General features: G+C 68.5%; 45 protein-coding genes (2 of these 45 running past the window's edge). 19 read left to right on the top strand and 26 right to left on the bottom strand.

Going from position 1 to position 57,671, the window contains the following annotated elements; genetic code table 11:
- The 4 genes in view from DSX2_RS16640 to cysC are tightly spaced (at most 27 nt apart) and all read left to right on the top strand, a layout consistent with a single transcriptional unit that may run on beyond the window.
- Positions 1-198 carry the 3' portion of a hypothetical protein gene (locus tag DSX2_RS16640; RefSeq protein ID WP_020882165.1) on the top strand. The gene continues 675 nt to the left of window position 1, outside the view, so only the last 198 of its 873 coding nucleotides appear in the window; its start codon lies off the left edge, out of view; it ends in the stop codon at positions 196-198.
- The gene (locus DSX2_RS16645; RefSeq protein ID WP_020882166.1) at positions 195-1,316 is read left to right on the top strand and encodes a glycosyltransferase; all 1,122 of its coding nucleotides are present in this window, start codon (positions 195-197) and stop codon (positions 1,314-1,316) included. Before DSX2_RS16640 ends, DSX2_RS16645 begins: the two co-directional genes overlap by 4 nt.
- 2 nt (positions 1,317-1,318) lie before the next feature.
- On the top strand, positions 1,319-3,178 hold the full coding sequence (locus tag DSX2_RS16650) for a glycosyltransferase (protein WP_020882167.1): 1,860 nt from the start codon (positions 1,319-1,321) through the stop codon (positions 3,176-3,178).
- 27 nt (positions 3,179-3,205) lie between these two features.
- Positions 3,206-3,943 carry an adenylyl-sulfate kinase gene (cysC, locus tag DSX2_RS16655; protein ID WP_020882168.1) on the top strand — a complete coding sequence of 246 codons (738 nt, stop codon included), beginning with the start codon at positions 3,206-3,208 and terminating at the stop codon, positions 3,941-3,943.
- A 22-nt stretch (positions 3,944-3,965) separates the two neighbouring features.
- On the opposite strand, the gene DSX2_RS16660 is transcribed toward cysC, so the two are convergent.
- From DSX2_RS16660 to DSX2_RS16670, 3 genes are all read right to left on the bottom strand, one after another.
- Positions 3,966-4,553 carry a nicotinamidase gene (locus DSX2_RS16660; protein WP_020882169.1) on the bottom strand — a complete coding sequence of 196 codons (588 nt, stop codon included), beginning with the start codon at positions 4,551-4,553 and terminating at the stop codon, positions 3,966-3,968.
- Positions 4,554-4,695: 142 nt separating this feature from the next.
- On the bottom strand, positions 4,696-6,075 hold the full coding sequence (locus tag DSX2_RS16665) for a nicotinate phosphoribosyltransferase (protein ID WP_020882170.1): 1,380 nt from the start codon (positions 6,073-6,075) through the stop codon (positions 4,696-4,698).
- A gap of 11 nt (positions 6,076-6,086) precedes the next feature.
- Positions 6,087-6,632: a macro domain-containing protein gene (locus DSX2_RS16670; protein WP_020882171.1), complete on the bottom strand. Its 546-nt coding sequence runs from the start codon at positions 6,630-6,632 to the stop codon at positions 6,087-6,089.
- A gap of 510 nt (positions 6,633-7,142) precedes the next feature.
- On the opposite strand from DSX2_RS16670, the gene DSX2_RS16675 reads away from it, so the two are divergent.
- On the top strand, positions 7,143-9,491 hold the full coding sequence (locus DSX2_RS16675) for a methyl-accepting chemotaxis protein (RefSeq protein ID WP_172640041.1): 2,349 nt from the start codon (positions 7,143-7,145) through the stop codon (positions 9,489-9,491).
- Positions 9,492-9,510: 19 nt separating this feature from the next.
- Here DSX2_RS16675 and DSX2_RS16680 read toward each other — a convergent pair whose 3' ends face one another.
- Positions 9,511-10,740, bottom strand: a complete 1,230-nt coding sequence (locus tag DSX2_RS16680; RefSeq protein WP_020882173.1) for an acyltransferase family protein — start codon at positions 10,738-10,740, stop codon at positions 9,511-9,513.
- Positions 10,715-11,389, bottom strand: coding sequence for a TetR/AcrR family transcriptional regulator (locus DSX2_RS16685; RefSeq protein ID WP_020882174.1), 675 nt, complete (start codon positions 11,387-11,389; stop codon positions 10,715-10,717). Before DSX2_RS16685 ends, DSX2_RS16680 begins: the two co-directional genes overlap by 26 nt.
- 515 nt (positions 11,390-11,904) lie before the next feature.
- On the opposite strand from DSX2_RS16685, the gene DSX2_RS16690 reads away from it, so the two are divergent.
- The 4 genes from DSX2_RS16690 (at position 11,905) to DSX2_RS16705 (ending at position 18,492) form a co-directional block, all read left to right on the top strand.
- Positions 11,905-13,824, top strand: coding sequence for a hypothetical protein (locus DSX2_RS16690; protein WP_020882175.1), 1,920 nt, complete (start codon positions 11,905-11,907; stop codon positions 13,822-13,824).
- A 136-nt stretch (positions 13,825-13,960) separates the two neighbouring features.
- Positions 13,961-15,622, top strand: coding sequence for an SAM-dependent methyltransferase (locus tag DSX2_RS16695; RefSeq protein WP_020882176.1), 1,662 nt, complete (start codon positions 13,961-13,963; stop codon positions 15,620-15,622).
- 442 nt (positions 15,623-16,064) lie between these two features.
- Positions 16,065-16,931, top strand: a complete 867-nt coding sequence (locus DSX2_RS16700) for a hypothetical protein (RefSeq protein WP_020882177.1) — start codon at positions 16,065-16,067, stop codon at positions 16,929-16,931.
- A 442-nt stretch (positions 16,932-17,373) separates the two neighbouring features.
- On the top strand, positions 17,374-18,492 hold the full coding sequence (locus DSX2_RS16705) for an acyltransferase family protein (protein WP_020882178.1): 1,119 nt from the start codon (positions 17,374-17,376) through the stop codon (positions 18,490-18,492).
- Here DSX2_RS16705 and DSX2_RS18450 read toward each other — a convergent pair.
- Positions 18,482-18,688, bottom strand: a complete 207-nt coding sequence (locus tag DSX2_RS18450; protein WP_152512999.1) for a hypothetical protein — start codon at positions 18,686-18,688, stop codon at positions 18,482-18,484. The genes DSX2_RS16705 and DSX2_RS18450 overlap by 11 nt on opposite strands.
- Between DSX2_RS18450 and DSX2_RS16710 the strand changes: the two genes are divergently transcribed.
- Both DSX2_RS16710 and DSX2_RS16715 read left to right on the top strand, forming a co-directional pair.
- Positions 18,687-20,969 (top strand): methyl-accepting chemotaxis protein, encoded by a 2,283-nt coding sequence (locus DSX2_RS16710; protein ID WP_020882179.1) that lies wholly within the window; start codon positions 18,687-18,689, stop codon positions 20,967-20,969. The genes DSX2_RS18450 and DSX2_RS16710 overlap by 2 nt on opposite strands.
- 164 nt (positions 20,970-21,133) lie before the next feature.
- Positions 21,134-21,361, top strand: a complete 228-nt coding sequence (locus DSX2_RS16715) for a hypothetical protein (RefSeq protein WP_020882180.1) — start codon at positions 21,134-21,136, stop codon at positions 21,359-21,361.
- A gap of 7 nt (positions 21,362-21,368) precedes the next feature.
- On the opposite strand, the gene DSX2_RS16720 is transcribed toward DSX2_RS16715, so the two are convergent.
- From DSX2_RS16720 to DSX2_RS17850, 6 genes are all read right to left on the bottom strand, one after another.
- Positions 21,369-22,169: a hypothetical protein gene (locus DSX2_RS16720; RefSeq protein WP_020882181.1), complete on the bottom strand. Its 801-nt coding sequence runs from the start codon at positions 22,167-22,169 to the stop codon at positions 21,369-21,371.
- On the bottom strand, positions 22,166-22,678 hold the full coding sequence (locus DSX2_RS16725; RefSeq protein ID WP_020882182.1) for a YaiI/YqxD family protein: 513 nt from the start codon (positions 22,676-22,678) through the stop codon (positions 22,166-22,168). The genes DSX2_RS16720 and DSX2_RS16725 overlap by 4 nt, the downstream gene beginning before the upstream one ends.
- 7 nt (positions 22,679-22,685) lie before the next feature.
- Positions 22,686-24,491 (bottom strand): DEAD/DEAH box helicase, encoded by a 1,806-nt coding sequence (locus DSX2_RS16730; protein ID WP_020882183.1) that lies wholly within the window; start codon positions 24,489-24,491, stop codon positions 22,686-22,688.
- Between the two features lie 287 nt (positions 24,492-24,778).
- Entirely contained in the window at positions 24,779-27,442 is a 2,664-nt protein-coding gene (locus tag DSX2_RS16735) for a PAS domain-containing hybrid sensor histidine kinase/response regulator (RefSeq protein ID WP_020882184.1), read from the bottom strand.
- On the bottom strand, positions 27,439-28,620 hold the full coding sequence (locus DSX2_RS16740) for an FIST signal transduction protein (RefSeq protein ID WP_020882185.1): 1,182 nt from the start codon (positions 28,618-28,620) through the stop codon (positions 27,439-27,441). Before DSX2_RS16740 ends, DSX2_RS16735 begins: the two co-directional genes overlap by 4 nt.
- Positions 28,617-29,957, bottom strand: a complete 1,341-nt coding sequence (locus DSX2_RS17850; RefSeq protein ID WP_052014826.1) for a diguanylate cyclase — start codon at positions 29,955-29,957, stop codon at positions 28,617-28,619. The genes DSX2_RS16740 and DSX2_RS17850 overlap by 4 nt, the downstream gene beginning before the upstream one ends.
- A 340-nt stretch (positions 29,958-30,297) precedes the next feature.
- Between DSX2_RS17850 and DSX2_RS16750 the strand changes: the two genes are divergently transcribed.
- On the top strand, positions 30,298-30,816 hold the full coding sequence (locus DSX2_RS16750; protein ID WP_020882187.1) for a PilZ domain-containing protein: 519 nt from the start codon (positions 30,298-30,300) through the stop codon (positions 30,814-30,816).
- 61 nt (positions 30,817-30,877) lie between these two features.
- On the opposite strand, the gene DSX2_RS16755 is transcribed toward DSX2_RS16750, so the two are convergent.
- The gene (locus DSX2_RS16755) at positions 30,878-32,314 is read right to left on the bottom strand and encodes a sigma-54 dependent transcriptional regulator (RefSeq protein WP_020882188.1); all 1,437 of its coding nucleotides are present in this window, start codon (positions 32,312-32,314) and stop codon (positions 30,878-30,880) included.
- A gap of 506 nt (positions 32,315-32,820) precedes the next feature.
- Between DSX2_RS16755 and DSX2_RS16760 the strand changes: the two genes are divergently transcribed.
- The gene (locus DSX2_RS16760; RefSeq protein ID WP_236615138.1) at positions 32,821-33,198 is read left to right on the top strand and encodes a PilZ domain-containing protein; all 378 of its coding nucleotides are present in this window, start codon (positions 32,821-32,823) and stop codon (positions 33,196-33,198) included.
- A 371-nt stretch (positions 33,199-33,569) separates the two neighbouring features.
- On the opposite strand, the gene DSX2_RS18455 is transcribed toward DSX2_RS16760, so the two are convergent.
- The 9 genes from DSX2_RS18455 to DSX2_RS16805 all read right to left on the bottom strand — a co-directional run bounded on the left by DSX2_RS18455 (position 33,570) and on the right by DSX2_RS16805 (position 44,513).
- On the bottom strand, positions 33,570-34,358 hold the full coding sequence (locus DSX2_RS18455) for a hypothetical protein (protein WP_020882190.1): 789 nt from the start codon (positions 34,356-34,358) through the stop codon (positions 33,570-33,572).
- A 108-nt stretch (positions 34,359-34,466) separates the two neighbouring features.
- Complete coding sequence (gene prsR / locus DSX2_RS16770; protein WP_020882191.1) at positions 34,467-35,834, bottom strand: PEP-CTERM-box response regulator transcription factor; 1,368 nt, start codon at positions 35,832-35,834, stop codon at positions 34,467-34,469.
- Positions 35,835-35,889: 55 nt separating this feature from the next.
- Positions 35,890-38,115: an ATP-binding protein gene (locus DSX2_RS16775; RefSeq protein ID WP_020882192.1), complete on the bottom strand. Its 2,226-nt coding sequence runs from the start codon at positions 38,113-38,115 to the stop codon at positions 35,890-35,892.
- Positions 38,116-38,132: 17 nt separating this feature from the next.
- Positions 38,133-38,765, bottom strand: a complete 633-nt coding sequence (locus tag DSX2_RS16780) for an exosortase C-terminal domain/associated protein EpsI (RefSeq protein ID WP_020882193.1) — start codon at positions 38,763-38,765, stop codon at positions 38,133-38,135.
- Between the two features lie 10 nt (positions 38,766-38,775).
- A complete protein-coding gene (xrtA, locus tag DSX2_RS16785; protein ID WP_020882194.1) occupies positions 38,776-39,612 on the bottom strand; it encodes an exosortase A in 837 nt (278 codons plus the stop codon).
- Positions 39,609-40,664: a glycosyltransferase gene (locus DSX2_RS16790; RefSeq protein ID WP_020882195.1), complete on the bottom strand. Its 1,056-nt coding sequence runs from the start codon at positions 40,662-40,664 to the stop codon at positions 39,609-39,611. Before DSX2_RS16790 ends, xrtA begins: the two co-directional genes overlap by 4 nt.
- A gap of 19 nt (positions 40,665-40,683) precedes the next feature.
- Positions 40,684-41,829 carry a glycosyltransferase family 4 protein gene (locus tag DSX2_RS16795; protein WP_152513001.1) on the bottom strand — a complete coding sequence of 382 codons (1,146 nt, stop codon included), beginning with the start codon at positions 41,827-41,829 and terminating at the stop codon, positions 40,684-40,686.
- On the bottom strand, positions 41,816-43,321 hold the full coding sequence (locus tag DSX2_RS16800; RefSeq protein ID WP_020882197.1) for an O-antigen ligase: 1,506 nt from the start codon (positions 43,319-43,321) through the stop codon (positions 41,816-41,818). Before DSX2_RS16800 ends, DSX2_RS16795 begins: the two co-directional genes overlap by 14 nt.
- Positions 43,296-44,513 (bottom strand): Glu/Leu/Phe/Val dehydrogenase dimerization domain-containing protein, encoded by a 1,218-nt coding sequence (locus DSX2_RS16805; RefSeq protein ID WP_020882198.1) that lies wholly within the window; start codon positions 44,511-44,513, stop codon positions 43,296-43,298. The genes DSX2_RS16800 and DSX2_RS16805 overlap by 26 nt, the downstream gene beginning before the upstream one ends.
- A 755-nt stretch (positions 44,514-45,268) precedes the next feature.
- Here DSX2_RS16805 and DSX2_RS16810 point away from each other — a divergent pair.
- The 6 genes from DSX2_RS16810 (at position 45,269) to DSX2_RS16835 (ending at position 52,719) form a co-directional block, all read left to right on the top strand.
- Positions 45,269-46,873: an oligosaccharide flippase family protein gene (locus DSX2_RS16810; protein ID WP_020882199.1), complete on the top strand. Its 1,605-nt coding sequence runs from the start codon at positions 45,269-45,271 to the stop codon at positions 46,871-46,873.
- Positions 46,870-47,964, top strand: a complete 1,095-nt coding sequence (locus tag DSX2_RS16815) for an NAD(P)-dependent oxidoreductase (RefSeq protein ID WP_020882200.1) — start codon at positions 46,870-46,872, stop codon at positions 47,962-47,964. Before DSX2_RS16810 ends, DSX2_RS16815 begins: the two co-directional genes overlap by 4 nt.
- Positions 47,965-47,980: 16 nt before the next feature.
- Positions 47,981-49,036 carry an acyltransferase family protein gene (locus tag DSX2_RS17855; RefSeq protein ID WP_020882201.1) on the top strand — a complete coding sequence of 352 codons (1,056 nt, stop codon included), beginning with the start codon at positions 47,981-47,983 and terminating at the stop codon, positions 49,034-49,036.
- 71 nt (positions 49,037-49,107) lie between these two features.
- A complete protein-coding gene (wecB, locus tag DSX2_RS16825) occupies positions 49,108-50,250 on the top strand; it encodes a non-hydrolyzing UDP-N-acetylglucosamine 2-epimerase (RefSeq protein WP_020882202.1) in 1,143 nt (380 codons plus the stop codon).
- Between the two features lie 34 nt (positions 50,251-50,284).
- Entirely contained in the window at positions 50,285-51,421 is a 1,137-nt protein-coding gene (wecB, locus tag DSX2_RS16830; RefSeq protein WP_020882203.1) for a non-hydrolyzing UDP-N-acetylglucosamine 2-epimerase, read from the top strand.
- Positions 51,418-52,719, top strand: coding sequence for a hypothetical protein (locus DSX2_RS16835; RefSeq protein WP_020882204.1), 1,302 nt, complete (start codon positions 51,418-51,420; stop codon positions 52,717-52,719). The genes wecB (DSX2_RS16830) and DSX2_RS16835 overlap by 4 nt, the downstream gene beginning before the upstream one ends.
- A 23-nt stretch (positions 52,720-52,742) precedes the next feature.
- On the opposite strand, the gene DSX2_RS16840 is transcribed toward DSX2_RS16835, so the two are convergent.
- The 4 genes in view from DSX2_RS16840 to DSX2_RS16855 are tightly spaced (at most 8 nt apart) and all read right to left on the bottom strand, a layout consistent with a single transcriptional unit that may run on beyond the window.
- Positions 52,743-54,554, bottom strand: a complete 1,812-nt coding sequence (locus DSX2_RS16840; RefSeq protein ID WP_020882205.1) for a carboxypeptidase regulatory-like domain-containing protein — start codon at positions 54,552-54,554, stop codon at positions 52,743-52,745.
- 2 nt (positions 54,555-54,556) lie between these two features.
- The gene (locus DSX2_RS16845) at positions 54,557-56,341 is read right to left on the bottom strand and encodes a TIGR03790 family protein (protein WP_020882206.1); all 1,785 of its coding nucleotides are present in this window, start codon (positions 56,339-56,341) and stop codon (positions 54,557-54,559) included.
- Positions 56,341-57,486 (bottom strand): glycosyltransferase, encoded by a 1,146-nt coding sequence (locus tag DSX2_RS16850; protein WP_236615139.1) that lies wholly within the window; start codon positions 57,484-57,486, stop codon positions 56,341-56,343. The genes DSX2_RS16845 and DSX2_RS16850 overlap by 1 nt, the downstream gene beginning before the upstream one ends.
- Positions 57,487-57,494: 8 nt before the next feature.
- Positions 57,495-57,671: the end of a glycosyltransferase family 2 protein gene (locus tag DSX2_RS16855; protein ID WP_020882208.1), read on the bottom strand. It continues 1,017 nt past the right edge of the window; 177 of the gene's 1,194 nt are visible here — the last part of the coding sequence; its start codon lies beyond the right edge, outside the window; it ends in the stop codon at positions 57,495-57,497.

The raw sequence follows: 57,671 nt of genomic DNA on the forward strand, positions 1-57,671 counted from the left end.
GAGGGGCTGGCCTTCCTGCGCGTCAAGGCGATGACCATCCTCTGCGAGCACTGGCTGGCCGCCAGGGCCAGACACCTCGGCATCGCGCTGCGCGACGTCTCGGGCAGGCTGGCCGAGCGCGAGCGCTGCATAGGCCGCATGGCGGGCGCGGCCGAGTGCGGCTGCCCCGAGCCCCGGCCGAACGGAGCACGCGCATGAGAACCCTCTTCGTTTCGAGAGTGACGCTGCCCGAAGGGGTGCGCGGCAACGCCCAGTACAGCCTGTTCTTCACCCGGGGTCTGGAGACGGCCGGACACGAGGTGCGCACCGCGATCACCCTGGAGGCCGTGGGCAGGCTCGACTGCTGGGACGCCCCGGCCCGGCCGGAGGAGTTCGCCATCGTCCGCGAGCTTCTGCAAGGCGACCCGCCGGACCTCCTGGTGGTCAACTACTCCTACATGGCCCCCCTGCTCTCCCTGGCGCCCGAAGGTGTGGCGCGCGCGGTCCTGGCCCACGACGCTCGCCACCTGCGCCACGCCAAGTTCCTCGAGACGGGCTGCCGCTCCGACTGCTCGCCCTGGACCGAGGAGCAGGAGCGCGAGGTGCTGCGCCACGCCGACCTGGTCATCGCCATCCAGTCCGAGGAGGCCGCGGCCTTCCGGGACGTCGCGCCGCACGCGCGCACCGTGGTCCTGCCCTGCTGCTTCCCGCTCGACGCCCTGCCCCTGCCCGAGGACGGCGACGCCTGCCTGTTCGTGGGCAGCGACGCGGACCACAACCGCCAGGGCATCGGCTGGTTCCTCGACGCCGTCTGGCCCGAGGTGCTGCGCCTGCGCCCAACGGCGATGCTCAACGTCTGCGGCACGGTCTGCGGCAGCCTGCGCGACCGCGACGTCCCCGGCCTGCGCCTGCACGGCCGCGTGGACGACCTGACGCCCCATTTCGCAGCGAACGGCGTGGGCGTCGTGCCCCTGCTCGCGGGCAGCGGCTGCAAATTGAAGCTCGTCGAGACCCTCTCCCGGGCGCGGCCCTGCGTGACCACCTCCACCGGCGCCCAGGGACTCGACCCTGCCGCCGGGGGGCTCGTCGTGGCCGACGACCCGGCCGAATTCGCCGCGGCCCTGGCCCGGCTGTTCGCGGACCGCGCCCTGCTGCAGGCCCGGTCCGAGGCCGCCTTCGCCCACGCCAAGGCCCGCTTCGATCCCGAAAAGGCCCACACGGAGTTCCGGCAGACACTCGACGCCCTGCGCGCCGCCGGTCACGCGCGGCACGCGGCCGCCCCAGGCAGCCATCATGCCGTGACGCCGGACAAGCACCCGAAACCGACAGTGGACTGACGATGGCCCGACTCGACCCGAACTCCCGCCTGCACGTCCTGCAGCGCATCCGCTTCCCGGCCAAGGCCTCGCTGGCGGCGCTGTGCTTCGCCCACGAGTCCACGGCCATGCTGCGCCTGGATAAAACAGACCAGGCCGCGCCCCGCTACGACTTCGAGCCCGGGCAGACGCTGTCGTCGAGCAGCTACCTGAACAGCGTCTACGAGTTCGTGCAGCGCCGCCACGGCCTCGTCCAAAGCCAGGCCTTCCGCCTCCGCCTGTCCGGCGACTTCGAGGTCGCGGTCATGAAGGCGACCTTCGGCGGACAGACCGAGTGCGTGGGGCGCGAGACGTTTCGCGGCTGCCTGCCCGACGCCCCCGTCCTGGTCCCCATCCCCGGGGCCGGGCCCGACGCCCCCAACGAGCGCATCTTCTTCCGCCTCACGGCGCTGTCCGGAGGCGAGTTCCTGGGCGGAGACGTGGTCACGGACCACGAGCCGCGCCCCGTGCGCCTGGCCGTGGTCCTGTGCACCTTCAGGCGCGAGGAGTATCTGCACGCCACCGTGGCCGCCCTGCTGGCCGACCCGGACCTGGGCGAGCGGCTCTCCGCCGTGGTGGTCGTGGACAACGGCCGGACCCTCGATCCGAAAGACTTCACCGACCCGCGCGTGCGCCTCGTGCCCAACCGCAACCTGGGCGGCTCTGGCGGCTTCAGCCGCGGCATGGCCGATGTCCTGGACGGGAAGCTCGGCAGCCACATCCTGCTCATGGACGACGACATCGCCTGCGACGGCGAGGCCGTGCTGCGCGCCATCACCTTCTTCGAGCACTCGGACGGCCCTCTGGCGGTGTCCGGGGCCATGCTCGACATGCAAAAGCCCCTGCTGCACTTCGAGGCGGGCGCTGTGTACGGCCAGGCGGCCGACGTGGCCGGGGCGAATCCCCTGAAGATCTACGGACTCGGCCGCGGCCTCTCCCTGGAGCAGGAAGGCGCGCTGAACACCCTCCTGCTCGAGGAGCGCGCGGACTACGGCGCCTTCTGGTTCTTCGCCTTCCCGGCCGAATACGCCGAGCGGGGCGGGCTCCTGCTGCCCTTCTTCGTCATCGGCGACGACATCGAGTTCGGCCTGCGCCTGACCCGCCGCATGGGCGCGCGCGTGCTGCCCCTGCCCGGCGTCGGGGTCTGGCACCAGCCGTTCTACAGCAAGATCAGCAACGTGAAGCGCTACTTCTTCGTGCGCAACCTTCTGGTCATCGACGCGCTCTACGGCCGGGGCAGATACAGGGACGTCGCGCGCGCCCTGACGGCGGATTTCATGAGCGATCTCTGCCGCTTCAACTACGGCATGGCGCTCATGCTGGTGCAGGCTTTCGAGGACTACCTAAAGGGTCCCGACTTTTTGACCGATACTGATCCCATGACGCTCATCGCCTCCCTTTCGGACGAGGCCCGGCGCATGGACGCCAACCTGCGTCCCTTCACCCCCCGGGAGACCTGGGGATTCGAGCAGCCCCCGCGCGAGGGCGTGCTGCGTTCGCTGGTGCGCACCGCGACCCTGGGCGGCCACCTGCTGCCCCGCCCCCTGCTGCGCGGCGAGCCCATGCAGGTGCTGCTCTGCGGCACCGGGCAGTGGCGCAAGAACTTCCTGTGCCGCGAAGCCCGGTTTCTGCACCGCGAGGCCGCGTTCTCCAACGCCCGCGACATCGACCCGGCCCTCGGGCGCGCCCTGGCGCTGCGCTTCGCGAAACTCCTGTGGCGGGGACAACGGGAATGGGCAGAGGTCGGCGCGGCCTGGCGCGAGGCGGCCCCCCGGCTCACGAGCCGGGACTTCTGGATGCGGCAGGGCGACGAAGCGGCGGGAAACGAGACGGCGGCTTCCTGAGGGCGGCCCAAAGGCAGGTAAAGACGGATGAGTTCCACCTTCCGAACAGAGGCGGCATACGCCGCCCCCCTCGGCCTCGAGAAGCCCGGCGAGTCGGTCCGGGTGCTCAGGACCTGCACGCCGAACACAGTGGCTTACCGGGGCAGGATAGACCGCGCGGCCCGCGAGCGGCAAAACGGCTACCCGGCCAAGGTCTTCTGGTTCACCGGGCTCTCGGGCTCGGGCAAGTCCACCCTGGCCCACCGGGTGGAGGAGCTGCTGCACGAGCGGGGCATCCGCACCTACGTCTTCGACGGCGACAACGTGCGCCAGGGGCTGTGCGGCGACCTCGGCTTCTCGCAGCAGGACCGCACGGAGAACCTGCGCCGCATCGCCGAGATGGCCAGGCTCTTCCTGGACGCCGGAACCGTGTGCATGGCCGCGTTCATCTCCCCCCTGGCCGAGGACCGGGAACGGGTCAGGGGCATCGTCGGCAACGCGGACTTCCACGAGATCTACGTCAAGTGCCCGGTCTGCGTCTGCGAGGAGCGCGACGTGAAGGGGCTGTACAAGCTCGCTCGGGCCGGACGCATCAAGAACTACACCGGCGTCTCCGCGCCCTACGAGGAGCCGGAGAACCCGGCCCTTCTGGTGGAGACGGACAAGGGCACGGTCGAGGGATGCGCCCGGGCCGTCCTCGACTTCATCATAGGTGAGCTCTGGGGTGAGCTCTGGGGTGAGCTCGGGGGCGAGCTCAGGGAGGCGCCCGCCGAGTCCGCGGACTAGCCGCAGGGCGGCGTCCCCGAAGTCATCGGGCGACGTGCACGAGGCGCGCCCCGGCGCGCTCCATCTCCCGGCGCGCCTGTCCTCCCCCCTCTTGCGTCACGGGCCGCGTCGCGTCGGCCATCACCGCCACCGCGAAACCTTCCCGCAGGGCGTCGAGCACCGTGGCGCGCACGCAGACGTCCTCGGCCAGGCCGCCCACCCACAGCCGCGACACGCCCTCGCGCCGCAGCTCCACGGCCAGGCCGGTCTGGTCGAAGGCCGAGTTCTGGTCCTGGTCGAAGCGCACGCCCTTGGTCACCTTGACGGTCGAGTCCGGCAGCGCGAGGTCCGGATGGAAGGCCGCTCCCTCCGTGTCCTGGATGCAGTGCGGCGGCCACTGCCCGCCGCGCCCGGCAAAGCTCACGTGGCCCACGGGGTGCCAGTCGCGCGAGGCGTAGACGGGCACGCCGCGCGCCGTGGCCGCGGCCAGGGCGCGGTTCAGCACGGGTATCACCGCGTCGCCCTGGGCGATGGGCAGCGCCCCGCCCGGACAGAAGTCCTTCTGCACGTCCACCAGGAGCAGGGCATCGCCGCTCCCGAGCTCCTCTGCGATCTCGATCTCTTCGGGCATGGGGGCCTCCTTCCGGCTTGGGCCGGCTTCGGCCGGCTTCGCCTGGCTCCGGCCGGCTCCGGCCGGTCGCGTCGCTGCCACCCAAAAGGCGGCGGTCGTCCCGCGCCCGGCCGCGTCCCCCTCCTGCTGTCCGCTGTTCCGCCTATGGCGCCACGCTCGCCTCGACCTCGTCCTGGAAGCGGGCCAGGGCCGGACTCACGTCCACCCGGTAAGGCGGGTCGGCCGGGGCCAGGGCCCGCAGCCGCGCGGGCAGCCGGGCGATCTGCTCCTGTGCGTGGCGCCGCGCCTCTTCCAGCTCCACCCTGCCCGCGGGCAGCCGCCTGCCGCCCTGCATCACGGGCTCCAGCAGGGGCCGCGCGTCCAGGGGACCGCCTGGCGCCTCCTCGCCCTCGCGGGCGATGACGTCGCGCAGGTCCTCCCCGCCGCGGCCGCAACGGAAGACCTGCTTGCGCCCCGGCAGCACGGGCTTGCCGCTGGACAGCTTGACCCTTCCCCGGCCGCCGTACTCGCAAAGCTTGTAGGCCACGTCCAGGTCGGGCGCGTCCTGGGACACGCCCATGCTGGTGCCCACGCCGAAGCCGTCTATGGGCGCGCCCGCGGCGAGGAGCGCGGCGATGGACTCCTCGTCGAGCCCGCCGCTGGCGAAGATGCCGATTCCACTGAGCCCGGCCTCGTCCAGGATGCGGCGCGTCTCGCGCGACAGGGCCAGAAGGTCGCCGGAGTCCAGGCGCAGGGCCCGGACCTTGAATTCCGCCCCCATCTCCCGCGACAGCTCCACGACCTTTTGCACGCCCTCCAGGGTGTCGTAGGTGTCCACCAGGAGCACGGTGTCCGGGTAGAGCCGGGCAAAGGCCTTGAAGGCGTCGGCCTCGCGCTCGTGCGCCTGGATGTAGCTGTGGGCCATGGTCCCGGCCACGGGCAGGGTGTAGAGCCTGCCCGCCAGCACGTTGGAGGTGGAGGCCACGCCCGCCACGTAGAAGGCCCGCGCGGCCTTGAGCGCGGCGTCGATGCCGTGCATGCGGCGCGCGCCGAAGTCCACCACGCTGCGCCCGGCCGCGGCCTCCACCACGCGCCGCGCCTTGGAAGCCAGCAGGGTCTGCACCTGGATCTGGTTCATGACCAGGGTCTCCACCAGCTGCGCCTGGGGCAGGGGCGCCGCGATCTCCACGATGGGCTCGTTAGCGAACACGGGCGTGCCCTCGGGCACGGCGCGCACCTCGCCGCTGAAGCGGAAGTCGCACAGCCAGTCGAGGAAGCGGCCGGAGAAGCGGCCGAGCGTGGCGAGATAGGCGATGTCCTCCTGCTCGAAGCGGAGGTTCTCGAGATAGTCGAGCACGCTGTCCAGGCCGCAGGCCAGAAGGTAGTTGCGCCGCTCGGGCAGGCGGCGGACGAAGAGGCTGAAGACCGCGTCCTCGGAAAGCCCCTCCTCGAAATAGGCCTGGAGCATGGTCAGCTCGTAGAGGTCGGTGAACAGGGCGAGGCCCGAGTGCGGCCCGCCCCTGCCAGCGAATGTCTCTTCCAACGTGATTTCTCCTAGAGTTCCTGTGCGGCGAGTTCTCCGAGGATGCGGTCGTGCAGCCGCAGGTCCGCCGCGGAATGGAGCACGAAGCGGATGTGCCTGACGAAGGAGAGGCCGGAAAGCTCGTGCAGGATCGTCCTGAAGGCGATCCGCGCCGCCTCCTCCATGGGGAAGCCGAAGAAGCCGGTGGAGAGCGAAGGGAAGGCGACAGAGGCGATGCTCTTGCGCTCGGCCAGGCGCAAGGCGTTCTCGTAGCAGGCGGCCAGCAGCTCGTCCGCGGGCTCGTCTCGGCCGTAGACCGGGCCCAGGCAGTGGATGACGTAGCGGTTGGGAAGATCGTGCGCGCCGGTGATGACCGCCTCGCCCGGCCTGATGGGGGCGAGCGGCCTGCACTCCTCGTCGAGCCCGGGCCCGGCCGCGCGGTGGATGGCCCCGGCCACTCCACCGCCTGGGCGAAGCTGCGCATTGGCCGCGTTGACCACGGCCTCCATGTCGCCCTGCGCCGCGATGTCTCCCTGCACGCACTCGATCAGCACTCCCTGCACCGTCCATTCGCCCATCTCCGGCCTCCTTGCCCGCCGCCCCGCCTGCACGGAAAAATCGACGGGTCTTACGCTCCATCTTCTGACAGCGAACAGGGATGTTGGCAAGGACGGACAAGGACCGGGGCCGAGGCGGCCGGAAAGATGCCTCTCCGGCAGCCCCGGGCTCCATGCAGGGAGCTCCCTGCCGCGCCTTGCCCTCGCTGCGGCGGCTCCGGGAAACCGGCCCAGCATGCGCCGCCTGGCGGCGGCATCGCGGCATGATCATACCATAACAGTCATGATTCTTTCCAATAATTATAATCCCTTGACAACATTGATCACTTGACAGCCGGGCCTGAGAGGAGGGACAAATGCGGCAATCGGTTTGTCGACATCCTGCGGGCCGAAGATACAGAAGCGGACTCGTGAGCTGCACGCATGCTGCCAAGGAGAGTCCTGCCCTTTTCAAAGACGGTTTCATCACGGCTTCCGTAGGGACATGCATTCACGCCATGCATGCCGGAAAGACACGGCATGGGGGGGATCATGCACGCACGCAGCATACGGACCGTCCTCGGCCTCCTGTTCTTCATCCTCATACTCGCGGGAACGGCGATAACGACGTACCACGTCGACGAATCTTCCTATTCGTATGCCGTCGAGACGCAGACGCAGAACATGGAGCGGATGTCTTCGACGCTTGCCAGCGTCTTCGCATCGTTCACCCGCGATGCGCTCGCGGACGCCCGCTTCATGGCCGAGAATCCCTCCGCGCTGCAGCTCCTTGAGGGCGGCGACAAGGCGTCGGCCGAGCAGACGGCCGACCAGCTGTTCACGCTGAATCCGCTGATAGAGACGATCGCCCTGTTCGACGACAAGGGCAGGTCCGATTTCCTGCGGATGCCGGGCGGCAAGAGCGCAGGGGCGCTCGATCTTTCCGACCGCGACTACGTCAAGGCGGCCCTTGCGGGCAAGGAATTCGTCCCGTCCCTGCCCATCAAGAGCCGCCTGACCGGCAAGCCGGTCTGCACCTACGCCTGGCCGGTGCGCGCGAACGGCAGGGTCGTGGGCGGCGCGCTCGTCGCGGTGAGCATCGACGGTCTCCTGAAGACGTACATCGACGACGTCAGGATCGGGCAGACCGGCTACCCCTACATCGTCAACGCCGCGGGCACGATCGTCCTGCATCCCCAGAAGAGCCTGATCAGCAAGAATCTTTCGGACATGGACTTCATCCGCAAGTCCGTCTCGAGCCCCTCCGGCACCCAGGAGTACGTCTGGGACGGCGCCCGGAAGATACAGGCGTGGCACAACATTCCCGGCACCGACTGGACCGTCGTGACCACTGCCTACAAGGACGAACTCGCCCTCTCGGCCAAGAAGCAGCGGACATGGCTCATCGCCGCGGGCGCCGTCGAGGCCGTCCTGCTGCTCGCCGCGCTGCTCTTCCTGCTCGACCGCCTGGTCCTCGTGCCCGTGCGCCATCTCGCGACCTACGTGGACAAGCTGGCCGAGGGCGACTTCAAGGCCCGGCTCACCGGCACCTACAAGTACGAGTTCGCCCACCTCTCCGCGGGCATAGGCAGGATGGTGGAGGTGCTGAAGAACAGGCTCGGCTTCTCGCAGGGCATCCTGGAGGGGCTCTCCCTGCCGGTCGTGGTCTCGGACGCCGAGGGCAGGCTGCTCTACGTCAATCAGCACGTCATCGACCTTTTGGAGATCGGCGGCACGCCCAAGGACTACGCGGACATGACCGCGGCCGAGTTCTTCTACGGAGACCCGAGCCGCGCCACGATCACGCAGAAGGCGTGCACGAGCCGCAAGCCCATCCTCGGGCTCATGGCCGACGTGGCCACGCGCACGAACAAGACCCTCAAGTGCAAGATCGACGCGACCCCGGTCTACGACCTCGACGGCCGCGTCATCGCGGGCATCGCCCTGGTCACGGACCTGACCGAGCTCATGGCCCAGAAGGCGACAATCGAGGCCCACAGGGACAGGATCCACTGCGTCGCACTGAAGATCGAGGACGTGTCCAAGGAGCTCGCCTCCCATTCCGGAACGCTCGAATCGCACATAGCGACCACGGCCTCCTCGGCCGAGTCGCAGCAGACGCGGATAACCGAGACCGCGGCGGCCATCGGGCAGATGACCAGCACCATCCTCGAGGTGGCCAGCAGCGCGAGCGGCGCCTCCAAGACCTCGGAGAACACGCGCGGCAAGGCGATAGAGGGCTCGGAGATGGTGGCCAGGATCGTCGAGGGCATCAAGGAGGTGCGCCAGCAGTCCGAGGAACTCCGCCGCGACATGGCGTCGCTCGGGGAACAGGCCGAGGGCATCGGCAAGGTGCTCGACGTCATCAGCGACATCGCCGACCAGACGAACCTCCTGGCGCTCAACGCGGCCATCGAGGCCGCACGCGCGGGCGACGCGGGCCGGGGCTTCGCCGTGGTGGCCGACGAGGTCAGGAAGCTCGCGGAAAAGACCATGCACGCCACGCGCGAGGTGGCGGAGGCCATCCACAGCATACAGGAAGGCACGCAGCGGAACATCGTGGGCGCCGGGCGGGTGGCGGGCACGGTGGAGCAGGCCACGGAGATGGCCGATCTCTCGGGCGCCTCCCTGCGGGAGATCCTCGCCCTGGCGGACAACGCCTCGGACCAGGTCCGCGCCATCGCCGCGGCCTCGGAGGAGCAGTCCGCCGCGAGCGAGGAGATCAGCCGCTCCATCGACGAGGTCAACGTCATCGCGGGCGAGACGAGCCAGGCCATGCGCGAGGCCACCCGGGCCATGCGCGAGCTCGCCGAGCAGTCGCGCATCCTGCGCGGCCTGATCGACGAGATGGAGCTCAGCCAGAACCCGACGGAGTGCGCGCCCGAGCCGTCGATGGCCTGACCGCGAAGGTCCGGTCCGCTCAGCCCCAGGCGAGCAGGCAGGTCCCGAACACGGCCAGGACCCCGGCCGGGGCCCAGACCATCCTGCGGCGCTCCAGGAGCGCGCTCGCGCCGAGGCAGGCCGGGACGCTCCCGGCAAGGACGAGCCCGAACTTGGCCAGGCCCGGCAGGGCCGCGCCCGCGAGCAGATACTGCAGCACCACGACCAGCGGCAGGTGGATCAGGTAGGTGTCGTAGGAGGCCGCCGCGAGGCTCGCGCTGATCGCCCCGGAGCCGTTCCAGCGGCGCCGGGCGACGACCGCGAGCAGGCCGAGGAAGGCCAGGGCGAAGAAGGTCCGGGCCAATCCGTGCGCCGCAGGCACGAGGAGGAACTTCTCCCCGGGCGCGAGGTTGGCCATGCCGCTGGCGATCATGGCCGCGAAGCCGACGGCGGAGAGCAGCCCCCAGCACCACGCCGGACCGGGAATTCCGAAGACGGTGAACCAGCGTCTCTGCCTGGCGTAGGCGCCCAGGCCGAAAATCCCCACATAGAGCGGAAGCCGCGCCGGTTGGAAGACCAGCAGGGGGCCAAGGCTCGCCCAGGAGATGTCCGGCGTCCGCGTCTGGGCAAAAGCCTCGACCAGCCCCACCGCCAGGGCCAGGGCGAGGAAGACGCCGAACCCGGGTCTGCCGGGGACGGTATCCCCTTCCTCCATCACCCGGCGGCCGAGCACGGCCCCGGCCGCGGCCAGCAGGAGGCAGAAGACCAGGAGCAGGGCGAGAAACCACAGGTGGTAGGGGCAGAGCAGGCCGCGCCAGACCGGCAGGCGCTCGAACGGGGCGAAGAGGCGGAAGCGCCAGTCCGCGGCCAGGGGCAGGAGCCCCGCCCAGTAGCCGAGGTAGCCCCGCGTGCCGCCCTGGCCGAGGTAGGCCACGTAGGAGATGACGGGGCAGTAGAGGAAGGTGAGCGCCACGAGGGGGATGCCGAGCCTCCGCAGCTTGCCCGCCAGGAATCCCCGGCAGCCGTGCCGCCGCAGGGAGGCGAGAGCGAAATAGCCCGCGATGAAGAAGAGCGTGGGCATGGTGAACCCGTCCGCCACGAGGAGCACGAGGTTCAGGACGTCGCTCCTCGCCCGGTCCGTGACGTACCACCAGGGCACCAGCGAGGCGTAGGCCATGCAGGCGTGCAGCGCCACAACGGCCAGCACGCAGAACGTCCGCAGATTGTCCAGGAAGCGGATGCGCTCAGCGGGGCTCGTTCCTCTCGCCATGACGCGCCTCCTCGGCTGCTTCCCGCACGGCAGCCAGCCCGGCCATGCTGAAGCGGTACAGGTGATCGGCCAGCCTGGGCCAGTATTCCTCCATGGCGGGATGGTCCGGGAACACGGGCCGCATGACCGGCCAGATGAAGGACTGGTAGACCGCCGGACCGAGGAGGCTCATCAGGCAGTCGACCAGCACGTTGTGCGGGATGCCGGGGCCCACGACCTCGGTGACCATGCCGAGGGCGTCCTTCACCTGCGTCCGGCTGTGGCGCTCGATCATGCCGCCGAGGAAGGGCGACGGGTTGATCAATTCCTGGGCGTAGATGCGCACGAAGGCCCGGCTCAGCTCCCCGCCTGCGAAGAGCAGGCGGCAGGTGACCTCGAGCAGGAGCCGCAGCCGTTCCTCGGCCGTCATGCCCGCGGCCTCGGCCAGCCGTTCCTCCATCTGCCGCCGTCCCTCGGTGAAGAGCACCTCGAGCACGGCCTGGTACAGCTTGGCCTTGCCGCCGAAATAGTAGACCACGGCGTTGAGGTTGGCCCCGGCCTCGGCGCAGATCTCCCGGACCGTGGCCCCCTTGTACCCCCTGGCCGCGAAGACCCGTACCGCGGCCATGAACAGCCGCGCCCTGGCGTCGCCCTTGCCTGCTCCCGACATGCCCGCTCCTGAACCGACGAGTTATACAAATGTATAATACATCAATCACGCAATCCGGCCGGGCTGTCAAGCGGCAGCAGCAGCAGAAAAAAAGAAGAAGACGCCTCAGGATGCCCTGCCACCTCGGGTCGGACGGGCGCATCCCCTGTTCGGCCGAAGCGGCGGCTGCCCCATGCGCGACGCCCCCCGGGCCTTGCGGGAGCTCGCCGGACAGGGCGCCACGGTCCCTACGGCCTGCCTTGCCCGACGTTCCTCCCTGACAGCGCGTTCGCAGCCGGGAGGCGGCGGGAGAGGGCACCGGGGGGCGATTCTTCGTTTGAATTCCGTTTCCGATATCCGTATGGTTATTTACAGCCGCCGTACGGATGCGGCTTGGCCGACGGACCGTCGTGGACCGTCGCCGGATGTCGGAACATGTGCAGGAAGCGGCCCTTGGGGAGACGGGCTCGGCTTCCGCGAAATCCGTGCCCTGCGCCCGCATCGTGGCGGCCGTCCGCGCGGGAAGGATGACCGCAATGTCCACTCCCTACCCTGACCCCGAGATCACCTTCGGGACGATCATCGTCACTTTCGCCGTCATACGTCCTTTCCTTCGCTACCTGAGCAAAGAGGATCGGACACGCTTCAGGTCCATCGCGCCGCTCAAGGGACGGCGAGTGCGACGGTATTTCACGGTGCTCGGCATCCTCGCCGCGCTGTCCCATTCGCCTGTCGCACTCGTCTACGGGTTCTTCTTCCTCATACTGCCGGGCCTTCTGCTCATGGTCTCCAACACGGTCCTTCTCTACTCCATCCTGCTGCTGCCCTTCTTCCTCCCCTGGCGGGAAGCGAGGCACCGCACCATGGCGCGCGCCGTCTCCCTTACCCTCGTGGGCGCCATCGGAATCGGCCTGCCATTGCTCTCGCGCTACAGTTTCCGGGCAGCCGCACAGGAGCAGAGCCGCGGCGACATGGACCGGTGGCAGCCCATTGCCATCCGGTCCATCGCCCTGACATCCACGTCCGGCCGCCAGTGCGACAAAACCTGCCAGCGGTTGCTCTACAACGGGGAGGTCGAGGAGGTGGTCGAATACGACAAGCAATCGACCAACTGGTCGTATTTGAAGTACGCCAATAGGAATCCGACTGGATTCGTCGCATACACCATCGAACACAGGCCGGACTGCGGCGTATTGTCCTCCAGCATTCCCGCTGTTCGGGCCAGGATCGCCACGGGGGAATGCCTCGCGGCCCGCAGGGGCGAGGAATATGCGCCCGTGGACGTCGCGGTGAAGGAAGTAGAGGACGTCTGGGACGACGGATTCCTCCTCTACCGCACGCGTCGCACGCGGATCACGGTGACCCTGGGCGACGGCCCGAAGGCCGCTCCTGCCGTGAGCTCGACGTCATTCTCGAGCCATGTCCTCGCCATGCCTCTCTTCATCTGGGCAAGCGACAACAGCGGGCTCGACATCAAGCCCGCCCTCGCCCGCAGAAGACGAATCTACAATCCGCTCATCTACACCGCCGTCCTCATGCAGCGGCTCGGCTTCAGGCTCGATCCCGTGAGCGAGACCGTGGATACGGACGCCGCTGTGCGGGAGATGCTGGCCGCTCCTTCCTCCTCCACCCCTGCCTTCGACAAGGCGCAGCTCGACCTCTTGGGAGATTATTTCAGAGGCATACAGAAGCGTCCGATCACCCCGCAGGACGTGGATATGGTGCAGCAGGTGATTCGTGACAGACGGATCACAGCTCCTCTCTTTTATGGCCTCTTCTACTACCACGCGCAAACGCTCGCGCCCCTCCTTCCCGACATGCTGGACAGGATAACCGTGTCCAGCGGCCTGACGGAGCGCGGGATGCTGTCCGCCCTGAGCGCCGGGGTCGCCGCCATGCCTGCGGAGGCACTCGCTCCTTACGCTGCTCGGCTACACCGGATCGTCCGGGACGCCGCCCTCGAGCCGTTCCCCGAGTACGTGGTCGACACTGCAGGCAGACCCCGCCTGAGCACCGACTTGGACAAGGAAAAAACCAAACTGGCGGCCATCGTTCCCCTCTTCTTCCCTCTGGGCGCAGTAGATCCTCACGGCGTAGAGTTGCTGGAATCCCTGCTCGTGAATCCCGTGCGGGAGATCGTCACCGGCGCGGCCGAAGGGCTGTGCACGGCAGGCCGTGAACGGGCCGCGCAGACCGCTCCAGCCCTGCGAGACGTTTTCCTGCGCTACCAGACAGGCCGCTATCCGACGGACCCTGCAAAGGCTGCGACCCTGGCACTGGTCCGGTTCGGCCGCAAGGATGAGGCCTTGAGTCTGGTGGAGAAGTATGTCGAAAGACCGGACGACTTCGGCAAACTCTGGAGATTGGATGCGGACTTTCCGGCCAAGGAGTGCAAGGACCTCTCCCTTTTCAGGCACGACCCGGACCGTGCGGCCGCTCGGAGCGGTCGCCAATAGGCCGGGCGGAATTCCCGGCCGCCGCAAAGGTGCCACCGGGGGCCTGCGGAACTTTCCGCTTGCCCCTGACGCAACGTCAAGGTTTAGGGTCGGGTCACGGGCGCAAAATTGAATGACGCCCGGAAAGGAGACGGCCATGCCCATCAAGACAGGCAAGCTCGCGCGGCTCACCGGCATCACCATGCGCACGCTGCACCACTACGACCACATCGGCCTGCTCACGCCCTCCGAGCGCACGGCGAGCGGATTTCGGCTCTACGGGCAGGACGACGTGCGGCGGCTGCACGCCATCCAGGCGCTGAAGCAGATCGGCTGCTCCCTGGCCGAGGTCCGCGCCGTGCTGGACGACCCCGCCATCTCCTTCCCGGACATCGTGGACCGGCAGCTGCACGACCTCGACGAGCGGATCGAGCGCGCCCAGGACCTGCGGGCGCGGCTCGCGAGGCTCAAGGACCGCATCGCGCGCGGCGGTAGCGCGAACGCGCGGGACTGCCTGGAGGTGCTTGAGATGATGGCGCTCTACGAGAAGCATCTCAGCCGGGACGAGGTCGCCGCGCTGCGCAGGAACCGGGAGGCGGCCGGGCCGGATGCCGGGCCTGCCTGGCGGCGGCTGCTCGACGCGGCGGCCGCGGCAATGCGGCGCGGCGTCGCCCCCGGGGACGAGGAGGCGCGGAGGCTGGCCGGGGAATGGCTGGTCCTGCTGCGCGCCGCCACCGGCGGCGATCTCGCCCTGGCCGCGGGGCTTCGGACCGTGCACGAGCGCGAGACGCGTGCGCGGGAGATAAGCGGCGTGACGCCCGAGCTGATCGACTGGCTCTCGCGCGCCGCGGCCGCGCTGCGCGACGGCAGGGACGCGGACGAAAGCGCGGAGACCCCGCCCGCGGATATTCCGGCCGCGCCGGTCCCGGTTGCGCCGGTCCCGGTCGCGCCGGTCCCGACGGGCCTGCCCGAGCCCAAGCCGAGCGCCATGCGCGTGGCCGTGCTGCGCGCCGCGCACCAGCTCCTGGACACGCCCCGAATCTTCGATGACCCCCTGGCCCTGACCGTGCTCGGCGAGGCAGAAGAGGCCGCCCTGCGCCAGGGGGTGGAGCGCTACACCCAGTCCCCGTACCCGAGCCTTCGGGCCTCCGTGGTCGCGCGCTCCAGGCTCGCCGAGGACGAGTGGGACGCGGCGCGGCGGCGCGGCGTGCGCCAGTGCGTGGTCCTGGGCGCCGGGCTCGACACCTTCGCCTGCCGCCACCGCGAGGACGCGGGCTGCCGGATCTTCGAGGTCGACCTCGCGGAGACGCAGGCCTGGAAGCGGCGTCTCCTGCGCCGGTCCGGCATCGCGGAGCCCGAGAACGCCGTCTACGTGCCCCTCGACCTCGAGGCCTCCCCCGGCTCCGGCGCCCTGGCCGAGGCCCTCGCGCGCGGCGGCTTCGAGCGCGGCGCTCCGGCCTTCTTCTCTTGGCTCGGCGTGACCATGTACATCGGGCAGGCCGCGATCATGGACACGCTCGGCTTCGTCGCCTCCTGCGCCCCGGGCGGCGGCGTGGTCTTCGACTACGCCGTGGCGCCGCAGCACCTCGGTTCCCGCGAGCGCACGGGCCGCGAGATGGTCGAGCGATGGGCAGCCTCGCACGGCGAGCCCTGGAAGACGGACTTCGTTCCGGACGAGCTCACGGCGGCCCTCACCGGCCTCGGCTTCTCCCGGGTCGAGAACCTCGCGCCAGCCGAGCTGAACGCGCGCGCCTTCGCCGCCCACGGCAGCAGCCTGCACAAGAGCGGCGTCACTCGCCTGGTCTGCGCCAGGCTCTGAGCCGGGCCCTTAGCTGCGGCCACAGTCCGGGCCGGGACAACCGGCGGGCGGAGAGCCCGGCCCCAGCTGCCCCCCGTTCGCTGAACGCCGGCGGCTTTCATCCTGACGGCAGCCTGTCTGCTTCGCTCCTCCCTGTCGCAATGATTTACACTGCCCTTGCCCGCCGATCCCGGAAATCATTTTGAAATGATTCGTCTTTAAGCCGGGCTTGTCGGCCTTCCTTACAGGCCCTCCATGCGCGAGGCGTTCGGAACGCTCCGGCGATGAACATGATGAACCATCTTTATATAAATAAAGTCAATAAAAATATCATGTTAGCATAAGATAGATAAACGATGACGAAAAGTGGCATGTTCATTGCGTGAGTAACTCCGTCACTGACATTTCTTTACAAACGGCGCAGTCGCTTTGCTGACGTAAAACTTACGCGGAGGTACTCGCAATGAAGAGGCTCTTGACACTTCTCGGGCTCATCCTGCTCCTGGCGTTTCCGGTCCAGGGCATGGCGGCCCCCACGTTCGCCGTCTGGCTGGACGGCAACACGACTCCCGGCGGCGGCGGAAACGGCATTCTCCCCTCCCTGGACAACGCCTTCGGCCCGGGATCCTACGACCTGGTCTCCACCAGCGACCTCGAGACCGCGGGATTCCTGAGCTCGTACAAGTCGGTCATCGTCAGCCGCTACGACGCAAGCTTCGGCTCGGCGCTGAGCGCGGCCGCGGCCGCCAACATCGCCGCCTACGTGGGCAGCGGGGCGACCCAGGGCGGCGTGGCCGTGTTCACCAACGACCTCGCCGACAACCTCTTCGGCGCCAACGGCGGCGACCCCTTCGACGCCAACCTGGACCGGCTCTTCGTGAACGCCGCGACCTACGCCGCCCTGAGCGGCCACGGCTTCATCGGCGAATTCAACGGCGCGGTCATGGCCATGGAGTCCAACAGCGCGGGCATGCCCGCCATCGGCCTGCTGACCGGCTCGGCCAACGGCGTGCACGGCACGTCCACGCCCGACGGCCACTTCCACTACGAGGTCGGCCCCATCGGCTCGGGCAACCCCATCGACGCGGGCATCACCTTCCCCTTCACGGACAGCGACACCACCATCTTCCGTACCGACGTCACCGGCGCCCTGAGCGGCAACATCGTGGACATCTTCGCCGACAACGGCCTGCCCGCCGTGCTGGCGAACAACTTCGTGATCTCCGGCGGCAACGACAACCCCACCGCCACCCCTGAGCCCTGCACGATGCTCCTTCTCGGCTCCAGCCTGGCCGGGCTCTGCGGCCTGAAGCTGCGCAGAAGGTCCTGAGGCCCGAGCGCACCGGCCGACCGGCCTGTCCCACGGGACAGCAGGAGGCGGGGACGCATGCGTCCCCGCCTCCTTGCGTCCGCAGAAGCGGAGAGCATGCCGCCCGTGTCCGGCCATCCGCCCCGCAAGCCTCGCCGGACCTCGATCGCCGGGCGCGCGAACGGAGAGCTTCCCAGGACGCGGAAAAAGCGTATGAGAGGTCCTTGCCGTCCGAACAGACACCAAACGCCGCGCGAAGGACACAGCCGCAACCGCACGCGCCCCCGGCGACTTCACAGTCCGCCGGATCGGGCGAAACACCGGCAAAGACACCGCACCGCCTCCGCCCTTCATGAAACCGCGCTTCCCTGCGTCCGCGCGCCCACGGGCAGCCGGGCGGAAGACCGCGAGCAGGAAGGCCGGACGCGGGCGGGTACGACCCCGAGCAAGGAAAACAGAGACCATGCCCGCAAGCAGCGCGCCGCAGAAGCGCCTCGTGTCCCTCGACGCCCTGCGCGGCCTGACCATCCTCGGGATGATCATGGCCAACAACCCGGGCAACTACGAGTTCGCCTATCCCCCGCTGACCCACGCCCCCTGGCACGGCCTGCATCTGGCCGACTTCGTCTTCCCCTTCTTCCTCTTCATCGTCGGCGCCAGCATCGCGGTCTCCGTGCGCAAAAACGCCTCGCCCGAGGACAATGCCGCGACCGTGGCGCACGTCCTCAAACGGGCGGCCGTCCTCTTCGTCCTCGGCCTCGTGCTGAACGGCTTCCCGGACTACGACCTCGCGACCATCCGCATCCCCGGCGTGCTGCAGCGCATCGCCGTGGTCTACGCGGCCGCGGCCCTCCTCCACCTCTCCCTCAAACGCAGGAAGATCCTCTGGATCATAGCGGCCACGCTCCTCGGCTACTGGCTGGTCATGGCCCTCGTCCCCGTGCCCGGGGTCGGCCACGCGAGCCTGGACAAGGGGACCAACCTGGCGGCCTGGCTCGACCGCCTGCTCATGCGCGGCCACCTCTGGGACTACGACGCGGGCTGGGACCCGGAGGGCCTCCTGAGCACCCTGCCCGCCGTCTGCATCGCCCTCATCGGGCTCTTCCCCGGACTCTGGGCCAAGGGCGAAATCAAGTGCTCCGCGCCGCGCATGTTCCTCTGGGGCGTGGGCCTCGTGCTCCTCGGCTCGGCCTGGAACGCCTGGTTCCCCATCAACAAGAGCCTGTGCACCAGCTCCTTCGTGCTCGTGGCCTGCGGCGCGGGGCTCATGCTCCTCACGCTCTTCCGCCAGGTCATGGACGTGCACGGCCTCACGGCCTGGGCGCGCCCCCTGGTCGTCTGCGGCAGGAACCCGCTGGCCATCTACTGCCTCTCCACCCTCACGGAGAAGGGGCTGCACGCCGTGAAGCTCACGGACGGCCCTGGCACGCAGATCGACCTGCACTACTACCTCTACCGCGGCGGCTACTCCTCCTGGCTGCCGCCGCACGCCGCCTCCCTTGCCTGGGCTTGCAGCGCCTGCCTCCTGTGGCTCGGCGTGGCCTGGATCCTGAACGCGCGCAAGATATTCATCAAGCTCTAGAAATCAAGAAAATCCACTCCCGACGGCATCTTTCGGCAGCCTGCCGATTTTCGGCTGAACGAACATCCGCGAAGGTTGCGGAAAATAATTGCGCCTTTTCGGCCACGCAATAGTCTCCATCGGAGCAGCGTTTTCCCAAAAAGGAAGGCATGGCGCCTGCCTTTCCGGAAATCTCTTCAGAGGAGACCATGGCCATGCAATTCAAATCCATCAAACTGAAGATCGCCGTCCTGTCCGGGCTCTGCCTGCTGGTCACGGCCGCGGCGCTGGTCGTCTACGCCGTGAGCGCGACCAGGGCCACGCAGGGCTACGTGACGGCGCACGTGGCCGACCTCGTGGACAAGACCACCAAGGAGAGTCTCCTGGCCATCGCGGGCAAGCAGGCCGGGTTCATCCAGAGCGAGCTGCAGGTGAACCTGGACACCGCGCGCACCCTGGCGGACACCTTCGGCGTCCTGAAGAAGGAATGGGACGCGACCACGGACCACGGCTCCGCGAACATCGCCGACACCCTGAACGACATCCTGCTCAGCGTGCTCGAGGACAACCCCAAGTTCCTGGGCACCTACTCCGCCTGGGCGCCCAACGCCCTGGACGGAATGGACACGGACCACATGGGCGACACGACGCACGGCTTCGACGCGAGCGGCCGCTTCGTGCCCTACTGGAACCGCGACGAGCACGGCAAGATCGCCCGGCAGCCCCTGGTGGAGTACGAGAGCCAGGAGAAGCACGAGAACGGCGTGCGCAAGGGCGGCTGGTACCTGGGCCCCAAGGAGACCGGCAAGGAGAGCGTGCTCGACCCCTTCCCCTACATCGTGCAGGGCAAGAAGGACTGGCTGACCACCCTGTCCGTGCCCATCACGGTCAACGGCAGGTTCCTCGGCGTGGCGGGCACGGACCTGCGCCTCAACTTCCTCCAGGACCTGAGCCAGGAGGTCGCCAAGTCGCTCTACGGCGGCAAGGCCGAGGTCGTGGTGCTCAGCAACATGGGCCTCGTGGTGGCGGACAGCTCCAAGCCCGAGCGCATCGGCGGCCCCATGAGCAAGGTCATCCCCGACGGATGGGAGAGCGCCCTCAAGGTCGTGCAGTCCGGCACGGACATGGTGGACCTGGGCAAGACCTCGGACATGGTCCGGGTCATCTCGCCCATCCAGCTCGGCCGGACCGGCAAGCCCTGGGCCGTGCTCATCCAGGTCCCGCCCGCCGTGGTCATGGCCGACGCGCACGCGCTCGAAAGCGCCCTGCGCGATCGCGCCCGCAGCAACGCGGCCTGGCAGGTCGGCGTGGGGCTCGGCGTGGCGCTCCTGGCCATCGCCATGATCTGGTTCTTCGCCGGGGGGCTCGCCCGTCCCATCAGAAAGGCCGCGGCCTACGCGCAGAGCGTGGCCAAGGGCGACTTCAGCCATAAGCTCGACGTGCGGCAGGCCGACGAGATCGGCACCCTGGCCGACGCCTTGCGCTCCATGGTCGGCAACCTGCAGCAGATGATCCGCGAGGCCGAGAGCAAGAGCCGCGAGGCCGCCGAAGAGGCCGCCAAGGCCAAGGAGGCCACGGCCGAGGCGGAAGAGGCCAAGCAGCAGGCCCAGCGGGCCAGGCGCGAGGGTATGCTGGGCGCCGCGGGGAAGCTCGCGGACGTGGTCGAGCGGCTGACCTCGGCCTCCTCACAGCTCTCGGTGCAGATCGAGCAGTCCAACAAGGGCGCGGTGGAGCAGAAGGCCCGGGCCGAGGAGACGGCCACGGCCATGAACGAGATGAACGCCACGGTGCTCGAGGTGGCGAGCAACGCCTCCCAGGCCGCGGAAGGCTCGGACAAGGCCAAGCTGAAGGCCCAGGAAGGCGCCCAGATCGTCCGCAAGGTGGTCGCGGCCATCGGCGAGGTGCAGACCCAGGCGGCGCAGCTCAAGGAGAACATGGCGGTCCTGGGCCGGCAGGCCGAAGGCATCGGCCGGATCATGGACGTCATCTCGGACATCGCCGACCAGACGAACCTCCTGGCGCTGAACGCGGCCATCGAGGCCGCGCGGGCGGGCGACGCGGGCCGGGGCTTCGCGGTCGTGGCCGACGAGGTGCGCAAGCTCGCGGAGAAGACCATGACCGCCACCAACGAGGTCGGCGGCGCCATCCGCGACATCCAGAGCGGCGCACGCTCCAACGTCGCCAGCGTGGACAGCGCGGCCAAGGCCATCGACCAGGCCACGGAGCTGGCGGGCAAATCCGGCGAGGAGCTCGGCGCCATCGTGTCCATCGTGGACGTCTCCGCCGACCAGGTGCGTTCCATCGCCACGGCCTCGGAGGAGCAGTCCGCGGCCAGCGAGGAGATCAACCAGTCCATCACCGAGGTGAACCGCATCTCCATCGAAACCGCGGACGCCATGCAGCAGTCCTCCCGGGCCGTGGTCGAACTCGCGGACCAGGCGCAGGTGCTGCGCAACCTGATCGAGGAGATGCAGTCCGAGGACGGCGGCCAGGGCTGATCCGTCGGGACGGCCTCATATAAAGGAAAAGACCGCGGGCCGGTCGGCGAAAGCCGACCGGCCCGCTTCCGTTTGCGCCTCTCCCGCCGGTTTACATTCCGCCCGTTCCCCGGCATACGCTGGTCCTGATTCCCCCGGAAACCCCCTACGCGAGGAGCCAAGCCATGTGGATATGGGTCGGACGATGGGTCAGGAAGCAGGGGCAGGAGAAGACGGCGCGCTCGGCCGCCGAGGGCGTGCGGATGCATTGGCGCGACGTGGCCCTGGACGTGGGCCTGGACCCGGACATGAACGTGGTCCTGGCCGAGAGCGAGAAGATGCTGGCCGTGGGCATCAGCCAGGAGCTGGACGAGGTCTTCCGCGAGGAAGGCACGGCCTGGCAGTATTATTGAGCCGGACTCAGGCGTAGCGGGCGCGGATGCGGGCGAAGAGCTCGGGCTTCCTGTCGTACTGGTGGACGATGAGGGCGGGCCCGCCCGAGGGGGTGAGCACGTCGCCCGCCGCGTCGAGCGCCGCCTCGCCCTCCACGTAGCCGAGCGTCAGGATGGGCGCGCCGTTGTCGTGCACGGCGAGCCCGGGCAGGAGGCCGCGGTGCACGAGCAGGTTGTGCACGGCCTGGTCGTAGCCCGCCATGCGCGGGGCCGGGACGAACGGCAGCAGGCGCGCGGTCATGGCCGCGAGGTAGGCGTGCATGGCCGCGTGCCCGGCCACAGTGGTCCCGGAGCAGGAGATGGGCCTTTCGGAAAGCTCGTCCAGCACGTCCGCGCCGAGATGGCCGCGCGTCCAGTGCGCCATGTACGGGCAGCCGCCGATGCGCATGCGGCCGTCCTCGAGCGTGGCGCTCACCCCGGCGGGCCAGGGGAAGGCGAAGGGATCGCGCTGGAAGACGACGTCGCGCACGTCCGTGAGCAGGATGCGGGAAAAGGGCCCCTCCCCGGCCGCGTCCGCCTTCTGCAGGAAGTCGCGGTAAAGGAAGTAGCGCAGGGCGTTGTAGGGCACGTGGGCCAGTTCGTCCGGCCGCGTGAAGGGCACGATCTGTGCGCCGAGCGCGGCCATGCGCTCCGTGCCCCGCGTGGTGGGCGAGACGAAGAGCACGCAGCGCCCGGAAAACCCGGTGCGCCGTAGCGACTCGAGAAAGGGCCTGACGTCGCCGTCATGGTATCCGGCCGCGAGCCCCAGGACGAGGTTTGGGCGCGTCATGCGCCGGGGCCTGCGTCCTGCGCGGCCCGCTGCTGCGTGGTCAGGATGCGGTCCAGGCTCGCGGCGAAGAGCTGGCGGTCGCGCGGGCCGAGCGGCGCGGGACCGCCCTGGGCCAGCCCCATGTCGCGCATCTCCTGCATGAAGTTGCGCATGGTCAGCTTGCCGCGCACGTTGCCCGCGTCGTAGACCTCGCCGCGCGGGTTGAGCCCCGTGGCGCCCCGCTCCACCACCTGCGCCGCCAGCGGCACGTCCGCCGTGACCACGAGGTCGCCGGGCGCGACGTGCTCCGCGATGTGCCTGTCCGCCTCGTCGAAGCCGCCCGGGACGCGCACGGCGACGACCAGGGCGGGATCGGCGCCGTCGACCATGCGCGGCCGGTTGGCCACCAGGCGCACGGGCAGGCCGAGCCTCTTGGAGGCGCGCAGCACGATCTCGCGGATGGCCGAAGGACAGGCGTCGTCGTCCACCCAGATAGTCGGTGGCCAGGCCGCCGGAAACCTCCCGCTCATGCCCGGCTCATTCCCCGCTCTTCTTGCGGCTGACGTAGGACTTGTAGCCGCCCGTGGCAGGACGCGGCTTGCCCTTGAAAGGCTTCTTGCCCGGCCCGGAACGCTTGAAGCCGCCGCCGAACTTGTCGCCCTGGCGGTCGCCGAAGCGCTTGCCGCGGTCGCCGTCGCCGAAGCGCGGCCCCTCGCCCTCGAGGCCGTCGTCGCCCAGTCCCTCGCGGCGCACGGCGGGCTCCATGGACACGCGGTTGCCGCGGATCTGGTTGCCGTTCATGATGCGCACCACGTCCGCGGCGTATTCCTCGGGCACCTCCACGTAGGAGTGCTTGTCGTAGATCTCGATCTTGCCGATGAGCCTGCCGGGCAGACCGGTCTCGCCCGCGATGGCGCCGACCACGTCCTTGACCGCCACGGTGTGCGAGCGCCCGACGCTCATGAACAGCCGGACCATGCCCTGCTGCGCGCCGGTGTCGCCGAAGGCCCCGGCCGCGCCGGTCCTGGCCTCGCCCGCCTTCTCCTCGGCGGAGGGGCCGAGCAGCATCTTGAGGAGCGCCGCGGCCAGGTCCAGGGAGGAGGCGTCCTCCTGCTCCACGAACTCCTCGACGAGCTTCAGCTGCTTCTCGAGCTCGCCCTTGGCGATGGTCTCGCGCACCAGGGCGAGGAACTTCTCGGTCTTCACCTGCTCCACGTCGCCGAGGCTCGGCACGCGCTGCTGCACGATCTTGGCCTTGGTGTAGCGCTGGATGTCGCGCAGCTTGTAGAACTCCTTGCCCCAGGCGAAGGAGAAGGCGCGGCCCTTGCGGCCCGCGCGGCCGGTGCGGCCGATGCGGTGCACGTAGTACTCCACGTCGCTCGGCACGTCGTAGTTGAAGACCGCCTCGATGTCCTCCACGTCGATACCGCGCGCGGCCACGTCCGTGGCCACCAGGATCTCCACCGTGCCGCCGCGGAACTTGCCCATGACCCGGTCGCGCTGGGACTGGCTCATATCGCCGTGCAGGCCGTCGGCCAGGTAGCCGCGCGCCTGCAGCGTCTCCACGATCTGGTCCACGCCGCGCTTGGTGTTGGAGAAGACGATGGAGAGCTTGGGGTTGTAGAAGTCGAGGACCCGGCACATGGCCTCGAGCCGCGAGCTCCTGTGCACCTCGTAGTAGATCTGCTCGATGCTCGGCACGGTGAGCACCTTGTGCGCCACCTTGGCGAAGGCCGGATCGTCCAGGTACTTCTCGGCCAGGCGCATGATCTCCGGGGCCATGGTGGCGGAGAAGAAGACCGTCTGGCGCTCCTCGGGCACCGCGTCCAGGATGTGCTCGATGTCCTCGCGGAATCCCATGTCGAGCATCTCGTCGGCCTCGTCGAGCACGGCCATGCGCACGGAGCCGAGGTCCAGCGTGCCGCGCTCCATGTGGTCCATGACCCGGCCGGGGGTGCCGATGACCACCTGCGCGCCCAGGCGCAGGGCGCGGAACTGCCGGTCGATGGGCTGGCCGCCGTAGACCGGGACCACGTGCAGCCCCTTGCGATGGCGGGAAAGCGCGGTGAACTCCTCGGCCACCTGGATGGCCAGCTCGCGCGTGGGGCAGAGCACGATGGCCTGCACGGCGCGGTTCTTGGGGTCCACCATCTCGAGGACCGGAATGCCGAAGGCGGCCGTCTTGCCCGTGCCGGTCTGGGCCTGGCCGACCACGTCGCGGCCCTCCATCAGCAGGGGGATGGCCAGGGCCTGGATGGGCGAGGCTTCCTCGAAGCCCATGTCGGCCACGGCGCGAAGCGTCTCCTTGGAAAGAGGCAGGGAATCGAATCTCAGAGCTTCCATGAATCCTTGTCCGTGCCGCTTGCGCGGCGTGTCGTTGTGTGTGCCGCGTCCGGGCGGCCCGGGCGGCGAAATGCGCCGGGGTGCGGCGCGTGTTCATATATGCCGGCCGCGCGCAAGCGCGCATGGCCTCGTTTTCTGCGGGTCGGCCCGTATCTGGAGGATCTGGCGGATCGGAAAGGATCGGGAGAACGGCGCGACGAATCCATCTGTAGCCTGGAACGGGCGGCGGGGAAAGCCCGCAATAGACGCTTTTCCCTCCGGAGTCCAGCCCCGGGCCGGGGCCGGACTCAGACCGGGTCGTACCGGACCGAGGAAAAGCTCGCCGCGGCACGCTCCGCCGGACTCCGCGGCGCGGTCCCGGCCAGGCGCTGGATCAGGGCGTCCTGCAGCAGCTCGTCCTCCCGGACGAGCTCCGGATAGAGGCTCTTCAGCGCCGCTTCGTCACCCTCCTTGGCCGCGTTCTCGATCTTGCGCGCGAGGCCGGAACAGCGCTCGGCGAAGATGGTGTCGAAGGAGCTCTTCATGTAGTGCGCCACCCTGGCCGCGGCGGCGAAGTCCGCCTCGTCCACGTGGGTGCAGAGCTCACCCATGTTGATCTTGTCGCGCTCGAGGAACGAGGCCACGATGCGGCTCTCGAACTGCCTGTCCCCGCCGAACTGCTCGTCGAGCTCCGCGGCGTTGAGCACCAGGCCGCGCGCAAAGTTCTCGCCCGCGGCCATGCCCGGGGCCTGCGCGCCCTTGCTCATGCACATGGTGATGGCCTGCAGAAGCTCCTTGAAGCGCACGGGCTTGGTCATGAAATGGTCGAAGCCCGCCTCGGCGCAGAGCTCCTCGAAGTCCTTGAAGGCGTGGGCGGTGATGGCGATGATGGGCATGCCCGCCGTCTCCTCGCCGAGCGAGCCGGAGCGGATCTCCTTGGCCACCTGCAGGCCGTCCATGGAGGGCATCTGCAGGTCCAGGAGCAGGATGTCGCAGGGGGTCTCGCGCAGGATGTCGAGTACCTCCCGCCCGTCCCGGGCCACGCTGACCGTGTGCCCGTTCTTGCTCAGGAAGACCTTGAGCAGCAGCGCGCTGTTGGGCTCGTCCTCCGCCACCAGGATGCGCAGATTCCCCACCGCCTGCGCGGCCTGCTGCTGCGCCGCCGGGAAGCCTTCGTCCCGGGGCGCGGCCTCCGGCTGCACCCCGCAGGGGATGATGCAGGAGAAGGTGGAGCCCTTGCCCACCGAGCTCTCCACGCTGATGAGCCCTCCCATCTTCTTGACCAGGCTGTCGCAGATGGCGAGCCCGAGCCCCGCGCCCTGGCGATTCAGGCACAGCCCGTCCTGCAGCCGCGTGAAGCGCTCGAAGATGCAGGGGATGCTGTCGTGGCTGATGCCGATGCCCGTGTCCGTGACGTCGACGCGCAGGGAGACCCCGCCCTCGGCATCGCGCAGGTCCGGCGCGGCGCTGACCTGTATGCGCACCGCGCCCCGCTCGGTGAACTTGACCGCGTTGCTCGCCAGGTTCAGCAGCACCTGCCGGATGCGGCCGTAGTCGCCCACCAGGGTCCTGGGCACGGAATCCACGACCGCGAGCTCGAAGTCGAGCCCCTTCTTGCGCGCCATGCCCTCGATGACCATGGCCGTGCTCTCCAGGTCCTCGCGGATGGCGAAGGGACGGCGCGCGATCTCCAGGCTGTCGGTCTCGGCGCGCGAGTACTCCAGGACCTCGTTCATGATGCCCACGAGATGGTCGATGGAGTCGCCCACGATCTCGATGTACTTGCGCTGGTCCGTGGAGAGCGGCGTCTCCTTCAGAAGCTCCACCAGCCCCTTGATGGCGTTCATGGGCGTGCGCACCTCGTGGCTCATGGTGGCCACGAAGTCGCTCTTGGCCTTGTTCGCCTGGATGACCTCCCTGAGCGAGAGCTCCAGGCGGTCCTGCAGGCAGCGGCTCGCGGTCACGTCCTGGTAGGTGCTGAAGAGCTTGAGCGGCCTGCCGCTCTCGCTGCGCTCAACGTGGATCGTGGCGTGGACGTGGATGACCTCCTTGGTCACCTTGGCGAAGCGGAAGTCGCCCTCCACGAGGGTCGGGGAGGCCACGGCGGCGTCGAGCAGAGCCTTGAAGGCGGCGCGGTCCGGCTCGTGCACGAGCTGGATGATGTCCTGGAAGGTGATGGTGAAGTCCGCCTTCCCGGGATAGCCGAAGATCTGGTGCAGCTCTTCCGAGGAATGCTGCGCTCCGGACTGGAAGTCGAACTCGAGGCTTCCGGTGCGCGCGATGCGCAGGGCGTTCTGCAGGCGCTGGGAGCTTATGCGCTGGCGCTCCTCGGCCTTCTTGCGCTCCGTGATGTCCACGTAGAGTCCGGCGAAATAGCCCTTCTCCGAGCTGAAGGCCGAGAGCAGGAACCACCTGTCCGCTTCCTCGTTGTAGACCTCGTGCTGCTCGTGGCCGCCCTGCGCTGCCAGGCGGCCGAAGAGCCTGATCCACTCCAGGCCGTCCAGGTGCACCTTGGGATAGATGTCCGAGAGGCGCCTGCCGATCACGTCGCAGAGCCTGAGCCCGGTCTGCTGCTCGAAGGCCTTGTTGGCGTCCACGTACTCGATGTCCACGGGCGCGCCCATCTCGTCGTAGAGGACCTTGTGATAGGCGAACCCCTCGCGCATCCGCTCGAAGACCAGATTGTAGTCGCGGCCCTGCGGCGCGGCCAGCGCCGCGGCCTGCGCGGAGCCCTTGCCCTCTTCGTCGCCGAGCCACTCGGGCAGGAAGGAGCCGTCGCGCTTGCGCATGGCGCGCATGGCGCCCAGCAGGGACTCGAGCCCCTGCTGCGTGGTCTGGTTGTCGTAGCGCAGCTTGGTCAGCAGGGAGACGAGGCAGTTCTGGTAGCGCCCGGCGATGTCCGAGTTGCGCCCGGAGGAGATCATCTCCTTGTAGCTGCATTTGCGCGCGGAGGAGGCCTTGGCGTGTTTCATCTCTCCTTCTCCCCGTTTCGCAGCTGGAAGAGCACGAGACTGAACGAATTGTTGTGCACGAAAGAGCGCGCGACCCCGGGCAGGGGCGCCACCTGGGCCGTGAGATAGACCCCGGCCAGCGGCACGTCCGGCGGCAGGGCCCCGCGCAGGGCCTCGAGCTCGGCGTCGCAGCTCTGGCCCAGAATGTCCTTGCGCACGCCGCAGGAGATGGCCAGGGCGAAGCAGGTCCGCCCCTGTTCCCGCGACTGCAGGGCCGTGATCGCGGCTTTCTCGCTGGAAAGCACGATCTCGCGCCTGCCGATGACCCCGAAGCTGGCCGTGAGGTCGGCCCCGGGGAAGCCCCCCTGGAAGTCGCCGTGGCCGTCCTCGGGGTCCAGGGCCGCCGCCGAGCGGGTGTAGACGGCCCCGGAGGCCTTGCTGCGGATCACCAGGGGGAAATAGGGGGCCATGTCCAGGTCCTCGCCGATGTGCGACCGGTACAGGTCCCGGACGCGCTCGCCGTCGATGCGCGAAAGCCTGCCGCCCTCGGCCGCGAGGCCGGACATGTCCGCGCCCACCGGCACCCAGCCGCTGCCCAGGCCGTGCGAGACATCGACGCCGGACATGCCGAGCACGGCCACCGCGTCCGCGGCCACGCGGCTCTTGTGGAAGAGGACCGCGCCGTGCGTCTTCAGGAAATCGCCCGAGAAGCCGCCGAAGACCGAGGCCTGCCCGAGGCCCGCGGCCGCGAACAGGGACTCCATGTCGCAGCCGGTGCAGCGCACGCCGTCGAAGAACGGCAGGAGCACGTCCCCCGGCCCGGCCGCCCCGTCCCAGCCCATGCTCGCCTGGCGCAGGGCCAGGCCCGGGTCCTGCGAGACGTTCTCGCCCAGGCCGGAGAAGAAGCGCACCGTGTCCGAGGCGAAGAGGACGAGGAGCAGCGAGCCCGTGCGCATGCCGCGCTCGGACATCTCGCCCGCCGCGGCGCAGCCCACGAGTTCGAGCCCGGGGTACTCGGCCATGATGCGGCGCAGCATGCGGCCGTAGTCCATGGTCGCGTACGAGGCGAAGACGAGCCCGGCCGACGGCCGACGCCCGGCCAGACGCCTGGCGCAGGCGCGCAGCACCGCCTCCACCGCGGCGTCGTGGTCGGCGGTGAAGCTGTGCCCTACCGCGACCGTGAAATCCGGGTCCCTCACCGTCCGTTCCCCTGCCCTTTCCTTTGGCGCTTCGCCTCATACATGCGCATGTCGGCCAAGGAAATCAACTCGTCGCCCGTGGCGCCGTCCCGGGGGTAGATGGCGTAGCCCACGCTGACCCCCACGGCGAGCCCGAGGTTCCTGGCCCTCACGGGCAGCGCGATCTCCGCGTCGATCTTCCCGATGATGGCCCTGGCCGACTCGTCGTCGGCGACTTCGGGCAGGACCAGGGTGAACTCGTCGCCGCCGAAGCGGGCCACGGTGTCCGAGTCGCGCAGCGCCCGCGTGAGCCGCTTGCCGATGGCCTTGAGCACCACGTCGCCGATGATGTGGCCGTGCTCGTCGTTGATCTCCTTGAAGTTGTCCAGGTCCACGAGCATGACCGCGAAGCTGCCGCCGTAGCGTCCGGCGCGCTTGATCTCCTTCTCCAGCCGCTCCATGAAGATGGCCCGGTTGGGAAGCCCGGTGAGGTGGTCGCGCAGCGCCAGGCGGCGCATGGCCCGAAGCTCCTCCACCTGTCGCGTCACGTCGCGCAGCAGGAGCACGGAGCCCGCGCGGCCGGTCTCGTCGCGCAGGGGCAGGGCGGTGCAGTTGAGGATCAGCCGGGAGTCCGCGAGCGAGACCTCGGTCGAGAATTCGTAGGACGTGCCCCGGCTCAGCCGCTCGCGCATCTCGCCCATGCGCTCGGCGCTCACGAGCGCCGCCAGGCTCGCCTCGTCGAGCAGCGCTCCCTTGCGGATGCCGAGCCCCTCCGGGAACATGCCCTGCACTGTCTGGTTGAAGTAGACGATGGTGTTGCGCTCGTCCGCGACCACCACTCCGGTGTCCGCGAGCTCGTCCAGGATGCGCAGGGCGCAGGCATCCAGCCCCGTCCCCGAGCCCTCCCCGGCGCGCGCCAGCTCCTCCTCCACCGCGGCGCGCTCCACGGTGCCGAGCAGCGTGCCGTCGCGGTCCGTGACCAGGGCCAGCCTGGATTCGTTGTGCGCGATCAGGCGCGAGACCTCCTGCAGATCCTCGTCCGGCGCGACGCTCGGCGGGCACTTGCGCATCACGCGGCCCACCGGCGTGCGCCAGAGGTCGCAGCCCGCCTCGACCAGGCGCGAGAAATCCTCGCCCATGAGGATGCCCTGCGGGCGGCCGTCCGCGAAGACGAGCACGTAGTCCGCATTGCCCAGGGAGAGGACGCGCATGCCCTCGAAGACCGCGACGGAGCGCTCCACGCTCGGAAGCGTGGAGGCCGGGAGCATGAGGTCGCGCACGGACGCGGCGCTGTCCTGCCGCTTCTGGCGGACGAAGGGCATGATCCCCTGGGGAAAGGCGAAGGTGCCTGCGGGCACATGCCCCGCCGAGTCTCCGGCGGGATGCCCGAGAGGGGCCGATGGCCGATGGTCAAGCATGGCCGGTGCTTTCATTCCGTGCTCCGTTTGCCCCGGAAGTGTCCGGGAAAGGCGGTGACGAACAGGGCCGTATGGACGGAGCGGATGCCTTTTGTCCGGCAAACGTGGACAGAGCCCTTGGAAAAGAATGTCGAACTTTTCGGGCTGAATCCCTGGTACACAAGGGATTGGTGTATGGCGTGCGCTCTTTTTCCACTTGGCATGAAAATGGCTCTTTCAGTCGACATTGCAAATTGAAAACCAAAACACGGGCAAGTCGGCAAAGAGACGGACGGCGCACATGGAAAACACCACCCGGGAAAAAAACGTTCAGCAATCGCTGATAGATGCCAAAACGTTCGAATATCTGGACAGGATCGCCAGACAGGTCGCCGAGAGTCCCGACGCGGTCATGCGCAAGGCCCTGGCCCTGTACGCCGGAGAGCTCGGCCTAGGCGGCGGGCGGCAAAAGGAACGCCGCCGCCATCTGCGCGCCAAGGTCTCCTTCCCCGCTGTCCTGCGCGTCTACCTGCCGGACACCATCCCCCTCTTCTACAAGGGACGCGTGGACGACTGCTCGCTCAGCGGCATCCGCGTGCGCATAGACAGCGGCGGGGACGGCATCTACGACAACCTGAACCTGGCCAGGCAGTTCGAGATCGCCTTCGCGGACGCGGCGGGCAAGCAGATGATCTCGGTCAAGTGCGACACGAGCCGCGTGGAATACCTGGACAGCGTCTACATCTGCGGCGAGTTCAGGAGCGTGACCGCGGGCGACATCGGCGCCCTCAGCCAGCTTTTGCCGCGGCAGAAGGACTGACGGGCCGTGACGGGCCGCCTGTCCCGGCGTGCCCCGGCCGGCCGCCCGGAGCGGAGACCGCTCAGCGGCCCTTGAGGGAGATGTTGTGTTTCTGGAGCAGTTCGTAGAGCCTGGCTCTGGAAAGGCCGGACATCTTGCAGGCCTTGCGCACCGAGCTGCCGCAGATCCCCACCAGCTCCTTGAGGTACATTTCCTCCATGGAATTGATGGTCACCTTGCGCACGTCGCGCAGCTTCTGCAGCTGGCAGCTCCCCGGCGCGTACACGGCCAGGGGGGCCTTTTCCCTGGCGCGCTCCCGCGGGGCCGCGTCGTCGCTGGCCTCGATCTTGCCCGCGGCCACGAACATGCGGATCTCGATGGGGAAGTGGTAGGGGTTCAGGACGTCGTCGTAGATGGCGTTGTGCACCGAGCTGTAGACCACGTTGGCCAGCTCGCGCACGTTGCCCGGCCAGTCGTAGCGCAGCAGCACGTCCAGGAAGTCCTGCGAGGCCTTCTTCGCGGGAATGGACTGGTTGGCGCAGGTCTTCTCCACGTAGTAGTCGATGAGCAGGGGGATGTCGCCCGCGCGCTCGCGCAGCGCGGGCAGCTTGATGACGTGGGTGCGCAGCCGGTAGTAGAGGTCGCTGCGGAACCTGCCCTGCCGGACCATCTCCTCCAGGTCGCGGTTGGTGGCCGCGATGAGCCGGAAGTCGCTCGAGATCTCCCGCTTGGAGCTGAGCGGCCTGAACTTCTTCTCCTGCAGCACGCGCAGGAGCGACTTCTGGATGTCCAGGTCCAGGTCGCCGATCTCGTCGAGGAAGATCGTCCCGCCGTCCGCCTGCTTGAAGAGCCCTTCCCGCGCCTCCTGGGCGCCGGTGAAGGAGCCCTTCTCATGGCCGAAGAGCAGGCTCTCGGCCAGGGTCCGCGGCAGGTTGGTGCAGTCCACGACGATGAACTCGCGCCCGGCGCGCGCGCTGTTCTGGTGGATGGCCCGGGCGAAGAGCTCCTTGCCCGTGCCGGTCTCGCCGGTGATCAGGATGTTGCCCCCGCCCTGCGCGGCGATGGCCACCTGGTCCAGGCACTTCTCGAGCTGCGGGCTGTTGCCCACGATGGAGCTGCGCTCGAACTGCTTGTCGTTGCGCAGCGACTTCTTGGAGTCGCGCAGCCTGAGCGTCCGCTCGAGCAGCACCTGCAGCTCGCGGAAGCGGATGGGCTTCAGCAGGTAGTCCCAGGCGCCCGCGCGCAGGGCGCGCTCGGCCGAGCCTTTGTCGCCGTTGGCCGTGAGCACCGTGACCTCGGGCTTGCATTCCGTGTTCAGCACCTGGGCGATGAAGTCGAGTCCGTTCCCGTCGGGCAGGGAGACGTCCAGGAAAACCATATCGTAGCACGTCCGGCCTATGGCCTTCTCGGCCTCCCCGAGCGAGAGGGACGTGTCGCAGTCGTGCCCGAGACGCCGTATCATCTCCGAGAATGTCAGACAGAAGACTTCATGGTCGTCGACCAGAAGAATTTTCGCCATTGCCTCTCCTTGAACCACCTGTCGCCGAAAGCGATATCCGCAAACGGAAGCGGCTTCCGACCAGGACCGGCGTACCGCACGCCTGTCGGCCATGCGGGCGGCCGAGCACGTCGCGCCCGGAACCTCCTCACTTTGCGCGAAGCAGGGTACGACGCGGCATCACAGACCACCACGCTGCACTCTGAGTCACTTATTTTTTCGTATGCGGGAAAACAGGACCATTGGCAACAAAATATTCGGTCACGGCGTTCAGCCGCGTGTGCCCGATGCCCCGATTGCTCTTGTTTGCAGTCTTTTCTACCACGGCCGCCGTGTTTGGCACGATACTTTCATTGTTGACAGGTATCCGAAAAAACCACGACCCCCGGCACGTCATGATCGACGAAAAAAAACGCACCATGATCGAGATCAGCTCATCGGCATACGATGCCCTGTCGAACATTGCACGCGAGAACGGGACCAACGCGCCTGCCCTCGCAGAAGGAATCCTCAACAAATTCATAAATATGAGCAATCTTCACAAAAAGACCTCCGCGGAACGCCGCGCCTTCAGGCGCGAGCACATCATCCTCCCCGCAGTCATCTACATCCGGGACAAGGGGAAGAAGATCGGCTGGTACAGGGCGGCGAAGATATTGAACATATCCTTCTCCGGCGTCTGCCTGCAGATCGACAAAAACAACGTCCAGGGGCTGCTTTCGGAAAGCAAGACGGCCACGGACGACTTCGAGATCCTCTTCTCGTTCACCGACACCGGGCTTCCCGTGAGCTTCCGCTGCGCGGCCCAGCGTGTCGAGGAAAAGAGCGGCGAATACCTCATCGGCGCAAGCTTTTCCCAGACCGACCCGGGCAGCCACTCGATCATGCAGCGCTATCTCATGTAGGATACGGCGTTTTCCGGCAAACACGGAAGCGTCGCCGCGCCGGGCATGGACTGTAAATTTCCACGACAGTTTTTCCTCAAAACCTGACACTTTCGCCCGCCTCCCTTTCGCTCCTGCCTGCCTCTCAGGGCATCCTTCCGAGAATCGCGGACATCTCTGCGCGCCGCCCCCATCCTTGGGGAAAATCCCTGCGCCGCGTCGCTGTGCCCCCCTCTGGATGCCTGGCCGCCCGAACGGCGAATCCTGCCCACGCCTGCCCGGCGTCCCATTCACACGCGCCACGCGGCCGCCCGGCCCAAAAAAAGCGGGATCCCGCTGAGCCGGGGTCCCGCCGTGCACGTGCTCACGTGCTTATGACTGATGGGGAAGCCTCAGGAGGCGGCCTTTCCCCTACGCCTGCGCAGCCAGGGCAGGAGAGCGAGCGCCGGGCCGGCCAGCAGCAGGGTCGCGGGCTCCGGGGTCGCCGCCGCAGGGGGATCGTCCTGGACGGAACCGGGCATGGAGGGGTTGGGATCGCCGCTGGAGCCGACCAGACTGATGGGGGCGTCCGGAGTCGAGCCGTTGCCGGAACCGTCGCCGGAACCGCCGCCAGAACTGCCGCCGGAGCCGTCGGTACCTGTGGAAACGCCCGTGGAGGCCAGGGTCGGGACGGCCTTCGCGGTGCCCGTGGGAGTGCTGACACCGCCGCTGCCGCTGCCACCGCCACCGCCGCCGCCGGAGCCGGAGCCGCTGTAAGACATTCCGGCACCGCCGGTAGACCCGGCCGGGCTGCCGCTGGGCACGAAGCCCGAGGAGGCGTAGGTCAGGAAGACCGGGGCATCGAGCGAGGCCGGGTGGGGCGAGCGGCCGAACCCGTCGCGTCCCAGGGTGGACCAGGGATCCGTGTCCGCGACCGAGCCCATGAAATCGATGGGGTAGTCCGGTCCCGCGGGGCCCAAAGCCTTGGCAATCGGGCGTTTCGCGACATTGTCCGAGTGCCTGGAGGTGCCCCCGAAGCTTGCGCCGCGCAGGTTACTGACCACCTGCTGGGCGAGGCTCCAGCCCGGAATGATTATGGATTCTCCCTGTTCCGGCGGCTTCATCAAGAAGGCGCTGACCGAGACTGCGCCCAGGAAGGTCATGAAGACGATGGTCCAGATGAAGACAGTGCGACGTTTCATAAGCGTTCTCCTGTCCGGTTATGCCGAGGAGACAGCAAGAACCAAGCCAGATAGCTCATGAAGAATACGGCCTGATCGGAAAAGGCGGACTCTTGTAAAGAAAGGTCATCAGTTCTCGATCTCGTGCTTCTTGAGCAGGTCGTACATGGTCGGACGGCTGATGCCGAGCGCCTCGGAGGCCTTGACGATGTTGCCCTCGAACTTGGTCAGGGCGGCCAGGACCATCTTCTTCTCGATCATGGCCCGGGCCTCCTTGAGGGTCTTGTCCGTGAGCAGGAAGGAATCGTCCTGCCCGTTCCCGGTGCCGAAGCCCAGGTCCTCGGCGCTCACGCGCGAGGAGTTGGCCAGGACCACGGCGCGGCGCACCTTGTTCTCCAGCTCGCGGATGTTGCCCGGCCAGGTGTAGGACTCGAGGAAGGCCAGGGCCTCGGGCGTGAAGCCGGTGAGCTCCTTGCCCACCTCGCTGCTGATGCGGCGCAGGAAGTGGTCCGCGATCATGCGCACGTCCTCGCCGCGCTCGCGCAGCGGCGGCAGATGGATGTTGACCACGCTGATGCGGTAGTAGAGGTCCTCGCGGAACTGCCCGGCCTCGATGGCCCTCGGAATGTCCACGTTGGTGGCCGCGATGATGCGCACGTTGACCGTGATGTCCTTGCGGCCGCCCACGCGCTGGATGACCATCTCCTGCAGGAAGCGCAGGATCTTGACCTGGAGATTCACCGGCAGCTCGCCGATCTCGTCCAGGAAGAGCGTGCCGTTGTCCGCATACTCCACCTTGCCCTGCACCGTGGAGACGGCGCCCGTGAAGGCGCCCTTCTCGTGGCCGAAGAACTCCGACTCGAGCAGGTTCTCGGGGATGGCGCCGCAGTTGATGGAGACCATGGGCCCCTTGCGCCTGAGGCTCTTGGCGTGGATGGCCCGGGCCACGAGCTCCTTGCCCGTGCCGGACTCGCCCGAGATGAGGATGGGCACGTCCGAGGCCGCGACCTTGTCGATGAGCGCCAGGATGTTGCGCATGGCCCGGCACGAGCCCACGATGCCGCAGTCTTCCAGCGGCGCGGCATTAGCGCCGCCGCGCTCGCGCCCCTCGCGCTCGATGGCGTGCAGGTGGAAGGCGCGGCGCACGATGACCCGCAGCTCGTCGAGGTCGATGGGCTTCCTGAAGAAGTCGTAGGCCCCGGTCTTGATGGCGTTCAGGGCGTTCTCGCGCTCGTCGTTGCCGGTGATGACGATGATCTTGGCCGAGGTCCCGGCCTTCAGCATCTCCACGAGGCAGCGGAAGCCCTCCACCGAACTGTCCGTGTGCGGGGGCAGCCCCAGGTCCAGCGTGACCACGCCGGGCTGGACCTTCCTGAACTGCGCCAGGGCTTCGTCCACGTTCTTGGCGAAATGAAGATTGAACGATTCCGAGGCCAGCCCCCACTTGAGCTGGGTAAGCACGTCCTCGTTGTCGTCCACGATCAGCAGGTTGTCCATGTTCCTCGTCCCCTTTCCTCGCCCGAGCCCGCGCCGCAGCGGGGCCCGGCCGCGATCAATCCGCCCGGGAAGACCCCGGGTGCCGGGCGCCTCGGGGCGCCCCCGCCGCGTCCGGCTCGCCGGGGAGCCAGACGGTGAACAGCGAGCCCTTCTGCGGAACGCTCTCGACCTCGATGCGCCCGCCGTGGGCCTCGACGATCTGCTTGCACTGGTACAGGCCGATGCCCATGCCCTTGGCCTTGGTGGTCTTGAAGGGCACGAAGAGCCCGCTTTTCAGAAATTCCTCCGGGATGCCACAGCCCTCGTCCGCGACCCGGACGTAAGGGTCCTCGGCCCTGCCGACATCGACCGCGACGCGCTTGCCGTCGCCCGAAGCCTCCAGCGCGTTGAGGCAGAGGTTCAGGATGACCTTCTGCATCTCGTCCCGGTCCGCGAGGACTTCGACATCCTCTCCCGTATACTCGATCCGCTCGCGCTGCAAAAGGCTCGTGGCCTCGCGCGCCAGGGTCAGGAGCCCCACCCGGTCGCGCCTGAGCGTCTGCCGGTCCGGCAGGCCCTTGAGCTGCGAGATGAGGATCTTCATCTTGCTCACAGTGTTGCCCAGCGATTCCACCATGTCCTTCTGGAACTCCGGGATGGCGATGAACTTCTGCGCGTTCTCGGCCATCAGGGAGAGCGTGTAGACGTGGTTCTTCAGGTCGTGCAGGACGAAGGTGGAGACCTTGCCCATGACCTCCATCTCGCGCGCCCGGGCCAGCTGCTCGGCCAGGCGCATGTTGAGCAGCGCGGAGGCCACGTGCCGGGCCAGCGTCTCCATGAGCTCGAAGTCCTCCTCGTCGTACGGCTCGGACTTGTTGATCGGACGGCAGAGAAGGACGAAGCCGTCGAGCGACTCCTCGCGCATGAGCGGCACGGCGAACGAGGCGCCCGCCGCGCCCAGCCAGTCCCCGCTCTCGGTCCCACGGGCGCCCTCGGCCGTAGCGGCGGCCGCCATGAGCCCTGTCGCAACAGCCTCCTGCGCGGTCCCGTCTCCACCGGCGGCGGCCGCGGCCCTCCCTTCCTGGGCGGCCTGCCCGGCCGCGCCGACCGGGACCACGGCGCCCGTGGAGCGCAGACGCACCACCAGGGGGTCGTCCTCGCCCAGGCTCCCGGCCCGCGCGCCCATCTCCAGGGTCGATGCGGGCTGGTAGGCGTGGCTGCCGTAGTCGTAGAGGAAGAGCGCCGCGCCCTCGATGCCGAAGGTCTCGCAGTAGCCGGAAAGCGCGGCCTGCTGCAGGTCCTCCTGGCTGCGCGCCGAGGCCAGCCGCTCGGTGAGCTGCATCCACTGGATGCGGTAGTCGTACTTCTCCTTGTAGAAGTTGCGCTGCAAAAAGACCTTCACCTTGCGCCGCACCGTCTCGGAAAGGCTCAGGACCAGGAGGCCGAGCCCTGCGGCGTAGCCGAGGGCGAGCAGCATGGTCCGGCCGAGCGTGTCGCCGAAGTGGCGCGCGCCCTCGCCGATGACCCCGAGCCCCACCAGGTAGAGCCCCGCCACCACCAGGACCACGGACTTGTAGGCCAGGCGGCGCGAGAAGCTGATGCGGATGTCCGGGCCGCGCCGCGCGTCCGAGTACCACAGCAGGAGCACGCCCAGCAGCAGGGCCATGGCCCGGGCCGGGGCCAGGGTCATGTCGATGGAGCGGTAGAGCAGCCCCTGGCTGTAGTAGAGCAGCATGGCCGCGAGCACGGCGATGGCCCCGAGCAGGGTGAACTTGATGCGCCAGCGCCTGAAGTGCGCCGCGTTGGCCAGCGTGGCCTCCAGGTTGAAGAGGCTTAGGACCGTGAACAGGACGAGGCCCAGGTAGAAGTAAAAGGCCGAGGGCTCGAGGAAGAGCAGGTGCTCGTTGGCGAAGTCGGGCGAGTAGTAGTAGCCCTTCCAGGCGAGCACGCCCCCTGCCAGGGGCATGAGCGCGGCCAGCCCCAGGGTCAGGCGCTGCATGGCCGGAACGCCCCCGCTCTCGTACTCGCGGGCGTAGAGCGCGGTGAAGAGCAGCCAGGTGGGGCACATGGCGCCCTCTAAGACCACGCCCGTGCCGAGCCACAGGGAGGCCGCCTCCGGATGGAGCACGGCCATGAGGTCCGCCGTCTCGAGCCCGGCCGCGACCAGGAGCCCGGCCGCCAGCGCGCCGAAGGTCGCGCTGCGGCTGCCCCGCGCCACGCCCTGCAGCAGGTAGAGGCTGAAGATCGCGGCCAGCCCGGCCGCGCACAGCGTCATGGAGAGATAGAGGAGCCCCGTCTGCATGCTCTGCGTCCCCCTCCCTACGAGGGCAGGAAGTTCCTGATCACCGGATAGAAGTCCTCGATGAAGCGCATGCCGGTCTGGTAGGCCTGCTGCGGATTGCCCTGGATGGGCACCACGATGCGCACGAAGCTCTCGTCGCGGCGGCGATGGATGGCCGAGCTCAGAAGTTCCATGAGCTTCAGCGAGTACTCGTTGGTGAGCGAATGGCCGCGCACGTCGAACCAGTAGAGCATGAGGTCGTGCGTGTCGCCCATGCCGTAGACCGCCTTGACCAGCTTGAGCCTGTGCCCGTTCAGCTCGACGGTCGTGGGCTGCGAGGAGAGCTCCATCCAGCCGCTGCCGGGCAGGCAGTTCTTGGGCGAGTGGATGCCGCCCGTGGAGCGGCCGCCGTCGAAGTAGCTCAGGTAGAAGTCCACCCGGTTCCCGGCCGCGTCCATGTAGCGGCGGTTCAGGTAGTCGGTGGGCTTCAGCACCTGCAGCACGCCCGGGCTCAGGGTTGACTGCCCGATCATGCGCCAGGTGGCGTGCACGGCAGGAAACTCGAGGAAGGGCCGGTCGAGCGGCACCTCCATGTCGCGGTGCAGGAACATGTAGGCCCAGGAGCCTGCGAGCAGCAGGGCGACGACCAGAAAGCGCGTGCGGCGTATCATTTCGCAGTCCTTATTTCGCTGTCTTCTTGAGAAGGGTGCCCAGTCCCAGGAGCAGGGCCACGGCGGCCATGAACACGAAGAGCCCGGCGAACTCGTGGAAGAAGCCCTCCGCCGCGGCCGCGCCGAAGTAGCGCGAGAGCACGCCCGTGGCGATGACGCGCAGGGCGTTGGTGGCGATGGCGATGGGCAGGCTGGCCAGGATGAGGATGATCCGGTCGCGCTTGGAGGTGTGGAAGATGAGCGCGTAGGCCGCGGAGAGCGCCAGCAGGGACATGATCGAGCGCATGCCGCTGCAGGCGTCGGCCACCTCCAGCGTCAGGTCCGGGAACATGATGATGTTGCCCTCGCGCCAGACCACGATGCCCATGGCCTTCAGCGCCGTCACCGAGACGTCGGAGACGAAGAGCTTCAGGGGAAAGGCCACCACGTTGTAGATCACGTAGGGGATGGGGATCATGAGCACCAGGTAGAGCAGCGGCGTGAGCACGATGTCGAAGACCTGGCGGCCGAAGAGGTAGAGCGCGCTGCCGCCCAGGATGATGAGCAGGGAGAGGCGCATGGTGAAGAACTCCGAGGCCAGCCAGCCGAGCAGCAGGACGGCCACACCGCCGAGGATCACCGGCAGCCCGGCGTTGTTCGGCTGCACCTCGGCCTGGGCCAGGTCGCCCCGCCGCAGCCACAAAAGGTAGCCTGCGATGAGCGGCACCAGGAAGCCGTGCGAATAGTTGGGGTCCCGGATCCAGTCGCTGACCATCCCCTGGACGATGATGCCGTAGGTGACCCCGAGCAGCGCGACCAGGCCGAGCAGCTCGAACCTATACCGCCGCAGGCTTTCCGCAAAACTCATCCTTCCTCCCCGGCCTTCTCGGCCTTCCCGGCTCCGGCCGCCCCGGGCATGGTCCCGGTCCCGGCCGTCAGTCCGGCCACGTCCATGGCGTGGCGGTAGATGTCCTTCATGAATTCCTCCGTGGTCATGGACGAGACGCGGCCCCTGCCCGCCTCGGCGAGGCGGGCGCGCAGCCCCTCGTCCTGCCACAGGCCGAGGAGCGCGGCGCGCAGTCCGGCCGCGTCTCCGTAGTCGACCACCAGGCCGTCGCGGCCGTGCTCGACGTATCCCTCCGCCACCCGCGGCCCGACCACGATCGTCGGCTTGCCCAGGTACATGGAGTTGAGAAAGGTCTGCTGTCCGCCCGAGTGCAGGAGCCCCCCGCGCATGGGCACCACGGCCACGCGGCAGGTGGCCATGCGGCGGCGGAACTCCTCGTGGCTTACGCCCTGCACGGTCACGTTCGGCGGCAGCTCCAGGCCCGCGAGGCTCTCCTTCGCCGTGGTGGCGATGAACACGGGGATGGGCAGGCCGCGCGCGGCCTCGACCAGGACGCGATAGTCGCGGTCGCCGTTGCCCCCGGCGAAGACGAAGCCCTCGTCGCGCACGTCGAAGTCGTAGGACTCGAGCGTGATGTGGAAGGGCTGGTAGGCGAACTGCTCCTCCGGGATGCCGAACTCCCGCGCGTACTCGGCCACCTCGTGGCGTGCCCAGACCAGGAAGCGGTCCACGCTCCGCGCCGAGAGGCGCTTGTGCAGGCGCTTCAGCCATTGCACCAGGGGCCGCCCGTCGCGGTACCACAGGCAGTCGATCATCAGCGTGGGCACGCGGGGAAACGGCAGCAGCGACTGCATCCAGGAGAACCACTGCCCGATGGGGCCGCCGTCGATGACGGCCACGTCGTAGGCGCCGCGCATGCGGTACATGCGCCAGGCCACGGCCAGGGCCAGGAGATGGCGCCTTTTCGGGCTCATGGGGCTCTGCAGCACGTCCACACAGCGCGGATCGGCCACCTGCGTGCGGCTGCCCCAGAACTTGCCCTGCCTTCCGGCCACCGTGGTCAGGATCTTCATCACCGGCTCCCCCGCATCCTCACGCCGCGCTCTCACCGGCCGGTATCATCTCGTCGAAGAGACGCTCCACCTGCTGCGCCGTGCGGGCCGCGTCGAAGCGCCTGGACGCCTCCTGCCTGAAGGCCTGAAACTGCTCGCGCGCGCCGCCGGAGAGAAGCGAGGCCATGGCCCGGGTCAGGGCCTCGGGCTCGCCGCCCGGCACCACCAGGGCGGGCGTGTCGCGCACCACCTCGCGCAGGCCGATGCAGTCCGAAGCCACGAGCGGCACGCCGCTGATCAGGGCCTCCATGGGCTGCAGCGGGCAGGCCTCCCAGTTGGAGGGCATGACCACCGCGTCCAGGTCGCGGTAGATCTCGGCCACGTCGCGCTGGAACGGCAGGAAGACGATGCGCCCGCCCACGCCCCGCTCGGCCGCCATCCTGGCGTAGAAATCCTTGTAGTCCCCGGAGCCCACGGCCACGAGGCGGTAGTCGGGCCCCGCGGGCCTCTCCTCCTCGAGCCTCGCGAGCGCCGCCACGATCTTGTCGAACCCCTTCTGGGGCATGAAGCGGCCGAGGAAGCCGAAGAGGAAGACGTCCGCGGGAATCCCGTGGCGCGCGCGGAAGGCGCCGGGGGTGCCCGGCGCGAGAAAGATGGCGGGGTCGATGCCGTTCAGGATGGACACCTGCCGGACCCGCGAGGCGGCGAGCCCCGGGACCTGCTCCTGCAGATGGGCCAGGATGTCGCGGCTGACCGCGTAGACCGCGTCCACGGAGAGGATGGCGCGGTTCGTGGCCAGGCGCTTGAGCCTGCCCTTCACGCCCTGCAGCAGGCGGTCCTCCAGGATGCCGTGCACCGTGAGCACGTGCGGCCTGGAGAACGGGATGTTGGCCGCGCAGGCGATGACGGCCGAGATGAAGCCCTGGCTCTGGATCAGGTCGTAGCGCCGCCCGGCCAGGGTGCGCACGAGGCAGGAGAGGAGCCCCTTGACCGAGGGCGGCGAGAGGACGAGCCGAAGCCCCAGGGCCTCGGCGTCCGCCTTGAGCGCGCCGTCCTCGGGCGTGCTCGCCGCGAGGATCGTGATCTCCCAGTCGCCGTCCATGCGGCCGTAGACGTAGCGCATGTACGTCCGGATGCCGCCGAGCGGCCAGCGGGCCACGACCAGCAGTCGCCTATTCTTCGGCATCGTGGGCCTCATAGGCGCTCAGCTCCTGCTTGTAGAAGTCGTAGGCGAGCACGGTCAGGGCGGCGACCCACAGCCAGTTGTAGCGGTAGAGGTTGTGGTCGCCCCAGCCCTTGAAGAGCATGAGCACGATGGTCTGCATGACCGCCTGCCCGATCAGGGCCAGGAAGCCCATGCGCCTGAGGATGCCCTCGCGGGACTGGTCCGTGGCCCAGTCGGCGGGCCATTCGCGAGAAGCGCCGTCCTCCTCGTCCTCGGCCTCGTCCCCGGCAGGGGAGGAATGGGCGGCGTGCGCCGCCGGGGGATCGACGTCGCCCGCCGAGGCGGCGGCCGCCGCCTCCGTGCTCCCGAAATCCTCCTCCGGGGGGGCGTGCGCCTCGGCGTACTCCCGGGCGAGCGTCTTGCGCCCCTCCGTCATCCTGCGGCTCACGCTCCAGACCAGCCAGAGCAGGCAGCCGAAGGCCACCACCCCGGCAAGGCCGAGTTCGCCCATGGTCTGGCCGTAGAGGTTGTGGGCGTTCATGCCGTCGACCACGCCGGGCCAGCTGTAGGGAAAGTTCGAGGGGCCGATGCCCAGGAGCGGGTGCTGCGTGAAGACCTCGACCCCGTGCAGGAAGCCCTCGAGGCGGCCGGCGGCCGAGTTCTCAGCGCTGGCCGGGCCCACGTCCTCGAAGAGCGAGAGGAAGCGCGTCTGCAGGTCCTCGGGCATGAAGTTCCACGAGACGAGCAGCACGAGTCCGATGCACAGGGCCGAGCCCATCTTGCGCGAGCTGCCCAGCAGGACAAGCCCCAGGAAGAATAACCCCGTCATCATGCCACTGCGCGAACCGGTGAGGATGATGGCCGCGATGGCCATGCCCTCGTAGCCCCACAGCCCCAGGCGCAGCCACTTGTGCGGCAGCTTCATGCGGATGGCGGCCCAGGTCAGGGGCAGGGAATAGCAGATGGTGGCGGCGAACGAGTTGGGATCGCCGTAGGTGTTGTCCACGCCGCACAGGCGCGCGATGCCCATGCGCCAGACGTAGCGGCCGTGGAAGGTGAACTCCCACAGGGACTTGCCCACATAGATAGCCATGACGGCCGCGAAAGCCACGACCAGGTTGCGCAGGTCGCGCTCGTCGCGCACGGAGAGGATGACCATGAAATAGAAGATGACGTACTTCAGGTAGTCCTGGAACAGCAGCCAGGCCGGATCCCAACGGTAGGCCAACACTCCCGAGACCAGGAGCACGCCGGTGAAGAGGACGACCATGCCGTTGACCGGGCTCGGCACGAAGCGCTTCTCCTTGTTCAGGAAGGCGATGCCCATGAACATGAGCATGTAGACGCGCTCTATGTGCAGCTCGCCGAGGACGGGCCAGTACTCGTACGGCCGGAAGATGAGCAGGAAGAGGTAGCCCGCGAGCAGGAACGTGAGGAAGGACGTCCTGCCGGTGTCCTGGAACGCCTCGTCCGGCGCCGCCATCAGATTATAGTGCCCGGATCCGTTCGACATGGCGTGTGAACTGCTCCTCAAGGTTTTCGAAAAGCTTCTTGCGCAGCACGGCGCGGGTCGGCCCGAACCGCTGGCCCAGGCGCCTGAGCAGCCGCTCTCCCCTGCCCGGCTGCTCCGCCCGCAGCCGCAGGCAGGAGTCGTGCGCCAGGGTACGCGCGATCTCGTGCAGGCTCAGCCGCCCTTCGAGGGATTTCGCGAACAGGGCGCGCGCCACGGCGCGGTATCCGCCCGCGCACAGCCCCTCGATGGCCTGCTCGGGCACGCCCGCGTCGGCCAGGCCCGAGGCGAAGACGCCGCCGCCGTTGCAGACGTAGCCGGGGAAGCAGGCCACCCCGCTCTCCTCGAGCGTGCGCAGGGCCTCGTCCGTGTAAGGCTTGTTGGCGATGGGCACGATGTAGCCCGCGTCCACCGAGCCCACGTTGCCGGAGTGGATGGCGTCGGTGCGGGCCGCGGGCAGCAGGATGTCCACCGGACAGGCGTAGAGGCCGTCCCTGTCGTCCAGGAGGCCGCGCCCCAGGCGCGTGACGAAGGCGTCGCCGTGCTCCCTGCAGGCCGCGAGGACCTCGGCCGGATCGAAGCCCGACTCGTCGTAGCAGGCGCCCGTGGCCGTGGAGAAGCCGACCAGCCGGTAGCGGCTCATGTCCAGGCGGTCGATGAGATGCCAGGCCACGCGGCCGAAGCCCGCGATGGACAGGGACAGGGGGGAGGAGTCCTCCACCTGCGCGCGGACCGCCTCCAGCACCTGGGCCACGGACATGGCCGTGTAGTAGGAGGAGTCCGCGTGGTCGCCGATGGTGTATCCGGCTCCCTTGTAGATGTTCTGCAGGTCCGTGAAGCTGCAGTTCATGTCCATGCCCGGATAGTAGAGGCCGTGCGCGATGATGGGCCTGAGATGCCTGCCGAACTCGCGCAGGGCCTCGGCCTTCTCCTCGGGCGTCACGGAACCCGGCAGACGGATGCCGCACTTGGCCCCGCCGCGGCGCAGGCCGAAGAAGGAGTACTTGAGGGTCATCTCGCGGGCCAGGGCGTGGACCTCCTCGCGGCTCACGTCCTCGGTGATGCGCACGCCGCCGGAGCTGGTGCCGTGGATCGTGCTGTCCACGACCAGCACGGCGTCCGCCTGGTCGCTCATGCGCAGGCTGATCTCGAGGTTCTCCGCGATGCGGTCGAAGGCGTCGCAGGCAGCGCTCATGCGAACGCCCCGCGCGCCTTGCCCCGGGATGGAATCCGCGGCGACGCGGACGTCGCGGTGGACATGGTGGCTGGATCGCACGCCCGTGCGTGCCGCAGGATGTTCTTCAACAGCGTTCGCCCCCCGGCTCACGTGGAAGGTTGCCCACCGTTGCCCGTCCTCCCCTGCCGCTACCGGCTCCCGGCGCGTCGAGGGGACGGGATGGTGGTGTCGATGCAGGGGGGTACTTCAAGATTTATGCAAGGATGGACGCGCCGCGCGGAGAATAGATTCATATCCAATGAAAACGGCATATTGCAATGCTCATTAGGTCCTTTCGACCACGTCTTCCACTGTCTTCGGAGCGCTCGCGAGGGGTCGTTTCCCCGTTTCGAGGTACGGTTCTCCCGGACCCGTCCGAGAAAGTCGGACGCATTTGTCCGCGACAGCCCCGCCGCGCATTGCCGCAAGATGTCAACAGGCTGGAATCACAAGGCATGTCCGGCTCCGGATAGCTGGCATGCAATTCGCTAAGCAGGGAGGAGGGGTCTTCGGTCGGCCGCGCGTCGGCCAGGGAACCCGCCGCCTGCACTCCGGCGGACACGAGCCGCCGGGGCACGGGGAACAGGGGAACGCTCACCACAGGAAATCACGCATGGCGCCGCGCGGCACGTCCGCCCGCCATGCCGGGGGAACATGTCGCGCATCACGCCGCACGTCATGCCGCACGGAGGTTCCGGCTCGCCCGGCGCCCCCAGACAGGAGCCGGACAGGGCATGAAATCCGTGCACGCCATACTCGGCAGGAACTCGTTCTGGAACCTCCTGCGCTACTTCGTGAACTTCGCGGTGATCTTCGTCATCACCCCGGTCATCATCAAGAGCATAGGCAACGCCCAGTACGGCCTGTGGGCGCTCATCTTCTCCCTCGTGGGCTACGCCGGGCTCCTCGAGCTCGGCGTGCAGCAGGCCACCATCAAGCTCGTGGCCGAATACCGCGGCCGCGAGGACGACGAGGGGCTGAACGCCGTCGCCTCGTGCGGCATGCTCTTCCTGGGCTTCCTGGGCGTGGCCGTGGCGCTGTTCTGCTGGTTCGCCATGCCCCTGCTGCTGCCTCGCTTCGTGCAGAGCAGGGAGATTCTCGACGTCTCCGGCCCGCTCCTGCGCATCATCGCCGTGGACATGTTCTTCGTCTTCGTCGGCCAGGGGCTGACCGGCATCGGCCTCGGGCTGCACCAGTACCACTACAAGTGCTTCTTCGACATCATAAGCGGGCTTCTGCGCCTGGGGCTGACCATCATGGTCCTGTCCGCCGGCTACGGCATCGCCGGGCTGGCCGCCATCAAGGTCGGCCTGGACCTCATGAACTGCCTGACCCTCTACTGGATCTGCCGCAAGGGATTCGCGAAGCTCCGTTTCTCCATGCGCTATGTCTCTCGGGCGGCCTTCAAATCCATCATCCGCTTCGGCGGCAAGCTCTTCACCGTGACCACCATCAGCCGGATCAACATCATCAGCACCCCGGTGCTCATCTCCTACTTCCTGTCCACGGTCTGGAACGCATACTACAGCGTGGCCACCGGGCTCGTGGGCTACGCCAACCAGATCCTGTGGTCGGCCACGGCCTCGTTCCTGCCCGTCTTCAGCGAACTTGGAGCCCGGGGGCAGCCGGAAGTGGTGCGCGGCCTCTACTACCGCTATTCGCGCTACATCCTCATCCTCTCCGGGCCCATGTACGTCTGCCTCTTCCTGCTCGGGCCGGATTTCGTGGGCCTGTGGATCAACCCGGAATACGCGGAGAAGAGCCGCGTGGCCCTGCTCCTGCTGGCCGCGGAGGCCACCGTGAGCGGCATGCAGCCCATCGCCGAGCGCATGGTCATCGGCTGCGGCGACGTGTCCTTCTATTCCAGGCTGACTACCGCGACCATCGCCTGCGCCCTGGCCCTCAGCGTGATCCTCCTGCCCTCCCTCGGCATCGCCGGCCCGCCCCTGGCCATGCTCTCCATGACCACGCTGCAGCAGAGCCTGCTCGCCGTGCACATCAACCGGCGCATGGGCGTGAACATGATCTCCTTCTTCCGCCAGTGCCACCTGCGGCTCCTCCTCCCCGCGGCGGCCTTCGCCCTCTGCCTGGCCGGGATGCGGCCCTTCCTCGAACAGGGCCGCTATCCGCTGTTCCTGGCCGGAGCCACGGCCGCGGTCGCGCTCTACCTGGGCATGGCCCTGTTCACCGCCCTCACGCCGGGAGAACGCACGATCCTGGCCGACGGCATCGCCAGTCGACTGCACAGGCCCTCGCCGTCCATGCCGGGAGTCGGGTCGGGGATGGGTCCGGAAACACGGCCCGACACGGCGTCGGGCAGGGAGAGGAACGAGCGATGACGGGGCAGCCCGTTCGCGGGCGCGAAGGAGCAGGCGGGGTTCCGGCCGCGCGGACCGTGGTCGCGGTCACGCCCAAGGTCGCGCGCGCCTTTGCCGGAGAGCTCGGTGCCCTGCCGCCCGAGGCCGCGGTGCGCGTCCTGCCCGAGGCGGCCATGGCCGCCGCCGGGCGGCCGAAGAGCCCTCCCACCCTCCGCGCCCGGCTGCACGCCCTGTTCGGGCGGGCGGGACGGGCGGACGGACAGCCGACGCCCGCCTTCGACCAGGGCCCGGTGGAGGAGGCCACGGGCCTCGTGGTGGACTGGGGCGTGCAGGACGGGATCGCGGCCCTGCTCGAAGGCCTGCCGCGCCTCTCCTGGATACACGTGGTCAAGACCGGCGTGGACCATCTGCCCCTGGACCTGCTGCGCGCGAGGAAGCTGCGCGTGACCTGCTCCAAGGGGGCCTACAGCGAGGCCGTGGCCGAGTTCGCCATGGGCCTCCTCTATCTTTTCAGCAAGCGCTACCTCGAGCACTTCGCGCGGCCCGAGGCCGATGCCGTGCTCTGGGGCAGGAGCCTGCGCGGCGAGAAGCTCCTGGTGCTCGGCACCGGCCACATCGGCTCGCAGCTGGCAAAGCTCGCCGCGGGCGCTGGTCTTACGGTGCTGGGCGTGAACAGCAGCGGCCGCCCGGTCGAAGGCTTTTCGCATACCGTGCCCTGGGAGCGGTCGGGCGAGTCGGCCGCAGGGTGCGGCCTGGTCGCGGACTGCCTGCCGCTGACCGCGGCCACGCGCGGCGCGGTCGGCCGCGAGCTCTTCGCGCGGCTTTCGCCCGGCGCCTGCTACGTCAACGTGGGCCGGGTCGAGACCGTGGACCAACGGGCCCTGTCCCAGGCCCTGCGCGAGAGGCGGCTCGCCTTCGCCGCGCTGGACGCCGAGGCCTCTGCCGTGCGCCTGGACAGGGACGTGCGGCAAAAGGTCCTGGTCACGCACCACTCGGCCTACGCCACCGAGGAATCGCGCGCCGGGCTCGCCGCCCTGGTCGCCGGGAACATCGCCGCCTTCGCCGCGGGCCGGGAGCTTGCCGGACTCGTGGACCTGGACGCGGGGTATTAGGAGGCCGGGGGGAGCCGTGCAGCGCGACACCGCCATAGACTGCGCCCGGGGCATCGGCATCCTGCTCGTGGTCGCGGGCCACGCCCGCGGCCCCTGGCCGCTGGAAAAGGCCATCTACTCCTTCCACATGCCCCTGTTCTTCCTGGTCAGCGGCTTCCTCGCCAAGCGCACCGGGCTCGGCGGGCTCGTGCGCGCCAAGGCGAAGACCCTGCTCGTGCCCTATCTCACGGCCTGCCTGCTGACCTTCCTGGCCTTCGGCAACGGGCTTGCCGCCTCCGCGGCGGACCTGCGGGAACTGGCCCTGGGCATCGCCACGGGCGGCGCCAACGGCACGCTCCCCTTCGACTCGCCCCTGTGGTTCCTGCCCTGCCTGTTCTGCGTCTTCGTGCTGCACCACGCGCTCGCGCGCCTCGTGAAACGTCCTGACGCCGCGCTGGCCGCATCCTTCGCCCCCGCCCTGGCCCTCGCCGCCCTGCCGTCCTTCCCGGCGCTCTCCGTGCTGCGCCTGGACACGGCCGCATACTGCCTGCCCTTCTTCTGCCTGGGCGCGCTCGTGCGCCATGCGGAACAGGGGCAGTCGGGCGGCGCGCTGCCGCTGCTCGGCTCCCTGCGCGGCCCACGCGTCCTCCTGGCGGCGCTCTGCCTCTGGCTGCTGGCCCGCGTCCTGGACCACAACGCCTACTACGTCATCGCCCAGAACAGGTTCGCGCCGCTCGCGGGCTTCTACCTGAACGGCCTCGCGGGCAGCCTGATGGCCTTCGCCTTCGCCGGGACGCTGACCTCGCTCGCGGGGGCGGCCGTGCCCGGCGCGCTGCTCTCCGGCCTCCTGGCGCTGTCAGGGCCGTCCTTCGGCATCTACCTGCTGCACAAGCCCTTCGTCCTGCTCGCCGACTCCCTGCTGCGCGGGGTCGTGGGCTCGGACCTGGCGATCTGGATCCTGAACATGGCCTGCGGCATCGCCGCCTCGCTCGTCTGCGTCCGCCTCCTGTGCCGCTTCGCGCCGCTCCTGGGCGGCCTGCTGCTGGGCGACAGGACGCCGGGAAGGCGCGCGGCACAGGCGACGGCCCAATGAAGGGCGCCATCATGACGCGCATGCAGAGAATCGACGATAGGCGGCCATCCTCGCCCGGCCGAGGAGAAGACATGCCCGAAAAGCTCGTCCACCTCATCACAGCGGTCCGCCCCAACTTCATGAAGATCGCGCCGCTCAGCCACGCCCTGCGGCGCGAGCCCTGGGCCAGGGCGGTGCTGGTGCACACCGGGCAGCACTACGACCTGAACATGTCCGACGTCTTCTTCCGCGACCTCGGGCTCTCGGCCCCGGACCACAACCTGGAGGTGGGCAGCGGCCCGCACGGCGAGCAGACCGGCCAAGTCATGGCCCGCTACGAGCGTCTGCTCATGGAGGAGCGGCCCGACGTGGTGGTGGTGCCCGGCGACGTGAACTCGACCCTGGGCTGCACCCTGGCGGCCGTGAAGATGGGCGTGAAGGTGGCCCACCTGGAGGCCGGGCTGCGCTCCTTCGACCGCACCATGCCCGAGGAGATCAACCGCGTGGTCACGGACGCCGTGGCCGACCTCCTGTGGACCCCGTCCCCGGACGCGGACGAGAACCTGGCGCGCGAGGGCGTGCCCCCGGAGAGGATCGAGCGCATCGGCAACATCATGATCGACTCCCTGGAGATGCTGCGCGAGGTCATCGAAGCCGACGGCTCGCGCGAGCGCCTGGGCCTCGACGAGCGCGGCTACGTCCTCACGACCCTGCACCGCCCGGCCAACGTGGACGACCCGGCCGTGCTGGCGCGCATCTGCGGCGGGCTCTGCGCCATAGCCCACGACACGCCTGTCTGCTTCCCGGTCCACCCGCGCACGGCCGCGCGCCTGGACGCCGCGGGCCTGCGCGGGACGCTGGCGGACTGCGGCGTGCGGCTCATGGAGCCGCTCGGCTACACCTCGTTCATGAACCTGGTCTTCGGGGCCAAGCTGGTGCTCACGGATTCCGGCGGGGTGCAGGGGGAGTCCACCTATCTCGGCATCCCCTGCCTCACCGTGCGTCCGCGCATCGAGCAGTCCGCCGCCGCGCTCCGGGGCGCGAACCGGCTCATCGACTCGGCGCAGGTCGCCGCGGCCGTGCGCGACGTGCTCCAGCGCGGCATGCCCCGCTCGAGTCCTCCCCCTCTGTGGGACGGCTGCGCGGCCCCCCGCGCGGTCGCCTCTCTCAAGCGATTCCTCTTTCCGGCCGAGCAGGCCGCGGCCGGGACGCCGCGAAGCAAACGGACGGCCTAGCCGGAGACCTGCGAAAACACATGGAGTTGGAAACATGAACCAAACGCGGACAATCGTCGTGGCGGTCGGCACCCGGCCGGAGATCATCAAGCTCGCCCCGGTCATCAAGGAACTCGGACGCGAGCCGAGATTTTCCACCCATGTCCTGTTCACGTCCCAGCATCGCGACATGCTCCGCCAGATCGCGCAGGACTTCGCGATCACGCCGGACCATGACCTGGACCTCATGGTCCATAACCAGGGGATCACGGATTTCCTCTCCCGCTGCATGTCCAGCGCCTGTTCCCTGCTCGAGTCCCTCAAGCCGGACCTCGTCCTGGTGCAGGGCGACACCTCCACGGTCCTCGGCGTCGGCCTGGCCTGCGCCTTCAACCGGATATCCCTGGGACACGTCGAGGCAGGCCTGCGCACCAACAAGAAGTATCTGCCCTTTCCGGAAGAGATGAACCGCCACTTGGTGTCGGTGGTCACGGATTTCCACTTCTGCCCCACCTCCCTCGCCGCCGAGAACCTGCGGCGTGAGAACGTTCCGGACTGGTCCATCCACGTCACCGGGAACACCGTGGTGGACGCCATGCTCCAGATCAAGGACAGGGCCCGGGACACGGCACTCGAGCCAGGCCTGCAGGCGTTCGTGGACGAGCATCCCAAGTTCGTGCTCATCACCGCGCACAGAAGGGAAAACTTCGGCGCACCCCTGCTTTCCATCTGTGAATCCGTGCGCGAGCTGGCCGAACAGCATCCGGAGAGCGGGTTCATTTATCCGGTCCACCAGAATCCCAACGTCAAGACGGTGGTCATGGAGAAGCTTCACGGCGTTCCCAACATCCATCTCTGCGCCCCGCTCTCCTACTTTCAGTTCATCAAGCTGCTGCAAGCCTGCCACGTCATCCTCACGGACTCCGGAGGCGTCCAGGAGGAGGCGCCGACCTTCGGCAAGCCGGTGGTCCTGATGCGGGAGGAGACGGAACGGCCCGAGGGCGTGGAGGCGGGGGTGACCTTCATGACCGGCACGGACAGGAGCAGGATAGTGAGCACCGTCAACGGCTTTCTCGGCAAGGCCGCGGAGACCGTCAGACAGTCCTTCGACAGGAACCCATACGGCGACGGACGGGCCGCCGAGCGCATTCGTCGCATACTGACGAACCATTTCTTCGGAGCAGGCAAATGAGGGTCCTCTTCGTCCCCTACGTGCTCCCGCCGCTGCAGTATCCGGCGGCCCTGTGCTACCACAAGCTGCTGCTCGGCCTCGCCATGCAGGACGCCGAGATCGAGGTCTGCCACGTGGACCCGGCCTCCTACCGCCATTTCGGGTCGCCCGCCCTGGATCTGGCCCTGGCCTCGAAGCTGCCGCAAAACGTTATCTACCTGCCCGTCTCCTCGCCGGAGACGGGCCTCTTCTACCGCAAGATCAACGCCAATCCGAAGATCTCCCGGCTCTTCTACTTCCTGACCCAACCCACCAAGCGGGAGTGGATCGGGGCGGCCAAGGCCCTGCTCGCTCGGCGCAACCCGAGGCGCTACGACGCAGTGGTCACCTGCTCACAGCCCAACTGCAACCACCTCCTGGGCTTGTGGCTCAAGGAGAACTACTCCATCCCCTGGATCAGCTACTTCAGCGATCCATGGGTGGACAACCCTTACTCCCATCTGCGGAACGACGCCTTCCTGCGGGCCCATCAGGCACGCATGGAGGCCAAGGTCGTGGCGGCCTCGGACTTGGTGCTCTTCACCTCCGAGGAGACCCGGACCCTGGTCATGGGCAAGTATCCCGAAATCCCGCGCGAGAAATCCGGCGTCCTGCCGCACTGCTACGTCCCCGGGTGGTATCGCAGGCAAAGTGGGGCGCTAAATGAGGCGAAGGAAGGGGCGAAGGGAGAGGGGCCGCTGACCATGCTGCACGCGGGCAACTTCTACGGTCCGCGCTCGCCCAGGCCCGTCATCGACGCCCTCTCGGAACTTGAGAGGAAGAAGGGGATTTCCGGACGGTTCAGGCTGCGCATGGTCGGGGGAATGCGGGACGCGGACCGCACGTACGCGCGCGAGCAGGGCGTGGGCCATCTCATCGAGTTCCACCCCACGGTGCCCTACCTCGATTCCCTGGCCCTGCAGAGCCGGGCCGACTGGCTGCTGCTCGTGGACGCACCCTCGCCGGACGGTCCGAGCGTCTTCCTGCCCTCGAAGCTCATCGACTATTTCGGCAGCGATAAGCCCATCCTGGGCGTGACCCCGATCCCCGGCACCAGCGCCCGCGTCCTGGCCGAGGCCGGGCACCCGGTGCGCGACCTTTTTGACCACGCAGGACTGGTGGAAATATTTGCCCGCATCGCGGACGGCTGGATACCTGACCGTCCCGACGTCTCCGCCGATTTCGAGGTCGGCAGCGTGGGACGGACATTCCTCGGCTTCGTCGAACGGGCCGTGGCCCGGGGCAGGCCGCTCGGCAAGACGGCGAAGAGCGCGCGCTGAAAAGCCGTCCCCGTGCCCCGCACCTAGAGCCTGACGTCCACGCTCTCGTCCTGCGTGGGTGAGAGCGTGAGCGTCTTCGTCTTGCCGCCCGCCTCCACGCGCACGCTGTACGGCGTCAGGGGAATGTCCTTCAGGTCTCGTCCGGTCCAGAACGAGCCGTTTTTCTCGTTGGTCAGCCGCCTGACCACCAGATCGAGGCTGGCCGTGCCCTTGGCGTCTGTCGTTCCCTCCACCGGTGCGTCCATCGCGGAGTTGGTGGCTGTGATTCTGGCTCCAGGCACGGGCGCCCCCGAGGCGTCGCGCACGGTGAGGGTCACGGTCCAGCCGAAGCGCAGCTCCTTGAGTGCCGTGGCGGGCAGGCGGAAGTCGATGTCGTCCGGCCGCGCGCCGCCCTCGAAGGTGTTGGAGATGAGCGTGGCCGTGGAGGGGATGGAGCCGTCCTCCGTGCGGATGGTGAAGAACGACGGGCTGCCGTCGTCGATCTTGATGATCCTGTTGTGCCGGAAGACCGGGAAACCGTCGCTGAAGCCGTAGGAGTCGGCGAGCAGGATGGGGCCCCAGTCGCTGGCGATGATGTTGTTCTCGAACACGAAGCCCGAGGTGTTGTTGTTGCAGACCATGGCCACTGCCGCGGCCTTGGAGCCGTCGCCCGGGCTGGCCGCGACGATGATGTTGTGGTGGAACAGAGCCTTCTGTCCGGGCTTGGTCAGGCCGACGAACAGGCTTCTGCCCCAGCTGTTCTCGCCGGGGGACACACCGTCGCGCTTGCCGCGAACGTAGAAGATGTTGGCCCAGGCCTCCACGTCCTCGTTCGTGCCCCAGGTCATACGCAGCCCGGCCGAGCCGGGATCCTTGTATTCCGGGCTCTGCGTGGTGTTCTGGACCTCCACGTAGTTGCCCACGACCTTGACCCCGCGCCCGGGCCAGATGCCGATGGGGTGCGTGCCCTTGCCGAAGATCTTGTTCCCCCGGATGACGCCCGAGCCGGCGTACACGCCGATGGAGTTGGTGCCCACGCTGTCCACGTGGACCTCGTTGCCCTCGACCACCGGATCCGTGGTCGCGATGGCGATGCCGTGGTGCCTGGCGCGCTCGATCAGATTGTGACGCACGACCACCTTCGTGCCGCCGTTGACGCGCAGGGCGTCCAGCCCCTGGTGGCGGTTGGTCAGCCCGGAGCCCTTATCCGTGAGCGTGTTGTACACGACCTCCAGGCCGTCGTGGTACTGGATGTACATCCCGTCTATGTCGTCGCCGGACCAGACGATGTGCAGGCCGGCCAGCCTATTGCCTTTGCCGGAGAGCGTATGGACGGGGTTGCAGCCGATGCCGTTCTGGTTCCCGTGGCCGTTGGCCGCGCCCTGCTCAATGGTCCCGTTGATGACCTCGACGTCGTTCTGCCACCAGGTATCCAGGGCGACGCCGTAGCCGTCCTCCTTCTCATTGTAGAAGACGGTATGGCCATTCAAGTTCAAAGTGATGCGCCGCCCTTTGATTGAAAAGCCCGTGCCCGGGGCGTGGATGTCGCTCTCGAGCACATATTCCGTGTCGTCTTTGTCCAGCACGCCCGGCGCGGTGACCACCACGCGGTGCGAGCGCTTGCGCGGCTCGACCATCTTCTGGCCCACGTCCATGGGCGTGTCGCGCCGCAGCATGGGATCCGGACAGCCAGCGGGAGTCATGGCCAGGATCTCGTCCAGGGTCGGCGAGGCGGCCTGGGCCGCCCCCCGCTCCCCTCCGGACCAGGGGACGAGCATCAGGAGGAACGCCGCGGCGCACAGCCACAGCGCAAGGGCCGGCTTGTTCCGAAATATCCTCTGCATCACCCGGTTCATGATCATTGCCTCACTGGCGGGCGCAGTTTGTAGAGCGGATCGCCCACCGCGCACATGGCCCAGCGCACCGTGGGCGTGGCCATGGCGAAGGATTCCGCGAAGGTGAATTCGCCGCCCCAGAAGCGGTCGAAGAAGACGGGACCGTTGGTGAAGCCCTGCACGTAGGGCTCGACCACGGAGCCGAAGGTGGCGGTCACGCCCTCCTCCAGCAGCCCTTGGGCCCAGCAGACGTACGGACCGCCCCGCAGCCAGAGCATGGAATCGGACTTGAGCACCGCGGCCACGGAGCCCACGGGCCACTTGCCCTGGAGCAGCCGCTTGTAGGGATGGCCGTAGATGAAGACCCACATGGTGTCGTCGGGCAGGAAGTGGTCCTTGGTGTAGTTTATGGGCTCGAGATGCACGGTCACGCCGCGGTGCTTGGCGATCTCGCCGCCGAGCGAGCCCTGCTTGTCCTCGATGAAGGCCGCGGCCCCGGAAAAGGCGGAGACGGTCTTCTCCGCGGCCAGGGCCTTGTCCGTGAGGGCCTCGGCCGCCGCGGGCGTCGCGCCGTCGAGCCTGGTCACCAGGTAGAGCCCCCAGGTCCCGTCATAGTGGTGCGCCTGGTTGAAGAGCGGGCTCGGCGTGCCCATGGTGCGGCCCCAGGTGAAGCGGTCGAAGAGGTCCGCGAGCATGGAGTCCAGGGCGCGCTTGTGGTCGCCCAGCGGGATGCCGAAGCAGGGCACGATGACCCTGATGCGCCCCGCGATGCCCCGCTCGAGCATGATCTTGCGCAGCGGCGCGCAGACGTCCTTCTCGCAGTCGAAGTTGCGAAGCTTGCGCGGGAGATCGATCTCCACGATGTTGCCCTGCGGCACCCCGCGCGCCGTGGCGTAGTGCCGGGCCACGCGCATGGAGTCGTCCGAGCCCTCGGCCACGAGGAGCAGCACCTCGTCCGGCCGCGGGGAGCGCGACTCCACGGTGCTCGCCGGTTCGGTCTCCGCGTCCGGGCTGACCTGCTTGCGCAGGTTGATGCTGCGCACGCGGTAGGTGTACTTCGCGCCCGGCGCCACGGTGGAGTCGCGGTAGAGCGTGGGACGCAGCTGCGGCAGCTCGGCCTCGGGGGGGCCCTTCTTGCCCGGCTGCGGCTGCAGGACGCGCGGCACCCGGGCGATGAGCGTATACTCGGACTCCCCTTCCGCCTTGCGCGATATCTCGTAGCCCAGGACGTCGATCTCGTCCGTGGGGTCCCAGAAGAGGCTTATGGCGTCGGGTCCGGAGGCCGTGTACAGGTGCTGCACCGCATCCGGCATCTCGCCTCCCTTGCGGCCCGGATAGAGGGGGAACATGGCCTGGCCGATGTCCTTGCCCTCCGCGTTGTAGGCGCGCAGGAAATAGATGTAGACCTGCCCGTTGGTGAGGTCGTCCACGCCGTATTCGGTGGCCATGCCCAGGTCCTTGACCAGGACCACGGGCGGCTTGCGGAAGCCGGTGTCGTCGGCGTCCACGAGGCGGTAGAGGCGCACCCCGCGAAGGCCGAGGTGGGTTGCCTCGTCCTTGTCGAAAGTCCAGCGGAGCTCCGCCCCCGAGTCCCCGTTCTCCGCCCCGCCGCTGGCGAAGACGCTCTTGCCCGGGGTGGGCTTCGGCCCGTTGTCGGCCTCCTTCTGTGTTCCGGCCGTAGTCCCGGCCTTGGCGTCCGCCTTGGCCCCGCCCTTGGCCGCCCAGGAAAGGGACGACAGGGACAGCACGAGAACGAGGGAGACGAGCGCCACGACCGTCCAGTCCGTCGCCCGCAGGAATCGATGCATCAAGGCCTCCTTTCGGATGAGTCGTCTTTCTTCCGGTACAGGGCGGCATAGTCCGCCACGTACCGCTCCCTGGAAAACATCTCCGCCACGCGCCGGGGATGGCGGGCCGCGGCCTCGCGGCGCAGCCCCTCCTGGCCCAGCAGCATGCCCACGCCGCGGGCCAGCCCCTCGGCGTCGCCCGGGGCCACCAGCACGCCCGCCGGGCTGTCGCCCAGGGCCTCGCGGCAGCCGCCCACGGCCGTGGCCGCAACGGGCAGTCCCGCGGCCATGTACTCGAGCATGGAGTTGGAAAAGCTTTCGGAGTCCGAGGTCAGCACGCCCACGTCCAGGCCGGGCAGGAGATCGGCCACGTCCGTGCGCCGCCCCAAAAAGCGCATGTTGCCGTTCAGGCCGAGCGCCGCGGCCCGCGCCTCGAGCCCGGGCCGCTCCTCGCCCTCGCCCACGACCACGAACACGGTGTGCGGCCTCTCGGCCGCCACGCGCGCCGCGGCCTCCACGAAGACGTCCACCCGCTTCACCGGGCGCAGGTTGGCCACCATGCCCACGACCAGGGTCCTCTCGGGGATGCCGAGCAGCGCGCGCGCCCGGGCGCGGCGCACCGGAGTGGGCGGAGGCAGGCTCGCGAGGTCCAGGCCGTTGTGGATGACGCGCATGCGCTCGCGGGCGATGCCCTCGCCCGCCACGGCCTTGTCGCGGGTGTCCTCGGAGTTGGCCACGAAGACGTCCACCCCGCGGTTCAGGAGGCGCTGCAGGAAGCGCTCCCGGCCGTTCATCCAGTAGCCCTGGTTCTTGCGCGTGCCCACGACCAGGGGGGTTCCGGCCAGGGCCGCGGCCGGGACGCCGGCCAGGGCGGAGTCGCGGAAATGCATCTGCAGCACGTCGATGCGCTCCTGCCTGAGCCAGCGCGAGAAGCGCCACACGCCGCGCCAGGCCGCGGGGCTGAAGAAGGAGGCGATGTTCAGCACGTGCAGCGGGCAGGCGCCCGGTCGCCGCGCGAACTCCCGCTCGATCCAGGGCGTGCTCCTGAGCACGCACAGGTGCGGCTCGAACTCGCGCCGGTCGAGCCCCTCGATGAGCATCAGGAGCTGGCGCTCCGTACCTGCCGCGGGCGAGAAAATCTCGTCGATGAGAAAGGCGACGCGCACGGGCCCGCTCATGCGCGCACCCCGCCGCGGCCCGCCCCGGATTCTCCCGCCTGTCCGGATCGGCCGGACTGGCCGTGGCAAGCGACCCCGGCCTCGGGGCGGGGGTCCGGTCCGCCGTCCGGCCCTGCGGCGTTCTCCACCCGCGCGGGCTTGCCGCCGGGCCCAAGAAGCTCGCGCCACATGCC

The organism is Desulfovibrio sp. X2 (assembly GCF_000422205.1).
Taxonomy (GTDB): domain Bacteria; phylum Desulfobacterota; class Desulfovibrionia; order Desulfovibrionales; family Desulfovibrionaceae; genus Alkalidesulfovibrio.

Bases quoted from the DNA above. Each gene is read 5' to 3' on its own strand.
- DSX2_RS16645 (WP_020882166.1), top strand. From the start codon at position 195: ATGAGAACCCTCTTCGTTTCGAGAGTGACGCTGCCCGAAGGGGTGCGC.
- DSX2_RS16650 (WP_020882167.1), top strand. From the start codon at position 1,319: ATGGCCCGACTCGACCCGAACTCCCGCCTGCACGTCCTGCAGCGCATC.
- cysC (WP_020882168.1), top strand. From the start codon at position 3,206: ATGAGTTCCACCTTCCGAACAGAGGCGGCATACGCCGCCCCCCTCGGC.
- DSX2_RS16660 (WP_020882169.1), bottom strand. From the start codon at position 4,553: ATGCCCGAAGAGATCGAGATCGCAGAGGAGCTCGGGAGCGGCGATGCC.
- DSX2_RS16670 (WP_020882171.1), bottom strand. From the start codon at position 6,632: ATGGGCGAATGGACGGTGCAGGGAGTGCTGATCGAGTGCGTGCAGGGA.
- DSX2_RS16675 (WP_172640041.1), top strand. From the start codon at position 7,143: ATGCACGCACGCAGCATACGGACCGTCCTCGGCCTCCTGTTCTTCATC.
- DSX2_RS16680 (WP_020882173.1), bottom strand. From the start codon at position 10,740: ATGGCGAGAGGAACGAGCCCCGCTGAGCGCATCCGCTTCCTGGACAAT.
- DSX2_RS16685 (WP_020882174.1), bottom strand. From the start codon at position 11,389: ATGTCGGGAGCAGGCAAGGGCGACGCCAGGGCGCGGCTGTTCATGGCC.
- DSX2_RS16690 (WP_020882175.1), top strand. From the start codon at position 11,905: ATGTCCACTCCCTACCCTGACCCCGAGATCACCTTCGGGACGATCATC.
- DSX2_RS16695 (WP_020882176.1), top strand. From the start codon at position 13,961: ATGCCCATCAAGACAGGCAAGCTCGCGCGGCTCACCGGCATCACCATG.
- DSX2_RS16700 (WP_020882177.1), top strand. From the start codon at position 16,065: ATGAAGAGGCTCTTGACACTTCTCGGGCTCATCCTGCTCCTGGCGTTT.
- DSX2_RS16705 (WP_020882178.1), top strand. From the start codon at position 17,374: ATGCCCGCAAGCAGCGCGCCGCAGAAGCGCCTCGTGTCCCTCGACGCC.
- DSX2_RS16710 (WP_020882179.1), top strand. From the start codon at position 18,687: ATGCAATTCAAATCCATCAAACTGAAGATCGCCGTCCTGTCCGGGCTC.
- DSX2_RS18450 (WP_152512999.1), bottom strand. From the start codon at position 18,688: ATGGCCATGGTCTCCTCTGAAGAGATTTCCGGAAAGGCAGGCGCCATG.
- DSX2_RS16715 (WP_020882180.1), top strand. From the start codon at position 21,134: ATGTGGATATGGGTCGGACGATGGGTCAGGAAGCAGGGGCAGGAGAAG.
- DSX2_RS16720 (WP_020882181.1), bottom strand. From the start codon at position 22,169: ATGACGCGCCCAAACCTCGTCCTGGGGCTCGCGGCCGGATACCATGAC.
- DSX2_RS16725 (WP_020882182.1), bottom strand. From the start codon at position 22,678: ATGAGCGGGAGGTTTCCGGCGGCCTGGCCACCGACTATCTGGGTGGAC.
- DSX2_RS16730 (WP_020882183.1), bottom strand. From the start codon at position 24,491: ATGGAAGCTCTGAGATTCGATTCCCTGCCTCTTTCCAAGGAGACGCTT.
- DSX2_RS16735 (WP_020882184.1), bottom strand. From the start codon at position 27,442: ATGAAACACGCCAAGGCCTCCTCCGCGCGCAAATGCAGCTACAAGGAG.
- DSX2_RS16750 (WP_020882187.1), top strand. From the start codon at position 30,298: ATGGAAAACACCACCCGGGAAAAAAACGTTCAGCAATCGCTGATAGAT.
- DSX2_RS16755 (WP_020882188.1), bottom strand. From the start codon at position 32,314: ATGGCGAAAATTCTTCTGGTCGACGACCATGAAGTCTTCTGTCTGACA.
- DSX2_RS16760 (WP_236615138.1), top strand. From the start codon at position 32,821: ATGAGCAATCTTCACAAAAAGACCTCCGCGGAACGCCGCGCCTTCAGG.
- DSX2_RS18455 (WP_020882190.1), bottom strand. From the start codon at position 34,358: ATGAAACGTCGCACTGTCTTCATCTGGACCATCGTCTTCATGACCTTC.
- prsR (WP_020882191.1), bottom strand. From the start codon at position 35,834: ATGGACAACCTGCTGATCGTGGACGACAACGAGGACGTGCTTACCCAG.
- DSX2_RS16775 (WP_020882192.1), bottom strand. From the start codon at position 38,115: ATGCAGACGGGGCTCCTCTATCTCTCCATGACGCTGTGCGCGGCCGGG.
- DSX2_RS16780 (WP_020882193.1), bottom strand. From the start codon at position 38,765: ATGATACGCCGCACGCGCTTTCTGGTCGTCGCCCTGCTGCTCGCAGGC.
- xrtA (WP_020882194.1), bottom strand. From the start codon at position 39,612: ATGAGTTTTGCGGAAAGCCTGCGGCGGTATAGGTTCGAGCTGCTCGGC.
- DSX2_RS16790 (WP_020882195.1), bottom strand. From the start codon at position 40,664: ATGAAGATCCTGACCACGGTGGCCGGAAGGCAGGGCAAGTTCTGGGGC.
- DSX2_RS16795 (WP_152513001.1), bottom strand. From the start codon at position 41,829: ATGCCGAAGAATAGGCGACTGCTGGTCGTGGCCCGCTGGCCGCTCGGC.
- DSX2_RS16800 (WP_020882197.1), bottom strand. From the start codon at position 43,321: ATGTCGAACGGATCCGGGCACTATAATCTGATGGCGGCGCCGGACGAG.
- DSX2_RS16805 (WP_020882198.1), bottom strand. From the start codon at position 44,513: ATGAGCGCTGCCTGCGACGCCTTCGACCGCATCGCGGAGAACCTCGAG.
- DSX2_RS16810 (WP_020882199.1), top strand. From the start codon at position 45,269: ATGAAATCCGTGCACGCCATACTCGGCAGGAACTCGTTCTGGAACCTC.
- DSX2_RS16815 (WP_020882200.1), top strand. From the start codon at position 46,870: ATGACGGGGCAGCCCGTTCGCGGGCGCGAAGGAGCAGGCGGGGTTCCG.
- wecB (WP_020882202.1), top strand. From the start codon at position 49,108: ATGCCCGAAAAGCTCGTCCACCTCATCACAGCGGTCCGCCCCAACTTC.
- wecB (WP_020882203.1), top strand. From the start codon at position 50,285: ATGAACCAAACGCGGACAATCGTCGTGGCGGTCGGCACCCGGCCGGAG.
- DSX2_RS16835 (WP_020882204.1), top strand. From the start codon at position 51,418: ATGAGGGTCCTCTTCGTCCCCTACGTGCTCCCGCCGCTGCAGTATCCG.
- DSX2_RS16840 (WP_020882205.1), bottom strand. From the start codon at position 54,554: ATGAACCGGGTGATGCAGAGGATATTTCGGAACAAGCCGGCCCTTGCG.
- DSX2_RS16845 (WP_020882206.1), bottom strand. From the start codon at position 56,341: ATGCATCGATTCCTGCGGGCGACGGACTGGACGGTCGTGGCGCTCGTC.